The 55,427-nt window shown below is 56.6% G+C and carries 57 protein-coding genes, 1 tRNA gene and 3 pseudogenes (1 of these 61 cut by a window edge); 31 read left to right on the top strand and 30 right to left on the bottom strand.

Annotated features, from left to right (window positions below):
* Positions 1 to 66: 66 nt before the first annotated feature.
* A complete protein-coding gene (locus tag QPL95_RS06860) occupies positions 67 to 1,107 on the top strand; it encodes a phospholipase A (protein WP_303290393.1) in 1,041 nt (346 codons plus the stop codon).
* Positions 1,108 to 1,291: 184 nt separating this feature from the next.
* Here QPL95_RS06860 and QPL95_RS06855 read toward each other — a convergent pair whose 3' ends face one another.
* The 12 genes and pseudogenes from QPL95_RS06855 to QPL95_RS06800 all read right to left on the bottom strand — a co-directional run bounded on the left by QPL95_RS06855 (position 1,292) and on the right by QPL95_RS06800 (position 12,261).
* Positions 1,292 to 2,650 carry a phosphomannomutase gene (locus QPL95_RS06855; protein ID WP_303290247.1) on the bottom strand — a complete coding sequence of 453 codons (1,359 nt, stop codon included), beginning with the start codon at positions 2,648 to 2,650 and terminating at the stop codon, positions 1,292 to 1,294.
* A 9-nt stretch (positions 2,651 to 2,659) separates the two neighbouring features.
* Positions 2,660 to 3,136 (bottom strand): bacterioferritin, encoded by a 477-nt coding sequence (gene bfr, locus QPL95_RS06850; protein ID WP_303290246.1) that lies wholly within the window; start codon positions 3,134 to 3,136, stop codon positions 2,660 to 2,662.
* 112 nt (positions 3,137 to 3,248) lie between these two features.
* The gene (locus tag QPL95_RS06845) at positions 3,249 to 3,455 is read right to left on the bottom strand and encodes a bacterioferritin-associated ferredoxin (protein WP_303290245.1); all 207 of its coding nucleotides are present in this window, start codon (positions 3,453 to 3,455) and stop codon (positions 3,249 to 3,251) included.
* A gap of 98 nt (positions 3,456 to 3,553) precedes the next feature.
* A pseudogene (gene pepQ / locus QPL95_RS06840) lies at positions 3,554 to 4,642 on the bottom strand (Xaa-Pro dipeptidase); the annotation flags it as partial.
* A 22-nt stretch (positions 4,643 to 4,664) separates the two neighbouring features.
* A pseudogene (locus QPL95_RS06835) lies at positions 4,665 to 5,324 on the bottom strand (LysR family transcriptional regulator); the annotation flags it as partial.
* Between the two features lie 73 nt (positions 5,325 to 5,397).
* Entirely contained in the window at positions 5,398 to 6,408 is a 1,011-nt protein-coding gene (locus tag QPL95_RS06830) for an ABC transporter ATP-binding protein (RefSeq protein WP_303290244.1), read from the bottom strand.
* A complete protein-coding gene (locus QPL95_RS06825; protein ID WP_303290243.1) occupies positions 6,405 to 7,403 on the bottom strand; it encodes an ABC transporter ATP-binding protein in 999 nt (332 codons plus the stop codon). Before QPL95_RS06825 ends, QPL95_RS06830 begins: the two co-directional genes overlap by 4 nt.
* Before the next feature lie 4 nt (positions 7,404 to 7,407).
* Positions 7,408 to 8,340 (bottom strand): ABC transporter permease, encoded by a 933-nt coding sequence (locus QPL95_RS06820; RefSeq protein WP_303290242.1) that lies wholly within the window; start codon positions 8,338 to 8,340, stop codon positions 7,408 to 7,410.
* Positions 8,337 to 9,386, bottom strand: coding sequence for an ABC transporter permease (locus QPL95_RS06815; RefSeq protein ID WP_303290241.1), 1,050 nt, complete (start codon positions 9,384 to 9,386; stop codon positions 8,337 to 8,339). Before QPL95_RS06815 ends, QPL95_RS06820 begins: the two co-directional genes overlap by 4 nt.
* A gap of 77 nt (positions 9,387 to 9,463) precedes the next feature.
* Positions 9,464 to 11,026, bottom strand: a complete 1,563-nt coding sequence (locus tag QPL95_RS06810; protein ID WP_303290240.1) for an ABC transporter substrate-binding protein — start codon at positions 11,024 to 11,026, stop codon at positions 9,464 to 9,466.
* Between the two features lie 142 nt (positions 11,027 to 11,168).
* Complete coding sequence (locus QPL95_RS06805) at positions 11,169 to 11,903, bottom strand: LrgB family protein (RefSeq protein ID WP_303290239.1); 735 nt, start codon at positions 11,901 to 11,903, stop codon at positions 11,169 to 11,171.
* Positions 11,896 to 12,261, bottom strand: coding sequence for a CidA/LrgA family protein (locus QPL95_RS06800; RefSeq protein ID WP_303290238.1), 366 nt, complete (start codon positions 12,259 to 12,261; stop codon positions 11,896 to 11,898). Before QPL95_RS06800 ends, QPL95_RS06805 begins: the two co-directional genes overlap by 8 nt.
* A 70-nt stretch (positions 12,262 to 12,331) precedes the next feature.
* Here QPL95_RS06800 and QPL95_RS06795 point away from each other — a divergent pair, with 70 nt between their 5' ends.
* From QPL95_RS06795 to QPL95_RS06785, 3 genes and pseudogenes are all read left to right on the top strand, one after another.
* Positions 12,332 to 12,877 carry a YaeQ family protein gene (locus QPL95_RS06795; RefSeq protein WP_303290237.1) on the top strand — a complete coding sequence of 182 codons (546 nt, stop codon included), beginning with the start codon at positions 12,332 to 12,334 and terminating at the stop codon, positions 12,875 to 12,877.
* Positions 12,878 to 12,968: 91 nt separating this feature from the next.
* Positions 12,969 to 13,045, top strand: a tRNA-Arg gene (locus QPL95_RS06790).
* Between the two features lie 232 nt (positions 13,046 to 13,277).
* Positions 13,278 to 13,638, top strand: a pseudogene (locus tag QPL95_RS06785) (integrase core domain-containing protein); the annotation flags it as partial.
* A gap of 181 nt (positions 13,639 to 13,819) precedes the next feature.
* On the opposite strand, the gene QPL95_RS06780 reads toward QPL95_RS06785, so the two are convergent.
* Complete coding sequence (locus QPL95_RS06780; protein WP_007182542.1) at positions 13,820 to 14,122, bottom strand: putative quinol monooxygenase; 303 nt, start codon at positions 14,120 to 14,122, stop codon at positions 13,820 to 13,822.
* A 63-nt stretch (positions 14,123 to 14,185) separates the two neighbouring features.
* Here QPL95_RS06780 and QPL95_RS06775 point away from each other — a divergent pair, with 63 nt between their 5' ends.
* Entirely contained in the window at positions 14,186 to 15,199 is a 1,014-nt protein-coding gene (locus QPL95_RS06775; RefSeq protein ID WP_303290236.1) for a GlxA family transcriptional regulator, read from the top strand.
* A gap of 101 nt (positions 15,200 to 15,300) precedes the next feature.
* On the opposite strand, the gene QPL95_RS06770 is transcribed toward QPL95_RS06775, so the two are convergent.
* A complete protein-coding gene (locus QPL95_RS06770; protein WP_123634556.1) occupies positions 15,301 to 16,170 on the bottom strand; it encodes a LysR substrate-binding domain-containing protein in 870 nt (289 codons plus the stop codon).
* 198 nt (positions 16,171 to 16,368) lie between these two features.
* Here QPL95_RS06770 and QPL95_RS06765 point away from each other — a divergent pair, with 198 nt between their 5' ends.
* The 3 genes from QPL95_RS06765 to QPL95_RS18525 are packed head-to-tail and all read left to right on the top strand — an operon-like array spanning position 16,369 to position 18,597.
* Positions 16,369 to 17,496, top strand: coding sequence for an S-(hydroxymethyl)glutathione dehydrogenase/class III alcohol dehydrogenase (locus QPL95_RS06765; RefSeq protein WP_008175541.1), 1,128 nt, complete (start codon positions 16,369 to 16,371; stop codon positions 17,494 to 17,496).
* A gap of 54 nt (positions 17,497 to 17,550) precedes the next feature.
* The gene (gene fghA, locus QPL95_RS06760) at positions 17,551 to 18,390 is read left to right on the top strand and encodes an S-formylglutathione hydrolase (RefSeq protein ID WP_303290235.1); all 840 of its coding nucleotides are present in this window, start codon (positions 17,551 to 17,553) and stop codon (positions 18,388 to 18,390) included.
* A 27-nt stretch (positions 18,391 to 18,417) separates the two neighbouring features.
* Positions 18,418 to 18,597, top strand: coding sequence for a phage/plasmid replication protein (locus tag QPL95_RS18525; RefSeq protein WP_368389729.1), 180 nt, complete (start codon positions 18,418 to 18,420; stop codon positions 18,595 to 18,597).
* A gap of 287 nt (positions 18,598 to 18,884) precedes the next feature.
* On the opposite strand, the gene QPL95_RS06755 is transcribed toward QPL95_RS18525, so the two are convergent.
* Complete coding sequence (locus QPL95_RS06755; RefSeq protein WP_126811256.1) at positions 18,885 to 19,775, bottom strand: LysR family transcriptional regulator; 891 nt, start codon at positions 19,773 to 19,775, stop codon at positions 18,885 to 18,887.
* Between the two features lie 97 nt (positions 19,776 to 19,872).
* Here QPL95_RS06755 and QPL95_RS06750 point away from each other — a divergent pair, with 97 nt between their 5' ends.
* Genes QPL95_RS06750 through QPL95_RS06740 form a run of 3 tightly spaced genes read left to right on the top strand, consistent with a single transcriptional unit; the run spans position 19,873 to position 22,780 of the window.
* Positions 19,873 to 20,655 carry a CmcJ/NvfI family oxidoreductase gene (locus tag QPL95_RS06750; RefSeq protein WP_054490020.1) on the top strand — a complete coding sequence of 261 codons (783 nt, stop codon included), beginning with the start codon at positions 19,873 to 19,875 and terminating at the stop codon, positions 20,653 to 20,655.
* A gap of 7 nt (positions 20,656 to 20,662) precedes the next feature.
* Complete coding sequence (locus tag QPL95_RS06745) at positions 20,663 to 21,994, top strand: aldehyde dehydrogenase (protein WP_278367635.1); 1,332 nt, start codon at positions 20,663 to 20,665, stop codon at positions 21,992 to 21,994.
* 9 nt (positions 21,995 to 22,003) lie between these two features.
* Positions 22,004 to 22,780, top strand: a complete 777-nt coding sequence (locus QPL95_RS06740; RefSeq protein ID WP_126811260.1) for a 2OG-Fe(II) oxygenase — start codon at positions 22,004 to 22,006, stop codon at positions 22,778 to 22,780.
* Positions 22,781 to 23,058: 278 nt separating this feature from the next.
* On the opposite strand, the gene QPL95_RS06735 is transcribed toward QPL95_RS06740, so the two are convergent.
* The gene (locus tag QPL95_RS06735; protein ID WP_303290233.1) at positions 23,059 to 23,664 is read right to left on the bottom strand and encodes a TetR/AcrR family transcriptional regulator; all 606 of its coding nucleotides are present in this window, start codon (positions 23,662 to 23,664) and stop codon (positions 23,059 to 23,061) included.
* On the opposite strand from QPL95_RS06735, the gene QPL95_RS06730 reads away from it, so the two are divergent.
* Positions 23,651 to 24,508 (top strand): alpha/beta fold hydrolase, encoded by an 858-nt coding sequence (locus QPL95_RS06730; RefSeq protein ID WP_303290232.1) that lies wholly within the window; start codon positions 23,651 to 23,653, stop codon positions 24,506 to 24,508. The genes QPL95_RS06735 and QPL95_RS06730 overlap by 14 nt on opposite strands.
* A gap of 237 nt (positions 24,509 to 24,745) precedes the next feature.
* On the opposite strand, the gene QPL95_RS06725 is transcribed toward QPL95_RS06730, so the two are convergent.
* Complete coding sequence (locus QPL95_RS06725; RefSeq protein WP_303290231.1) at positions 24,746 to 25,786, bottom strand: zinc-binding alcohol dehydrogenase family protein; 1,041 nt, start codon at positions 25,784 to 25,786, stop codon at positions 24,746 to 24,748.
* Positions 25,787 to 25,888: 102 nt separating this feature from the next.
* Between QPL95_RS06725 and QPL95_RS06720 the strand changes: the two genes are divergently transcribed.
* Positions 25,889 to 26,842, top strand: coding sequence for a LysR family transcriptional regulator (locus QPL95_RS06720; RefSeq protein WP_303290230.1), 954 nt, complete (start codon positions 25,889 to 25,891; stop codon positions 26,840 to 26,842).
* A gap of 15 nt (positions 26,843 to 26,857) precedes the next feature.
* Here QPL95_RS06720 and QPL95_RS06715 read toward each other — a convergent pair whose 3' ends face one another.
* From QPL95_RS06715 to QPL95_RS06705, 3 genes are read right to left on the bottom strand one after another with little or no spacing between them, the layout of a single operon-like run.
* Positions 26,858 to 29,908 (bottom strand): efflux RND transporter permease subunit, encoded by a 3,051-nt coding sequence (locus QPL95_RS06715; protein WP_014420757.1) that lies wholly within the window; start codon positions 29,906 to 29,908, stop codon positions 26,858 to 26,860.
* A 1-nt stretch (position 29,909) separates the two neighbouring features.
* Positions 29,910 to 31,064 carry an efflux RND transporter periplasmic adaptor subunit gene (locus tag QPL95_RS06710; protein WP_008172291.1) on the bottom strand — a complete coding sequence of 385 codons (1,155 nt, stop codon included), beginning with the start codon at positions 31,062 to 31,064 and terminating at the stop codon, positions 29,910 to 29,912.
* A gap of 23 nt (positions 31,065 to 31,087) precedes the next feature.
* Positions 31,088 to 31,624, bottom strand: coding sequence for a TetR/AcrR family transcriptional regulator (locus tag QPL95_RS06705; RefSeq protein WP_014420756.1), 537 nt, complete (start codon positions 31,622 to 31,624; stop codon positions 31,088 to 31,090).
* 157 nt (positions 31,625 to 31,781) lie between these two features.
* On the opposite strand from QPL95_RS06705, the gene QPL95_RS06700 reads away from it, so the two are divergent.
* Positions 31,782 to 32,138 carry a cytochrome c biogenesis CcdA family protein gene (locus tag QPL95_RS06700; RefSeq protein ID WP_223268841.1) on the top strand — a complete coding sequence of 119 codons (357 nt, stop codon included), beginning with the start codon at positions 31,782 to 31,784 and terminating at the stop codon, positions 32,136 to 32,138.
* Positions 32,139 to 32,395: 257 nt separating this feature from the next.
* On the opposite strand, the gene QPL95_RS06695 is transcribed toward QPL95_RS06700, so the two are convergent.
* The 4 genes from QPL95_RS06695 to QPL95_RS06680 form a co-directional block, all read right to left on the bottom strand.
* The gene (locus tag QPL95_RS06695) at positions 32,396 to 32,611 is read right to left on the bottom strand and encodes a lipid A-modifier LpxR family protein (protein WP_303290229.1); all 216 of its coding nucleotides are present in this window, start codon (positions 32,609 to 32,611) and stop codon (positions 32,396 to 32,398) included.
* Positions 32,612 to 32,624: 13 nt separating this feature from the next.
* Positions 32,625 to 33,227: a lipid A deacylase LpxR family protein gene (locus QPL95_RS06690; protein WP_303290228.1), complete on the bottom strand. Its 603-nt coding sequence runs from the start codon at positions 33,225 to 33,227 to the stop codon at positions 32,625 to 32,627.
* A 1,050-nt stretch (positions 33,228 to 34,277) separates the two neighbouring features.
* Positions 34,278 to 35,288 carry a nucleotidyl transferase AbiEii/AbiGii toxin family protein gene (locus QPL95_RS06685; protein WP_303290227.1) on the bottom strand — a complete coding sequence of 337 codons (1,011 nt, stop codon included), beginning with the start codon at positions 35,286 to 35,288 and terminating at the stop codon, positions 34,278 to 34,280.
* Positions 35,281 to 35,886, bottom strand: coding sequence for a DUF6088 family protein (locus QPL95_RS06680; RefSeq protein WP_303290226.1), 606 nt, complete (start codon positions 35,884 to 35,886; stop codon positions 35,281 to 35,283). The genes QPL95_RS06685 and QPL95_RS06680 overlap by 8 nt, the downstream gene beginning before the upstream one ends.
* Here QPL95_RS06680 and QPL95_RS06675 point away from each other — a divergent pair.
* Positions 35,825 to 36,895 (top strand): sensor domain-containing diguanylate cyclase, encoded by a 1,071-nt coding sequence (locus tag QPL95_RS06675; protein ID WP_303290225.1) that lies wholly within the window; start codon positions 35,825 to 35,827, stop codon positions 36,893 to 36,895. The genes QPL95_RS06680 and QPL95_RS06675 overlap by 62 nt on opposite strands.
* A 59-nt stretch (positions 36,896 to 36,954) precedes the next feature.
* On the opposite strand, the gene QPL95_RS06670 is transcribed toward QPL95_RS06675, so the two are convergent.
* Complete coding sequence (locus QPL95_RS06670; RefSeq protein WP_303290224.1) at positions 36,955 to 37,839, bottom strand: helix-turn-helix transcriptional regulator; 885 nt, start codon at positions 37,837 to 37,839, stop codon at positions 36,955 to 36,957.
* A gap of 115 nt (positions 37,840 to 37,954) precedes the next feature.
* On the opposite strand from QPL95_RS06670, the gene QPL95_RS06665 reads away from it, so the two are divergent.
* The 7 genes from QPL95_RS06665 to QPL95_RS06635 all read left to right on the top strand — a co-directional run bounded on the left by QPL95_RS06665 (position 37,955) and on the right by QPL95_RS06635 (position 43,624).
* A complete protein-coding gene (locus tag QPL95_RS06665) occupies positions 37,955 to 38,656 on the top strand; it encodes an ABC transporter permease (protein ID WP_303290223.1) in 702 nt (233 codons plus the stop codon).
* Complete coding sequence (locus QPL95_RS06660; protein WP_303290222.1) at positions 38,653 to 39,396, top strand: ATP-binding cassette domain-containing protein; 744 nt, start codon at positions 38,653 to 38,655, stop codon at positions 39,394 to 39,396. The genes QPL95_RS06665 and QPL95_RS06660 overlap by 4 nt, the downstream gene beginning before the upstream one ends.
* Before the next feature lie 71 nt (positions 39,397 to 39,467).
* Positions 39,468 to 40,274 carry a substrate-binding domain-containing protein gene (locus QPL95_RS06655; RefSeq protein ID WP_303290221.1) on the top strand — a complete coding sequence of 269 codons (807 nt, stop codon included), beginning with the start codon at positions 39,468 to 39,470 and terminating at the stop codon, positions 40,272 to 40,274.
* A gap of 148 nt (positions 40,275 to 40,422) precedes the next feature.
* Complete coding sequence (fdhD, locus tag QPL95_RS06650) at positions 40,423 to 41,292, top strand: formate dehydrogenase accessory sulfurtransferase FdhD (RefSeq protein ID WP_303290220.1); 870 nt, start codon at positions 40,423 to 40,425, stop codon at positions 41,290 to 41,292.
* Positions 41,293 to 41,304: 12 nt separating this feature from the next.
* Entirely contained in the window at positions 41,305 to 41,892 is a 588-nt protein-coding gene (mobA, locus tag QPL95_RS06645) for a molybdenum cofactor guanylyltransferase MobA (protein WP_303290219.1), read from the top strand.
* Positions 41,889 to 42,380 (top strand): molybdopterin-guanine dinucleotide biosynthesis protein B, encoded by a 492-nt coding sequence (mobB, locus tag QPL95_RS06640; protein WP_303290218.1) that lies wholly within the window; start codon positions 41,889 to 41,891, stop codon positions 42,378 to 42,380. Before mobA ends, mobB begins: the two co-directional genes overlap by 4 nt.
* Positions 42,377 to 43,624 carry a molybdopterin-binding protein gene (locus QPL95_RS06635; protein WP_303290217.1) on the top strand — a complete coding sequence of 416 codons (1,248 nt, stop codon included), beginning with the start codon at positions 42,377 to 42,379 and terminating at the stop codon, positions 43,622 to 43,624. The genes mobB and QPL95_RS06635 overlap by 4 nt, the downstream gene beginning before the upstream one ends.
* 13 nt (positions 43,625 to 43,637) lie before the next feature.
* Here QPL95_RS06635 and QPL95_RS06630 read toward each other — a convergent pair whose 3' ends face one another.
* Genes QPL95_RS06630 through QPL95_RS06615 form a run of 4 tightly spaced genes read right to left on the bottom strand, consistent with a single transcriptional unit; the run spans position 43,638 to position 47,656 of the window.
* Positions 43,638 to 44,114 (bottom strand): DUF6505 family protein, encoded by a 477-nt coding sequence (locus QPL95_RS06630; protein ID WP_303290216.1) that lies wholly within the window; start codon positions 44,112 to 44,114, stop codon positions 43,638 to 43,640.
* Positions 44,111 to 44,815 carry a biotin/lipoate--protein ligase family protein gene (locus tag QPL95_RS06625; RefSeq protein WP_303290215.1) on the bottom strand — a complete coding sequence of 235 codons (705 nt, stop codon included), beginning with the start codon at positions 44,813 to 44,815 and terminating at the stop codon, positions 44,111 to 44,113. The genes QPL95_RS06630 and QPL95_RS06625 overlap by 4 nt, the downstream gene beginning before the upstream one ends.
* Positions 44,812 to 45,657, bottom strand: a complete 846-nt coding sequence (locus tag QPL95_RS06620) for an Mrp/NBP35 family ATP-binding protein (protein ID WP_303290214.1) — start codon at positions 45,655 to 45,657, stop codon at positions 44,812 to 44,814. Before QPL95_RS06620 ends, QPL95_RS06625 begins: the two co-directional genes overlap by 4 nt.
* 19 nt (positions 45,658 to 45,676) lie before the next feature.
* A complete protein-coding gene (locus QPL95_RS06615; RefSeq protein WP_303290213.1) occupies positions 45,677 to 47,656 on the bottom strand; it encodes a 4Fe-4S binding protein in 1,980 nt (659 codons plus the stop codon).
* A 149-nt stretch (positions 47,657 to 47,805) separates the two neighbouring features.
* Between QPL95_RS06615 and QPL95_RS06610 the strand changes: the two genes are divergently transcribed.
* The 9 genes from QPL95_RS06610 (at position 47,806) to QPL95_RS06570 (ending at position 55,137) form a co-directional block, all read left to right on the top strand.
* Positions 47,806 to 48,384: a DUF3305 domain-containing protein gene (locus QPL95_RS06610; protein WP_303290212.1), complete on the top strand. Its 579-nt coding sequence runs from the start codon at positions 47,806 to 47,808 to the stop codon at positions 48,382 to 48,384.
* Entirely contained in the window at positions 48,384 to 48,977 is a 594-nt protein-coding gene (locus tag QPL95_RS06605; RefSeq protein ID WP_303290211.1) for a DUF3306 domain-containing protein, read from the top strand. Before QPL95_RS06610 ends, QPL95_RS06605 begins: the two co-directional genes overlap by 1 nt.
* A 107-nt stretch (positions 48,978 to 49,084) precedes the next feature.
* Positions 49,085 to 49,696 (top strand): molecular chaperone, encoded by a 612-nt coding sequence (locus QPL95_RS06600; RefSeq protein ID WP_303290210.1) that lies wholly within the window; start codon positions 49,085 to 49,087, stop codon positions 49,694 to 49,696.
* A 41-nt stretch (positions 49,697 to 49,737) separates the two neighbouring features.
* Positions 49,738 to 49,926 (top strand): twin-arginine translocation signal domain-containing protein, encoded by a 189-nt coding sequence (locus QPL95_RS06595; protein WP_303290209.1) that lies wholly within the window; start codon positions 49,738 to 49,740, stop codon positions 49,924 to 49,926.
* 89 nt (positions 49,927 to 50,015) lie between these two features.
* A complete protein-coding gene (locus tag QPL95_RS06590; protein ID WP_303290208.1) occupies positions 50,016 to 52,901 on the top strand; it encodes a formate dehydrogenase subunit alpha in 2,886 nt (961 codons plus the stop codon).
* A 15-nt stretch (positions 52,902 to 52,916) separates the two neighbouring features.
* Positions 52,917 to 53,525: a formate dehydrogenase FDH3 subunit beta gene (gene fdh3B, locus QPL95_RS06585; RefSeq protein ID WP_044388059.1), complete on the top strand. Its 609-nt coding sequence runs from the start codon at positions 52,917 to 52,919 to the stop codon at positions 53,523 to 53,525.
* A gap of 85 nt (positions 53,526 to 53,610) precedes the next feature.
* On the top strand, positions 53,611 to 54,783 hold the full coding sequence (locus QPL95_RS06580; protein ID WP_303290207.1) for a formate dehydrogenase subunit gamma: 1,173 nt from the start codon (positions 53,611 to 53,613) through the stop codon (positions 54,781 to 54,783).
* Complete coding sequence (locus QPL95_RS06575) at positions 54,780 to 54,905, top strand: hypothetical protein (RefSeq protein ID WP_303290206.1); 126 nt, start codon at positions 54,780 to 54,782, stop codon at positions 54,903 to 54,905. Before QPL95_RS06580 ends, QPL95_RS06575 begins: the two co-directional genes overlap by 4 nt.
* On the top strand, positions 54,898 to 55,137 hold the full coding sequence (locus tag QPL95_RS06570; RefSeq protein WP_303290205.1) for a sulfurtransferase TusA family protein: 240 nt from the start codon (positions 54,898 to 54,900) through the stop codon (positions 55,135 to 55,137). The genes QPL95_RS06575 and QPL95_RS06570 overlap by 8 nt, the downstream gene beginning before the upstream one ends.
* A 27-nt stretch (positions 55,138 to 55,164) precedes the next feature.
* On the opposite strand, the gene QPL95_RS06565 is transcribed toward QPL95_RS06570, so the two are convergent.
* Positions 55,165 to 55,427: the 3' end of an AraC family transcriptional regulator gene (locus QPL95_RS06565; protein ID WP_303290204.1), read on the bottom strand. It continues 772 nt past the right edge of the window; the window shows 263 of its 1,035 coding nt (coding positions 773-1,035); the start codon falls outside the window, past its right edge — the gene reads right to left on this strand; its stop codon occupies positions 55,165 to 55,167.

Raw genomic sequence — 55,427 nt, 5'->3', positions numbered from 1 at the left:
ATGAAGTTTCGCCCCAATTGCGTCCTCGCCTTATGCCTGGCCAGCGTGACGCTAAGTTCAGCCGCAATGGCCCAGAGCAGCGAAGACCCCAGCGGTGTTGACTGCGCCCTGATACGGAAAGGCGTACAGAGACTGGCCTGTTACGACGCCCGACATGACCCAAAGGCTGCACGGGCGAGAGCCAACGAGCAATCATTAAAGCAAGCAGAGAAGAGTGCTGAAACGCTGGTCGCTGACAAAGAAACCCGACAAAAACTGGTTGGCAATGCCCTTGAAGACGATCCGGATACCGGCGTTATGGCGTCTTTGGTGAGCAACTATCTGTCTGCCGAGCGTTCAATTTTTTCGTTCGCAGGCAGTTTTGTTACTCACCAGCCCAACTATATCCTGCCGTTGACCTGGGTGAAGGACCCCAACCCCTTTCCGACCAGCCCGCGGCTAGGAGCCATTGGCTACGACTATGGTCTGGAGCGGGAGGAGGCGAAATATCAGATCAGCTTCAAGGTGCCGCTGCTGACCGGTATTTTTGATGATAAGACTACCTTCTGGTTTGGCTATACCCAGAAGTCGTTCTGGCAGGTGTACAACCAGGATGAGTCGGCTCCGTTCCGGGAGACCAATTATGAACCGGAGCTGTTTTTCCGCCAGCAATTGGATTGGGAGCTGGGGCCAGGAACCTTGAGTGCGGTGTCGGTTGGCTTCAATCATCAATCCAATGGCCAGGCGGACCCCCGTTCGAGAAGCTGGAACCGGATCATGGGTTCGGTGGGCTACAGTTATGATCGTTGGCTGTTTGTGGTGAAGCCCTGGTTGCGACTGCCGGAGAGTGGCGGGGATGATGACAATGCGGATATCGAGCGGTATCTGGGGCATGCCAGTTATCATGCGGTGTATAAGCTGACGGAGGACCGTACGTTTTCTCTGAAGCTGTTGAATAATCTTCGGTCGGATAACCGGACGTCGGTGGAGTTCGGGTACAGTTTTCCGATGGGGGATACGTTGAAGGGCTTTTTCCAGTATTACAACGGGTATGGGGAGAGCCTGATTGACTATAACCACCGGATTGAGCGGTTTGGTGTCGGGATTATGCTGAACGACTGGCTTTGATTCCTGAATCTCATCAACCGAGCCTCTGATCATCAGACCCTGGCGTAAGGCCAAGTGGGGCGGAGGGCCTCCGTAAACACGCTCCTTCGGCCCATCCCTGGGGCGCTTGGGCTCCGCCATCCATGGCTCCGCACAGTTTCCGGAGGCCCTCCGCCCCACTTGCCCCCAGGCACTGACCGGGTTTTCAGTCTTGGGCGTCCAGGCGCTGCATTTCTGCCAGCAACTCCTCAGTCTTTTCTTCCATCAAGGGTATGTCACCCCGGGATTCCACATTCAGGCGAACCACCGGCTCGGTATTCGACATGCGCAGGTTAAAGCGCCAGTTGTCGAATTCCACGCTCAGGCCATCAACAAAGCTCACGCTTTTGGCGCCAACGGTGTATTTGGCTTCAATGGCGGCGATGACTTTGGGGGGATCACTGATGGTGCGGTTTATTTCGCCGCTGGCCGGGTAGGCTTCGATTCTGGCGTCGATGAGGGACGACAGGGTTTGGCCAGACTGGCACAGGCGTTCGGCGATCAGCAGCCAGGGGATCATGCCGCTGTCGCAGTAGGCGAAATCGCGGAAGTAGTGGTGGGCGCTCATTTCGCCGCCGTAGACCGCGTCTTCGTCGCGCATTCTTTGTTTGATGAAGGCGTGGCCGGTTTTGCTTTCGATGGCTTCGCCGCCAGCGGCCTTTACCAGATCCAGGGTGTTCCAGGTCAGGCGGGGATCGTGGATGACTTTGCCTCCGCCGGTTTTTCTCAGGAACTGGTCCGCCAGCAGGCCGACGATGTAGTAGCCTTCGATGAAGCGGCCGTTTTCGTCGAAGAAGAAACAGCGGTCGTAGTCGCCATCCCAGGCGATGCCCATGGCGGCGCCGTGTTCGATGACAGCGTCGGCTGTGGCTGTGCGGTTTTCCGGCAGGATTGGGTTAGGCACGCCGTTGGGGAAGTGGCCGTCGGCTTCGTGGTGCACTTTGATGAACTTGAATGGCAAATGTTGTTCGAGTTCGTCGATCACCAGGCCAGCGCCGCCGTTGCCGGCGTTGCAGACGATGGTCATTGGCCTGAGTGTCGCTGCATCGACGTAACCCAGCAGGTGGTCGATGTAGGCCGCCATCACTTCCAGGGTTTCGTATTTGCCCTGCTCCGGGGCATTGGCAAAGGGTTCGAGTACCCGGTCGCGGATGTCGTTCAGGCCGTTGTCGGAGCTGATCGGGCGCGAGCCGGGGCCAACCATTTTCATGCCGTTGTGGTTTTTGGGGTTGTGGCTGGCGGTCACCATGATACCGCCATCCATGTCGTAATGGCTGGTGGCGAAGTAAACCTGCTCGGTGCCACACAGGCCGATATCGTAAACATCTGCGCCAGCAGCCATCAGGCCGGAGCTCAGGGCTTCGGTAATTTCCGGGCTGGACAGGCGGATGTCGTAGCCTACGATGACCTTTTTGGCCCCGGTGACGGCCACATAGGCCCGGCCGATTTTCTCAGCCAGGTTGGGGTTCAGCTGTTCCGGAACGCAGCCTCTGAGGTCGTAAGCTTTAAAACAGGACAGATCCATTGTCGAGATTTACTCCGCGGCTGAAGATTGCAGTTGGATGTAGTTCTGGATGCCCATCTGGGAAATCATTTCCAGCTGGGTTTCGAGCCAGTCGATGTGTTCTTCTTCGCTGTCGAGGATGGTTCGGAACAATTCACGGCTCGTGAAATCCTGCACTTCTTCACAGTAAAGGATGGCTTCTTTGAGGTCGGCGTGGGCGATTTCTTCCAGTTTGAGGTCGCACTGGAGCATTTCTTCCACGTTTTCGCCGATCATCAGTTTGTTCAGGTCCTGCAGGTTCGGCAGGCCTTCCAGGAACAGCACGCGCTCGATCAGAAGATCGGCGTGTTTCATTTCATCAATGGATTCTTCGTATTCTTTGGCGGCCAGCTTGGTGATGCCCCAGTCTTTATACATGCGGGAATGCAAAAAGTACTGATTGATGGCAGTCAGCTCGTTGGCGAGAACTTTGTTCAGAAACTGGATGACTTTTTTATCACCTTTCATAACCCGAATCCTTCTATCACTTGATCATTAGGCTACAAGGATAGTCGGTTTACCGATGATAAAAAATGTTTGATATGACGGGTGTCTCAGAGCGCGGGTCTAAGCCGGCCGCTCAAGCCGGCTGGGCCAGCATATTGGCCAGAGCAAGATAATCCGGTGAGCGGGACTCCCGGAGGATTTCTTTAGCGGTACAGGCACAGCGGCCACACTGCCGTCCCACGCCCAACTCTTTGCCCAGCTGGCGCATGGAGCTAATGCCGTTCTCAGCAGCTTCGCGAATTTTTCTGTCTGTCACCCCGTAGCACAGGCATACATACATAGTATCGTCTCACTAACAGCCTTAAAGTTAGTGATAATTATTGTTATTACCATGTAGGATTGCAAGTGTTTTAGATTCAACTTTTTGTAACGGTATCGTTACTGGCGCTTTTCCCGGGTCAGGTTGCGCATCCCTGTCTCGGTAACCAGCACATTATCTTCGATCCGGATGCCACCGCAGCCCCGCAATTCTTTCAGCAATGCGGTATTGAGGTATTGGCGGCGATGGCCCTTCAGCATGGGTTCCAGCAAAGATGGGATGAAATACAGGCCGGGCTCGATGGTCACCACCATACCGGGTTCCAGGGTTCGTGTTAGCCGCAGGAACGGCGCATCGTCCGGCGGGGGTGTGAGCTTACCCGCTACGTCGTGCACCTGAACTCCCAGGAAGTGCCCGATACCGTGGGGAAAGAACGCCCGGGTAATGCCCTGTTCCACGAGCGCCTCATCGTCCAGACCCACCACCAGACCTGAAGCGGATAACAGAACGGCGATACCCTGATGGGCCTTGCGGTGGATATCGATGTAGTCCACCCCGGGTGCGACCATGTCACAAAGGCGCAATTGCAGCCGTTCAAGCCCGTGAACCAGCGCCGCAAACCGGGACTCACCGGGGCCTGCCGTGGTGCGGGTTATATCGGAACAGTAGCCCCGATAACGAACCCCGGCATCAATCAACAGGCTGCGTGGGCGACCCGGAGGCTGGGTATCGTAATACTGGTAATGCAGGGTGCCGGCGTGTTCGTTCAGGCCAATGATGCTGTGATAGGGCGCGTCAGCCTCCCGCTGACGGGTGGCCTGTTGGTAGGCCAGACTGATGCCGAATTCACTTTCACCATTCACAAAGGCATCCTGCGCCGCCTGGTGCCCCAGCAGCGCCAGCTCGTTTGCGCGGGCCAGGCAGGCAATCTCGTAGGCGGTTTTGTGTACCCGGGTTTCATTCAGCGCCTTGACCAGCGGCTCCGGGTTGATGTCTCCGGGTAAGCCGGCGACCAGAACAGGGTCACCGATCACCGCCAGGCCCTGGTCGCTATCCAGTGTTGGTGCACCGGGACTTTGACTGTTGCGAAGGTCTACCCGCTTTCGCCAGGGCTCGTCCTGAAGCGGCTGATGGGCATGCCAGAAGTCCACCGGCTCATACAACCACAACACCGGTTTGTGCCCGGCCCGAATCAACAGCCAGCAGTGGCCGCATCGTGGCCCCGGCATTCTGGCGCGCCAGGTGGCCTTCAATCGCAGACTGCAGAAAGCCCCGGCTGTGGTACGCAATCAGCGGTACAGGCTGGGCCGGACTCCCAGGCAAGGCGAATCTCGGCTGACCACTGCCATCGCCGATGCTCACCGGCACCAGTGACTCATGGGCCAGCACCAGCCACTCGAATTTGTCGCTGGCCAGGCGGCTACCCCAGGGCAGGTAGGGATGCCAGTAACACAACACCAGCTCGCATTCGCCACTTTCCAGGGCGTCCAGAAACTGCTCGCCCACCCAGCTGGTGGCCTTCAGATTCAGCTGTAACCGTTCCGCGATGCCGGCGTCTTTTGCCCAGCTCTGATAGAAGTGCGAGAACAAGCCCTGAGTTGAGCCGACACTGATTCGAGCAGAGGTTTCCTCCTCCAGCTCTTTGATGCGATCCCGGGTTTCCCGAACCTCCCGGGTAACTTTCTCGCAAAGCCCGAGGAAAAGCTCCCCCGCCGGGGTTAGTGACAAAGGCAGGCTCTGCCGGTCAATCAGTGTGCTGCCCATGGCTTCTTCCAGCAGTTTGATGCGCCGGCTGAACGTAGGCTGGCTCACGTGCTGCATTTCAGCAGCACGTGAGAAATGGCGCGTTCGTGCCAGCGCCATGAAATCTTCAAGCCAACGTATTTCCATGAATGCCCCAGGGCGTTATGGCGGAACGGTTACAAGCATAATGACAGCATAATAGCCTATCCCGGCCCACCGCTTACAAGCGCCCCTCCTCTACGGCATGACAGGCAACCTGCGTACCGGCATCCGTGGTGATCAGCCTCGGCACGTCCTGCCGGCAGCGCTCGTTGGCATAGGGGCACCTACCGTGGAACACGCAGCCGGACGGCAGGTTCACCGGCGTCGGCACCTCCCCTTTCAGGCGAATGTGGTTGGGCCGGTCGTCCTCCAGTTTGGGAATCGCAGAGAGCAGGGCCTGGGTGTAAGGGTGCCGGGGCGTGGCAAACAAGGTTTTGGTGTCCGCCAGTTCACAGACCCGGCCCAGATACATGACCGCTACCCGTGTACCGAAATGCTCCACCACCGCCAGATCGTGGGTAATGAACAGGTAAGTCAGCCCGCGACTCTCCTGAGCATCCATCAACAGGTTCAACACCTGAGCCTGAATGGATACATCCAGAGCCGAGATGGGCTCATCGGCGACGATAAATTCAGGGTCTACCGCCAGTGCCCGGGCAATGGCGATGCGCTGGCGCTGGCCACCGGAGAACTCATGGCCGAAGCGGCTGCCCCAGTCCGGATCAATGCCTACCGAATGCATCACTTCGTGGATCTTGTCCCGCACCTGGACCTGGGACCAGTCCGGATGGTGGAAACGGATCGGCTCCTCCAGGGTCTGCTGGATGGTCATGCGCGGGTTCAGGGACGCATAGGGGTTCTGGAAGATCATCTGCATCTTGCGACGGTAGGGCAGAGAATCCTTGCGCTCCAGATTGTCGATGCGCTGGCCGTCGTAGTGAATCTCGCCGGCGCTGGGCGACAGCAAGCCCATAACGGTTCGGGCCACGGTCGACTTGCCACAGCCGGATTCGCCCACCACGCACAGGGCCTCGCCCTTCTGCACTTCCAGGTCCACGCCGTTGATGGCATGGACTGCCTCCTGTTTGCGGCGGAAACGCCCGCCCTCGAAGGTGATCTGCTCCAGCAGGCTGCCGGACAGGTCAAAGCGTTTCTCGAGACCGCGGATACTTACCAGAGGGGAGGTCATGATTCGGCCTCCTGCATGCGTTTCTCCTGTTCAATCAGGTTGGCAACTTCGTAACAGGCCACATTCACATTGCCCGAGCGCACATACTCCGGCATTGCCTGCTTGCACTGGTCGGTAGCGAACTTGCAACGGGGGTGGAACGGACAGCCCGTGGGCACGCTCTTCAGTGACGGCATGGAGCCGGGAATCTGGAACAGGCGCTCGCCGGGCTCGCCCATCTGGGGCAGTGCGTTGATCAGCCCTTGGGTATAGGGATGCTGGGCATCATTGATGATTTCCCGGGTCGGGCCCTGTTCGATAATCCGCCCGGAGTACATCACCAGCATGCGCTGGGTGACCTGGGAGACCACGCCGAGATCGTGGGTAATCAGCATCAGCGCCACGTTCTCCTGCTCGCACAGGTTCAGCAGCAGGTCCATGATCTCCGCCTGGATAGTCACGTCGAGGGCCGTCGTGGGCTCATCGGCAATGATGATTTCCGGGTCAAGCAGCAGGGCGATGGCAATGATCACCCGCTGGCGCATGCCGCCGGACAGCTCATGGGGGTACTGATCCAGCCGTTTCTCCGGCGACGGAATCTGAACTTTCTGCAGCCGGTCCAGAGCAATCGCCCGGGCTTCTTTTTTGCTGATCTTCCGGTGCGCCAGGATGGCCTCCACCATCTGGGTACCGATGGTGAGCACGGGGTTCAAGGTCATCATCGGGTCCTGGAAGATCATGGCGATGCGATTACCGCGAATTTTGCGCAGCTCACGTTCGCTCATGGCGGCCAGATCCCTGCCCTCGAACAGGATCTGCCCGCCGGCGATGTAGCCGGGCTGGGCAATCAGATTGAGAATGGAAAAGGCCGCCACCGATTTACCAGCGCCGGACTCCCCCACCAGCCCCAGCCGCTCGCCCTTGTCCAGGCTGAAGCTGATGCCGCGTAGTGCGGTCAGGTCGCCACCACGCACGGCGAAGCGCACATCCAGATTTTTAACTTCCAACAGTGCCATGGTGTTACCCCTTGTACAGCCGTGGGTTCATCACATCCCGCAACCAGTCACCCAACAGATTGATGACCAGTACGAGCACCACCAGCACCAGGCCCGGGATCAGCGTGATCCACCAGGAACCGCTCTGGATGTAATCAAAGCCGGATTTGATCAGCGAGCCCAGCGACGGTTGGGTTTCCGGCATGCCCAGGCCCAGGAACGACAGCGCCGCCTCGGAAATGATGGCGTTGGCAATCTGCACCGTCGCTATGACAAAGATCGGCGAGAGCGTATTGGGCAGAATGTGCCGGAACATGATCCGGCGGGTGCCGAAGCCCATGACTTTGGCCGCGTCCACATACTCCTTTTTCTTCTCCGCCAGCACCGAGGCACGAACGGTGCGGGCAATCTGGGGCCATTCGGCGACACCGATGATGAAGATCAGCATGTAGATGGCGATCTCGCCGAACATCAGGTTGCCGAAACTGGCCTTGAACACAGCACCCACAATAATGGCAACCATCAAGGTGGAAAACGACAACTGCACGTCTGCAATGCGCATCAGGATGGCATCCACCTTGCCGCCCAGGTAGCCGGCCAGCAGGCCGAACAGAATGCCAAGAAATGCCTGCAGAACCACTGCCCCAAAACCAATCATCAGCGATACGCGGGTGCCGTACAGAATGGTGGACAGCAAGTCCCGGCCCTGGGCATCGGTACCCAGAGGGAATGCCGGATCGGCACCGCTCATGCCCACCGGGGGCAGTTCGGAATTCATGATGTTGATCTGCGCCAGATCGTAGGGATCCGCAGGCGCCAGCAAAGGCGCAAAGATAGCTGCCATCACCATCATCAGCAGCACGGCAAAGCTGACAATAGCTACCTTGTCACGCTTGAAACTGTGCCAGAAGAAGGACTCGCGGAAGCGGTCCCAGCGGGAAACCGTTGCCGTTGTCATGCTTTCTTACCTGTCAGTTTGACGGTGGGATTCACCAGTCCGTAGATCAGATCCACCAGTGTGTTGGTCACCACAAAGATCAAGCCCACCACCATCAGGTAAGCCACAATCAGCGGAATGTCGCTGCGGGTAATGGCCTCCAGGAACATCAGCCCCACGCCCGGCCACTGGAACACGGTTTCTGTGAGAATGGTGTAAGCCACCATAATGCCGATCTGCACACCGCCCACGGTAATGACCGGCAGCATGGTGTTCTTGAGGGCGTGCAGGAAATTGATACGGCCGGCACTGAGGCCCTTGGCCCGGGCGTAGCGGACATAGTCACTCTGCAGCACTTCCATCATCTCGGCCCGGATCAGGCGGATAAACAGCGGCAGCATGATCGACGCCAGGGACACCGACGGTAGAACCAGATGCATAAGCCCGGTCCCGGTGAAGAAACCGGATTCCCAGGTTCCGAACAGGTGCGTCAGCTCATCGCCCCGGCCGTAAGAAGGCAGCCCGCCCTCGGTGCTGAAGAAATCGTTCAGCCACTGGCCCCAGCCGGTGTCCGACGGAAACCAGTTCACCGTCACACCAATGGAGAACAGCTGAATCAATACGATAGCCGTCAGGAACACGGGGATGGAAATACCCACGGTACTGACGCCCATAAAGAATTTGGATAACCATGCCTGGGGCCGGATAGCGGCATAAACACCGATCGGCACGGAGAGAAACACAATAATCAGACTGGCACCGATCACCAATTCCAGGGTCGCTGGCAGATGCTCTGCAATCACTTCCAGGGTCGGCTTGCTGTAGAAATAGGAGTTACCCAGATCGCCCTGCAGCGCATTGCCCGCAAACCGCAGGTACTGCACCACCATCGAGTCATTCAGGCCAAGCTCCTCACGAATGGCTTCCCGCTCCTCTTCGGAGACGGACATACCCACCATTTCCTGAAGCGGGTCCCCGAGGCCATCCTGAATGGCAAAGGCGATCACACTGATCACGAACATGACCAGAAACGCCTGGGAAATCCGCTGAACCAAAAACGCTAGCATGGGAGTTTTCCGGATAAAGCTTACAAACAAAAGGCCGGCACCGGATTACTCCAGCGCCGGCCTACCACAATCAGTAATTATTCAACCACCAGGTCACCCAGGTACGGGAAGTTCATAACATTGAGCACCGGCTCGATGTTCACGTTCTTCTTCGAGGCCCAGGCCAGATCCTGCCAGTGCAGCGGAATGAAAGCGGCGTCGTCATACAAACGCTGCTCCACTTCCTGCAGCATGGCGGCGCGCTTGTCCAGGTCGGTCTCGACGTTGGCTTTCTGCACCAGGGCATCGATCTCCGGATTGCAGTAATTACCCGCGTTGTACTGGCCAGAGCCGCTGCCGGCATCCGGGCAGAAGGTCAGGAACTCGTAGAAGTTGGCTGAATCCTCGGTGTCCGCGTGCCAGCCAATCAACATCATGTCAGCGGCGCGGTTGTCATACTCCGGCCAGTACTGAGCCTTCGGCAAGGTTTTCAGGTCGACCTTGATGTTGATGCGGGCCAGCATGGCCGCTGCGGCCTGAGCGATCTTGTCGTCGTTCACGTAGCGGTTGTTGGGGGACATCATGGTGATGGTAAAGCCATCCTCGTAACCGGCTTCTTTCATCAACTGCTGCGCTTTGGCTACATCAAAGCGAGGCTTGAGGTTTTCATTGTGGCCCTGGTAGCCAGCCGGAGACATCTGGGCGGCCGGGGTGGCAAACCCTTTCATGATCTTGGCCGCAATCCCTTCCTGGTTTATCGCGTAGGCGATGGCCTGGCGAACCTTCGGATTTTTGAACGCTTCCACACGCTCCTGATTCATGTGAAACAGGATGATGCGGGTGCCACTCATGGTCACCAGATTCGCGTCCTTGTCGTTTCGAATCCGCTCAAGATCGTTGGGCGGCACCGGGGCGATGAAGTCAACACCACCGGACAGCAGAGCAGATACCCGGGTATTGTTCTCTTTGATCGGGGTCAGCACGATCTTGCCAACGTTACCCGGAGACTGGGTATCCCAGTAACCGTCAAATCGCTCGAACTCCACCCGCACACCCTGCCTGCGCTCGGCAACGGTGAACGGGCCAGTCCCGGACAGATTCTCGGAAGCAAAGGAATTGCCGTGCTTGAGGATGGCGCCTTTATCCTTTCCATCTTCGGTCTTGCCGCTGTAGAACTCACTGTCCAGCGGGAAGATGTAGGTCGCGGTATTCAACAGCAAGGGGTAGGGCTCACTGGTGACCAGCTCAAAGGTGTAATCGTCGATGATGTTGATACCGCTGAACGGTTTGAAAATGGCCTTGAAGTCCTGGCTGTCTTTCAAACGCTCAAAGGTGAACTTCACATCAGCAGAGGTGAACTCGTTACCGGAATGGAACTTCACGCCTTTGCGCAGCTTGAACCGCATGGTGTTTTCATCAACCCGCTCCCAGCTTTCCGCCAGGCGCGGCTCAAACCCGAGATCCTTCGTCCAGCGAATCAGAGGATCAAACGTCATGTGGGACAACTGCAGGATGCCACCAGAAAGCTGCTCATGAATATCCAGAGTTACCGGATCTGAATCATAAGCCACCTTGAGTTCTTTCGTTGCCTCGGCGGACAGGGCCACCGGCGCAGCGGCCAGCGCCATCGAACCCACAAAAGCTGCCAGAAATTTTTTCATCGCGTTTTCCGTCACTGTTTTTAGGAATTTTCACGGAAAATCGGCACAGTTTGCACCGATTGCCTGAAAAACAAGCTAGACGCGACAAGACTCTTCGGCAATCGAAATTACAACATAGGGTTATTCGCCAGATGAATCACCATTATGGGGCAGGCAGCCAGAGCTGAAACGCAAACGGCAGCAACAGGGCCGTAAACACGCCGGTCAGCCCCATACCCAGGGACGCAAAGGCCCCCGCCGTTGGGCTGATCTCAAACGCCCGGGCCGTTCCGATGGCGTGACCATTCAACCCCAGGGCAAAACCGATAATCCGATCGTCCTGGATGTTCAGCCACCGGGCGGCCCAGTCCACAAACAACGACGCCAGCACCCCGGTAATCAGCAAGCCGCCCAGGGTCAGGGATACCGAGCCACCCAACTGCTCGGCAATCCCCATTGCTATAGGCGCAGTCACCGATTTCGGGGCCAGCGACGCCAGCACCAGGGGCGACGCCCCCATCATCCAGGCAATACCAAGCGCATATACGGCGGCAAGCGAGGCAGCCACCGGCAACGTGGCCAGAATGGGTTTCCACAGCGCACGAATATGGTGCATTTGCTGATACAGCGGCACTCCCAGAGCAACCGTTGTGGGCCCCAGCAGTGCCGTCAGCCAAGCCGCACCCTGGCTGTATTTTTCAAACCCCAGACCAGAGGCCGCAACCACCGCAGCAAGCAGCAGAGCCGCAATCAGCACCGGCGGCATCCATAACGGCCGGCCAAAACGGGCAAACAACCACTGCGCCACCATGAAGGCGCCAAGCGTCAGGGCAATAGACAGCATTGGGCCCGACGCCCAGGTCGACATAAGGTCCTCGAAAACCGGGGCATCAGCCATGATCGACCCCTTTCGCAGTTGAGCCGGCGACTTTCTTCATCAGTAACAGAGTGGTGAACACGCTAAGCAGCGTGCCGGCCACCAGCGCGACCGCAACGGTTCCCCAATGCCCGGCAAACTGGTCAAACACGAAAAACACGCCAACCACGCCCGGTGCAATCAGCAGCACCAGCACAGAAATCAACCCCCGACTGGCCTCGGCCAGCTCATCACTCACCCGGCCGCGCATTATCAGGGTAAACGTGACCATCACCATACCCAGCACACCGCCACTGACAGGCAGTCCGGCAAATAATCGGAGCGCCTCCCCCAGCAGAAAGAACACCACCAACACCAGAAAACCGCGCAACATCACCATACCGCTATGCACCGCCTCATCAAATTTGCTTTACACTAATGCCCTGCCCGACCAAAACACAGGACTCTCAATGGCACTGAAAGCCACCATTTTCAAAGCCACGCTCCATATTGCCGATATGGACAGGCACTACTACGCCGACCACCACCTGACCGTGGCGCGCCATCCGTCTGAGACGGACGAACGCATGATGATCAGGCTGCTGGCCTTCGCCCTGAATGCCAGTGATAACCTGGAGTTTACCAAAGGTCTGAGCAGCGATGACGAACCAGAACTCTGGCAGAAATCGCTGACCGACGACATCGAACTCTGGGTAGAACTGGGCCTGCCCGACGAAGACCGGGTTCGCAAAGCCTGCAACCGCTCGCAACAGGTGACCCTCTATACCTACGGTGGCCGCGCGGTGCCCGTGTGGTGGGAGAAGCACCATAACAAGCTGGCAAGATTTGGCAACCTGACCATCGTCGATCTTCCAGCCGAGACAGTCGCCGAGCTTGCAGCTCTGGCCGAGCGCTCCATGACGCTCCAGGTTTCCATCCAGGATGGCGAAGTAACGTTCAGTAATGAGAAGAGTCTGGTCAGCATCACACCGGAGCAGCGGCAGCCAAAAATCTGATCTCACGAGTTGCCCTCAGGGGCTGGACAGACACGCCCGGCGCACGTAAGATTGCGCACTCGAAATTGGCGAGCAATCAACCGTTTCGAATGCGCCCGTAGCTCAGCTGGATAGAGCGCTGCCCTCCGGAGGCAGAGGTCAGAGGTTCGAATCCTCTCGGGCGCGCCATGAATATCAAGGACTTGCGTGAAAGCGCAGGTCCTTTTTTTTGGCTTGTGCCCAAATGGTGCCCTGACAGTGCCCGGCTATTTTACGCTATTGAGCTAGCACACACTTTCAAGACCTTTGCACTGATTTCACCCTGCCAACTCTGTGGCACAACCTCGCCTCCGGAACCTATCTCTGGTGATGAACATTACTAAGATCATAATGAATTAAAAGTTGGAAGCAGGTAACAGGAGTACTGCGGGAAAGCCCGAAATACCGGTTCGGCTAGTCGAAGTGGGTGCCACAATCTCTGGAATGGCTGACGGATAATGGCAACTGCTACATTGCCAAAGAAACGCGAGTCTTCGCATCCGCTCTGGGTTTTGTGGTGTATATCACACCCGCGCGAAGCCCTCATAGTAACGGCATAGCGGAGGCTTTTGTGAAGACGTTTAAGCGGGGCGATGTATACCTGTACGACCTTCCTGATCCAGCCACTGTGATGGCCAGATTGCCGAAATGGATCTGAGACTATAATCGCAGCCACCCGCACAAGAGTCTGAAATGCCACCGGGGAATACCGGGCTGAACTGGCAAGATGGTGCTCAGTTTAGTTGGGGCAACTACAGGCATCAGTATTATCGACCTTGTTAAAATCAGAAGGCTGGCTGCCAAGAGAATTGTCGTCAACTGGTCATCCTAATTGTCGCCGAACATCCCTCCGGCAATCGAGGGGGGCTGCGTAGGGCCGTGTGGCCCTACGCAGCGTGACCTGATTGAGTCAAGGCCGGGTTGTCATGCAGGCAGTTTGGCTGCAAGCAGTTCGACCTTCTCGATATTGGGCGGAGAACTGAGCAAGGTCGCGGCGTTGGCCATCAAGGCCGCGGCGATCTGGCCGTTCAGATGCGCCTGGCGACCTGCCTCATCGGCAAAGGCGTCGAACACACCGAACGTCGAAGGGCCAAACTTCAATGCAAACCAGGCAGTGGTGCCGGATTCGGCGTTGGCGAGCGGCAGTGCGCTGGCCAGGAAGTCGGCAAGCGCAGCCTCCTGGCCGGGTTTGGCTTCGAGGCGAACAAACAGGGCGAGCTTGGTCATATTGTAATCCTTTGGGTAAATGGTTTAGGTGAGAGCACCGACGAGCCTGCAGTCTAAGTCTTCATGACAACCATTTATATAGACAAAAATGACAACTTTGATATCATTATTGCCATGAAACTTCATATCCTTGTTTGTGATGGCGTGTTTGATCTGGGGCTTGCGGCGCTCACTGACACAGTGGGCTTGGCCAATGCGATGTCGAGCTCGCTGCCACAGGCTCCCGCGCACATAGAGCTCACGCTGGTGGGCGTGCGGCGTCGCATCCTAACGGCGCAGGGCTTGACGGTCCCCGTGGTCACTGCGCGTGGTGTGCCGGAACCAGACGTCGTGCTCGTGCCCGCGTTTGGTGAGAAGATGCCTGACACGCTCTCGGCTCGGCTCACACGCCCCGACGTGCCCGATGCGGTCGCCGCGCTACAGCTGTGGTCCACCGCTGGCGCGCACCTTGGTGCCGCCTGCTCCGGTAGTTTCTTACTTGCAGAGAGTGGCCTGCTTGATGGGCATCGTGCGACGACGTCATGGTGGCTGGGGCCGATGTTTCGGCAGCGCTATCCGAACGTCACGCTGGACGAGTCACGCATGATCGTGAACTCGACACGCTTCACTACCGCGGGTGCCGCTTTGGCCCACGTCGACCTGGCCTTGCGCATCATCCGGGGGCGCAGTCCGGCGCTGGCGGCCCTAGTAGCACGCTATCTGCTGGTCGAGGCACGCAGTTCGCAAGCCGAGTTCGTGATTCCCGACCACCTTGCGCATGCCGACCCGATGGTGGAGCGCTTCGAGTGCTGGGCCAGAAGTCAGCTCGCGAAGGGGTTCTCGCTGGCCGAGGCGGCCAGCGCCGCGGGCACAAGCGAGCGCACCTTGGCGCGGCGGCTGCAAAGCGTTTTGGGCAAGACACCGTTGTCGTATTTCCAGGACCTGCGCGTGGAGCATGCCGTCCATCTCTTGCGCACCGGAAACGCGAGCGTCGACCAAGTCGCCGCACAGGTCGGGTACTCGGATGGGGTGACCCTGCGGGCCCTGTTGCGCCGCAAGCTGGGCCGGGGTGTCAGGGAGTTGCGACGCGGCGGATGACCAGAGGCGTTTGGTATATGTACGGCTGGAGACCGCCGCGAAACTGACGCAGGCCAAACGGCGCATTTGGACAAACTGACAAAACTACTGCCCCACAGAATTTAACTTAACGATTCGTCCAGGAAATCCAGCAGCATCCGCACTTTTGGGGATAAATGCCGGTTATGTGGATAAATCGCCCAGATTCCATCGTCGGCTTCTTGATAATGTTCCAGCAAGTTCATAAGTTTTCCACAGGCCAATGACGGCTGAACGTAATAATCGGGAAGTTGCACGATCCCGATGCCTTTCAGGGCCGCGTCCAGCAACGCCCAACCGCTGTCGCACTTCATGTTGCCTTTAACGCGAACGTTGTAGGGCTTACCTCGGTCCTGAAAGCGCCAGTAATCCAGATTGCCTTGCAAACAATTGTGCCGGTCCAGTTCCGAAAGCGAATGCGGCACACCATAGGTGGATAAGTATTCCGGCGAGGCGCACACGTATAAGGTTCGTGACGACAACCGCTTGGCCATCATGGATGAATCTTCCAGTTTTCCCAGCCGAATCGCCAAATCGTAACCGCCACCGACCAGATCCAACTTCTGGTTGGTCAGATTCAGCTGCACCTCCAACTCCGGGTAGCGCAGGATGAAATCGTTCACCAAGGGGGCGATCACCTTCTCGCCATAGGTCACCGGTGCGGTCAGCCGTAATTTTCCCTTGGGGATAAGTTGCAGGTTGGTCATGGCCCGCTCGGCCTCTTCCAGACCATCGAGTACCTGGCGGCAATACTGGTAGTAGGTTTGGCCGGCTTCCGTCACCGAAACCTTGCGGGTGGTGCGATACAGCAGTTTGGTCGAAAGCCGGGATTCCAGTGCGCTGACCTGCCGGCTCACCTGAGCTGTGGAAATGCCCAATCGTTTCGCCGCAGCGGTAAAACTTTCGGCTTCCGCGACCGCCACAAACTCACTGACCCCTTCCCAAATAAACATGTTCAGTTCCTTGCGTTACGACTTGGGTGAGCTTAGATACAAAATGCCGCCAGCAAACAAAATACGGTTCATTGTTACTATACAGTAAAGGTGATTTGATTAATTGGCCGATTATCTATCTTAAGAATAATAATACAATGATCCCATCAACATGGCAGAAGAACCTGCCGAAGCCCGACAAAATCTGGAGCACACAACATGACTCAGACCATCAAATCTAAAGCCGCTATCGCCTGGGGCCCGAAACAACCTCTGTCCATTGAAGAAGTGGATGTGATGCCGCCTCAAGCTGGCGAAGTACGTATCCGGGTGATCGCTAGCGGTGTGTGTCATACCGATGCGTTTACCTTGTCTGGCGAAGATCCCGAAGGCATTTTCCCGACCATTCTCGGCCACGAAGGCGGAGGTATTGTTGAGTCGGTAGGCGAAGGCGTTACAAGCCTGAAAGTGGGTGACCACGTTATTCCGCTGTACACCCCTGAGTGCGGCGAATGTAAATTCTGCACCTCTGGTAAAACCAACCTGTGCGGGAAGATTCGTGAAACCCAGGGCAAGGGCCTGATGCCAGACGGCACCACTCGTTTCTCGTTAAACGGCGAGCCGATCTATCACTACATGGGTTGCTCAACCTTCTCCGAGTACACCGTACTGCCCGAGATTTCTCTGGCAAAAGTGAACAAAGAAGCGCCATTGGAAGAAGTGTGCTTGCTCGGTTGTGGCGTAACCACCGGCATGGGTGCGGTGATGAACACCGCCAAAGTAGAAGAGGGCGCTACCGTGGCCATCTTCGGTATGGGCGGCATCGGCCTGTCGGCGGTGATTGGTGCCACCATGGCTAAAGCCAGCCGCATCATTGCTATCGACATCAACGAGAGCAAATTTGAGCTGGCCCGCCAGTTGGGCGCGACCGACTGCATCAACCCGAAAGATTACGACAAGCCGATTCAGGAAGTGATCGTAGAACTGACCGACGGCGGTGTGGATTATTCCTTCGAGTGCATCGGCAACGTAGATGTAATGCGTTCAGCACTGGAATGCTGCCACAAAGGCTGGGGTGAGTCGGTGGTTATCGGTGTTGCGGGCGCCGGCCAGGAAATTTCCACGCGTCCGTTCCAGCTGGTGACCGGTCGGGTCTGGAAAGGCTCTGCCTTTGGTGGCGTGAAGGGCCGTTCCGAGCTGCCGGGCATCGTTGAGCGGTACATGCAAGGTGAATTCAAGTTGAACGATTTCATCACCCACACCATGGGGCTGGAAGATATCAACAAGGCGTTTGATCTGATGCACGAAGGCAAGAGCATCCGTACCGTTATTCACTACGACAAGTAATGAAATCTGGTCGCCTGCCAGTCAGGCGGGCGACCGTTTTGTTGAGAGGTTGCAATGACTATTGAAAATCTGAGCAGTAATAAAAGTTTTGGTGGTTGGCACAAGCAGTACAGTCATCACTCCGAGACGCTGAACTGTTCGATGCGGTTTGCTATCTACCTGCCGCCGCAGGCCTCCAATGGCAAAAAGGTGCCAGCGCTGTATTGGTTGTCCGGGCTGACCTGTACCGATGAAAACTTCATGCAAAAAGCCGGTGCGCATCGCATGGCTGCCGAACTGGGTGTCGCCATTATTGCCCCGGACACCAGCCCGCGCGGGGACGATGTCGCCGATGATGAAGGCTACGACTTGGGTAAGGGCGCCGGGTTCTATGTAAATGCGACTCAGGAACCCTGGAGCAAGCATTACCGGATGTACGATTACGTGCTCAACGAATTACCGGCACTGATTGAAGATATGTTCCCGGTGAGCGATCAGCGTTCCATCTTTGGTCACTCCATGGGTGGGCACGGAGCACTGGTGCTGGCACTGCGCAACCCGGAGCGTTTCCAGTCCGTCTCGGCGTTCAGCCCGATCAGTAACCCGGTCAATTGCCCGTGGGGTAAGAAGGCCTTTGGCGCTTACCTCGGTAAAGACACCGCCAGCTGGGCCGAGTACGACGCCAGCTTTCTGATGCAAAAGGCGAGCAAGTTTGTGCCGGCGTTGGTGGACCAAGGCGAAGCGGACAACTTCCTGACCGAGCAGTTGAAGCCGGAAATGCTGGAAGCCGCTGCCAAACAAAGTGGCTATCCGCTGGAACTGAACCGGCATGAAGGGTACGACCACAGCTACTACTTCATCGCCAGTTTTATTGAGGAGCACCTTCGCTTCCATGCGAAGTATCTAATCGGCTGATAAATTTACCCTCCCCCTAAAGTTTTTTTGGGGGGGACCAAAGCTCAGCAACTCACCTTCCTGCGTTTGCCGGTCAAATTGCGGGGAACCTATGTCACTTGGCTGATGGGATACAACCCCTACTTCCTCATGTCCCGCGAAACCTACTACCGCCATAAACGAGAGCTACTGTCGACTTTTGGGATCGATATTTCGCACAGGGTGTGACCCGAAAACCCCTTTAAAAACAGACCCCTGAATATACATTATGCGCAGTTTAATATCAGTTTAAATAATATTATTACGGATTTTACCTTTACTCTCCTCGCATCCGAGTGGCTTAGTAGGAGCTTTCCCGATGAGCAAGACCGGCCAGGCGCGCGTGCTCACGCCCGAACAGTTCGCCCACCTCTTGGGTGAGATTAAAGAGCATCGTTACCCGGAAAAGAATACGGCGCTGATTTAGATCAGCTTCAAGCTCGGACTTCGAGTTCAGGAGATCGCGCTACTCCAGATCAGCGTGAAACCTGAACCAGTAAATCCCTAATCCAAATATTCAGAGGGTCCTGCGATGAGCGCTGGTGCCACACGGCGATCACGTCGAATCCGGGGATCTCGGCATTCAGCTCAATCGGCCGCAACGAGTCGTCGGGCAGCAATCGCGACGGGATGAAGCCGACAAGGTCAGTCTCAGAAATCGTTGCTTTGGCCGCCGTGAAAGTTGGTACCGAGAGCATGGCTTGCCGTGGGTGCCCCTGGTCTTCAAACCAGCGATGGACGGCACCGGTAAAGTCTCCCCGCGAAGGCGACACCACTACCTGGGGCATGTCAGCGATCTCGGCAACCGACATAGTGCTGCGAACTGCCTCATTGGCCTTCCCTGCCACACAGACATAGCGCTCCGAATACAGGGTTAACGACGGATAACTCGGTGGCGCAAACTTCGGATTGGTCAACACCAGATCCACGGTGCCATCAAGCAGGTCATTTGCCATCTCATCCAGCTCAAGTTTTTTCACCGCCAGCCTCAGACCCGGCGCTTCCCTTCTCAGGCGCTGCATCAGAAAAGGCAGGATGGTTTTCTGCTCCAGATCGGTGGAGCTGATGGTAATGGTCCGCGTCGTTGTTGCGGGATTGAACTCATCCTGCTCCAGCAACTCGCCAACGGCATTCAGGATGAGATCCAGCTTCGGCCCCAACGTTCGGGCATACGCCGTCGGAGTAACGCCATTGCCGCTGCGGATAAACAGGCGATCATTGAAGGTGGCGCGGAGCTTTTTCAGCTGGTCACTGACCGCCTGCTGGGTCACCCCGAGTTGATCCGCCACACGGGACAGGTTGCCTTCGCGAAGCAGGCACTGAAGCGTTCGTAACTGTTTAAGGTCTACCCGGTTTAAAGCGTTCACTTGTACCTCTTACATCAAATCCTTGTTTCAAATCCTATCGGCTACTCCCTAAGCTGGCAAACCAAGAATCCAGCAACCCTACCCGCGAGGAGGAGCCATGTTCAGCATCAACTACGTCCAGCCCGTTGGCGACCTGGAGTACGACCAGCGATACAAGGGTCCAGGTGCCTCCGAGCTCACTCAATCCGTCGACACCCGACACATTGACGTCACAGACATTCGCAACCAAGCCAACGACTTCAACCTGGACGACCAGGGCTTCGAGGCGGTCCGGGTCGCCTTTGATTTTGACGACTACCAGAATGACGACGCCATTCGCGAACATTTGTATCCGCAGGTGATCGAGTACCTCCGTGACCGACTCAAGGCCAGCGAAGTGCTGATCTTTGATCACACTTATCGGTCAACCAGTCGTCAGGACCAAACCATCCATAACCGGGCGCCAGTGAAGACTGTTCACAACGACTACACCGAGAAGTCTGCGCTCCACCGCATGCTGGAAGAGACCGAACAACGACCAGAGCTTCGCGACCGCCCCTACCGGTTGGTGAACCTGTGGATGCCTGTCGGCCACCGTGTCGAGGAATCCCCATTGGCTGTTCTGGACATCAACACCGTGGCTGCGGATGACTTTCATCGCATCAAACTGGTGTACCCCGATCGCATCGGTGAGATAGCCGGGATCTCCTACAACCCGGATCATCGCTGGTACTACCTGTCAGACATGGAACCCGGCGAGGCCCTGCTGCTGAAAGTCTTCGATTCACGTTACCCCGAGGGCATATTTGGCACCCCACACACCGCGGCCGACCCCGTGAACACACCGGACAACGCCCGCAACAGAAACAGCCTGGAAGTGCGAGTCATCGCCTTTAGTTGAGGAAGCCATGAGCGAATTTCTTGTGTCATTGAATCCGTTGAATCAGGAGCCGGTCGGACAGGTGCCAATCACCTCCCGGTCCGAGCTGACAGAAATTGTGGGCCGGAGTCGGATCGCGCAGGCGAACTGGGGCCGGTTATCGCTAGAAGAGCGTGCAACCCGCCTGAGGGATGCTTACCATGCGCTGGCGTCTGCCCAGAATCAACTCGCCCGACTGATCAGCCTGGAAATGGGTAAGGACGCACGCCGGGCGACCTATGAGGTCGCCGGTACTGTAACGAATGCCCCCTATTTCATTGAGGAGGCCGCCGCTGCCCTGCAAACCGAACAAGGCCAAGGCCGCAGCCGTATCCAGTATCGGCCGCTTGGGGTTGTTGCCGTCATTTCACCCTGGAACTATCCACTGGCCATGGCCAACAACTTGCTGCTCCCTGCCCTGATGGCGGGCAACAGCGTCATTCTGAAACCCTCAGAACACACGCCGCTGGTTGCAGATCTGTTCGTTCGCGCACTACAGCACCATCTGCCCGAGCATCTGATTCAAATTGCCCACGGCCACGGAGACGTCGGTCAGGCGCTGGTGAAATCTGACATCAATATGATCGCCTTTACCGGGTCGATGGCCACCGGTCGCAGCATCATGGCGGACGCTGCCGAAGGCGTTAAACGCCTGGTCATGGAACTCGGTGGTAATGATCCCCTGATTGTCATGAAAGACGCCAATCTGTCGGCTGCTGCGCGATTTGCCGTTGCCAGCTCGTTCGAGAATGCCGGGCAAATGTGCACGTCAACCGAGCGAGTGTATGTCGACCGTACCGTTGCCGAGGAATTCAAACGCCAGGTGGTAGCGGCTGCATCGGCTTACCAGGTCGGCCCATGGGATCAACAGGGCGTCAACATAGGCCCGATCGCCAACACTACCCAGCATCAGCTTGTGCTGGGACATCTCAAGGATGCGGAGACAAAAGGCGCACGCTTTCTGCTCGGCAAGGCCGACTACCCAGCGCCATTTATTCAACCCACGGTTGTCGATGGCATGACCCCCGACATGCTCCTTGAGCGCGAAGAGACCTTTGGACCGGTCGTTGCCATGGCTGAATTTGATGCCATCGAAGACGCCATCGCCCGTGCCAACGACTCCATCTACGGCCTGGGAGCGGTGGTCTTTGGCGGCCGGGGCGCCGCAGCCGTAGCTGACCAGCTGGAGGCCGGCATGGTGTCAGTCAATGGCGGGGCCGGCGGCAGCCCCTGGGTTGGCGCCAAACAGAGTGGCTTTGGCTTTCATGGCTCGGCCGCAGGCCATCGCCAATTCGCTCAAGTACGGGTCATGAACTTTTAAGAGGTGATTATGAAACAGCATCAGGAATCATTTTTCGTCGTTGCCCGCGAGCCGGGCGCAGAAAACCCGTCGCTACCGACTTGGGCAAATAGCGTGCCGAACCCAGCGGAACTGGACGAGAGCCGTGAGACCTCGGCGGTGTCACGGCGGGAAATTCCGGAAGTGCCCGGTGCCTATCAGTTGCTCAATGTCTTTAGTCGCGAAGAGTGTGACCGCCTCATCGAACTGACCGAAAACCTGGGTTACTTGAAAGACGCGGCGGTCTCACTGCCTCGTGAAGTTCGACACAACGACAACGTGACTTGGGTTGTGGATGAAGCGACCGATCGCCTGATCTGGCAGCGGGTGCGCGATGCCGTGGCCGACAACCTGGACCTCTTCGGCAACAAGCAGCCTCTGGGCATCAATCGGCGCTTCCGTTTTTATCGTTACCGTGAAGGAGATTTCTTCAAGTTTCACATCGACGGTGCCTGGCCCGGCTCCAGAGTTGTGGACGACCGACTGATTGCGGATGCCTTCCCGGACCGGTTCAGCCAGATGACGTTCCTGATTTTGCTCAGCGACGACTTCGAGGGTGGTGAAACCCGCTTTCTCGTCGATGCAGATGACCCTACCAAACCGGCAAGGCGAAGCGACAACGTACGCGAGATCGATGTACGAACGCCGGCCGGCGGCGTTCTGTGCTTTCCCCACGGCCATCACCCCCTGCACTGCTTGCACAGTTCAGCGGAGATCACTTCGGGCACTAAATACATCATCCGTACCGACCTGCTGTTTGAACGCTAGCCGCGGGCGTGGTGGTCACCAAATGGTGACTAGTTTCAAACATTCGCGTCGTCCCGATAATGAAAGAGAGCTCCGTTAATCCTTAATCACCAAAGAATGCGAGATGCCAGTCAAACATCGGAATCACGCAGTGGCCAACATATGGATGTCTGCGAAAGTTTAGCGCAGGCTTCCAAATTGTACGTATCCAGAAGAGCAATTCATTATGGCTTTGCATGATCACCCATTGTGGCGGAATATGATCCAGGAACAACGCGAGGCAAATATTTTCAGCTGGATCACCTCTGAAGCGATCGCCATGCGGATTCCGCGAATTCTTCCCGATAATCCCGAGGCGAAGTCTGTACCCGGCCAGCCAGCCAGGCTTTGCAGTAATTTTCCGACGGGCCGACGATCAGAGAGATTACGATCTCGAACGGCTGAACAATGCTGTTACTTTCGTTACCGAAGCCAAGCAACTTTGCTTTGAGTTCCCGGAAGCCTTTCGCATTCCTATCTTTCAGCTCCTCCTGAAATGGCCCTTTGGCGACTGCTGATCGCGCCTGATACAGGAACCTTGCCCATTCGGGATTGGCGACAACCCAGTCGAGATAACTACAGATAACTGAATACACAGCCTCGCGAAGGCTGTTGGTGTTGGCTAACTCCCGGTCCAGATGTTGTCGCTGATCATCCTGAGCTGCAAAAAAGAGTGCGCTTAAAATACCCTCCTTGTTGCCAAAGTGGTGATAGATCGCCCCTACACTCGTTTCGCAGCGGGCTTTGATGGCTTCGGCAAAAACAAAATAATATTCTTTTACCGAATATTGTTCTTTTATTTCACAACTGCCGAATTGTTTTGGCAACAGCGGCTTACTAATTGGGTAAATGATGGAAAAAACCATAATAACCTGTGACGACCGCTATCGGCTCACCGGGCATTTTTTCAGACCAGCAACAGACGTTCCTCGCGGTGCCGTTCTCATCGCCCCTGCCACCGGGTTTCGACATCAGGTCTATTTCAGTTTTGCTACCTGGCTGAGCGAGCAAGGCTTCGCCGTGCTGACGTTTTCCAATAGAGGCATTGGGGATTCTCGCAACGGTATTCCTCTAGCAGAGATCTCTAGCGACCTGGTCGATTGGGGTACGCTGGACCTGCCGGCAGCGCTAGAAAAACTCGTCGCTCTTGCACCAGGCCTGCCGGTAAGCCTTGTTGGCCATAGCGCCGGTGCGCAGTTGATCGGTTTAATGCCCAACTTCGCTCAAATAGACAGCTACGTTCTGATTGCAGCATCGTCAGGCCATTTCGATAACCTGAAACTGAAAACAAAGCTGGCCGCCAAACTACTGTTCCACGGTTGGCAACCGCTCTCCGTTGCAGTCAAAGGATACTGGCCGACCAAAATCATCGGTTTCGGTGAGGATCTTCCCGCCGGTGTCGCCAGGCAATGGCGACAGTGGTGCCGTTCGCCAGGGTACGTAGAAAACAGTTTTGGAGAGGAAATAAGGCAGCATCACTATGCGGATATAAAAGCCCCCGTTCTGTCGCTAACCGCAACAGATGACCACATTGCCGTGCCTGCAAACGTGGAAGACTTTCTGCGCCTGCTGCCCAACGCCCAGATAAAAAAACATTTTTTGGAACCAGGCAGTTTTGGCTTGAAAGAAATCGGCCACAGCGACCTGCTACGCAGCCGATGCAAAGCCTGCTGGCCGCATATTCTGGAAGGCTTGGAGTCCAACGGCTGAACCCGATACCTCCACTTCACCGCGTCAGCTTTGAATTCCGGGGCACAGGTTTGGCTACTCATGGCAGTCCCTCCTGTGCTCTTTTTGTAGACTAGTATACCGGGGCGAATCCAAATAAGATCTATAGCCCCATTGCTGGCGATCCAAGTGCTGAAGCAATGGGGCAACTTGATCGTTTGCCGGGTTCTTTAAGAGTGACTCTTCTTAGGAATGTCCGCAGTAACGGGGTAGAACCCGTCAGGCAAAACCCTCCAGCACAATCTTGCCAACGGCGGTTCCTGATTCCAGTTCGGCGTGTGCGGCACGTAGATTCTCGGCGTTGATCGCTCCGAGGTACTTACCTGCAGTTGTGCGGATGAAGCCTTGATCTACAAGCCGTGAGACCTCATTCAACAAGTCGTGCTGAACCTGCATATCATCCGCCTGGTGCATTGAGCGGGCGAACATGAATTCAATGTGTAATGATAGACTCTTCGGCTTGATCTTCATTACGTCCAGACTTGCAGGATCGTCGATCATGGCAATCTTTCCAAACGGCTTAAGCACCGCCACATAATCGTCGAAGTATTGATCTGTGGCGTTAAGACTGGCCACATGGGTTACAGAACCAATTTTGCCGGCAGACACCAGTGTTTCGATCTGGGGCTGCAAGGGTTCACGGTGATTCAAAACAAAATCCGCACCCAATGATTCAACCCAGGCCTTCGATTCCGGGCGAGATGCCGTAGCGAGTACTTTTGCGCCTGTCAGCTGTTTGATCAATTGAACTAGAATTGAACCCACGCCTCCTGCGGCGCCAATCACAAGTACCACATCGTCGCTTGGAGTGATGGTCCCAGCCAACTGTCGCTCAAGTTGCAGGTGGTCAAACAGCATTTCCCATGCTGTTATCGTGGTCAGGGGCAACGCCGCAGCATCGGCGTCGGACAGGCTGGCAGGCTTCCGACCAACCAGACGCTCATCGACAACCTGGTATTCAGCGTTGCTGCCCTGACGGGTAACGTCACCGGCATAAAATACGGTGTCACCTTCTTTGAAGAGTGAAGCGCCCTCGCCTATTGCCACTACCTCTCCAACGGCATCCCATCCAAGTACTTTGATCTGGCCTGGTTCGGGCTCTGCCTGCTGGCGTACCTTGAAGTCAACGGGGTTCACGGCGATGGCTTTGACTCTGACCAACAGGTCCCGGCCTTTTGCGACGGGACGCTCCATCTCAACATTTTGCAGCGCATCAGGGTTTTCGATAGGAAGAGATTCCCGATATCCAACAGCTTTCATTATCTGTCTCCGCAATGATTTTCGAGTAGCGCGCAGTATGGTCGCCGTTTACACTCGGGTAAACGGGAAAATTTGTTAAACATATTCAAAGAATTTTTGAAAATGAGTCTTGATGATCTGATCGTGGTTTTGAGGGTCGCTGAATTCCGCAACATTACCGCTGCCGCCACCAGTCTTGATATGCGAGCTGCCACAGCCAGCGCCGCAGTAAAGCGCGTAGAACAGGAGCTGGGTGTAGAGTTATTCGTACGCTCCACGCGAAGGTTGCGGTTGTCTGCCGCCGGCGAGAAATACTTGCCTTACTGCAAGCAAGCGATTGACTTGTTGAGCCAGGCGCAACAGAACCTTCGATCTGAAGTTGACTCTGTAACAGGCGAAATCCGGCTTTCGGTTTCATCCGATCTTGGTCGTAACCGCGTTGTGCCCTGGATCGACGAATTGATGGCAACGCATCCAGGTTTGAACCTCAGAGTTCAGATTACTGACACCAACGTGGACTTTTACCGGGATTCGGTCGACATGGCGCTTCGCTACGGCGCGCCCAGTGACACCAACCTGTATGGCTTCAAAATTTGCGATGTGCCGCGCCTGCTTTGCGCATCTCCTGATTACCTGTCGCGTCATGGTCGCCCCATTCATCCTGATGACCTTGAGAACCACAACGGGCTGTTCTATCAGTTGCAGGACATCCCATTTGACCTCTGGACGTTCAAACGCGGAGACGAGGAATATCGAGTCAAAATGACGGGCGATCGCGCCTCAAACGATGGCGATCTGGTTCGCCGGTGGTGCGTTGCTGGCCGCGGTCTTGCGATAAAATCGTGTCTTGATATGTCGGATGATCTGCTTGCAGGCCGTGTCACCACCATCATGCCGGGCTATGCGCCGCCGGTATCCGAGCTGTGGCTGATTTGTCCTACCCGACAGTCAATAACGCCGGCAATGAGGTTGTTGAGGGATGACCTGCGTGCAAAAGTAGGCGAACTGATGAATGCAATGATTGCCGGAGGCTTTTTTCCTCCGGATCGCTTGTCCGGAGGAAAAAAAGACGCCTGAAAAACAGCGGGTGCGTTATTGATGATAAGAAATTCTCATTAACGTGCAGTACACCACTGGCAGCACCACTAACGTCAATACCGTTGCAACACCCAAACCGAACACGATAACCAGCGCCATGCTCGCGAAGAAGGCATCGCTGAACAGAGGAATCATTCCCAACATGGTGGTTACGGCCGCCATAAGCACAGGTCGTACCCGGCTTACCGCGGCCTCAACCACCGCAGTGAATGCATCATCCTGCTGTTCTAACTGAATATTGATCTCCTCAACCAGCACAATGGCATTCTTCAGTACCATACCGATCAGACTCAGAGTCCCGAGCAGCGCCATGAATGTAAAAGGCGCGCCGAGCAATACCAGTCCACCAATGATTCCAATCATCATGAGAGGAACAATCATCCAGATAGACAGAGCCTGTCGGAAGCTACCGAACAACAGCATCGAAATAATGAACATCCCCAGCAGTCCAAGAGGCAGCGAGGAGAAAAGCGAAGTCTGAGCTTCGGATGAGGTCTCGTACTCTCCACCCCACTCAATCGAATAGCCGTGGGGAAGCTCCAGCGCGTCGACCTGCGGGCGGATCCTCTCCAGCACACTCGCCGCCGTCTCCCCCGACAAAGGCATGGGTTCGGCATAAACCGCCAACATCCGCTCCCTGTTTCTGCGTTTTATCAACGGATCCCGCAGTTCCGTATTGATGGCATTGATGACGTTGCCCGCGCTGACATAGCGGCCCTGCTCTTCACTCCAGACATTGATCGAGGTAAGGTTTTCGATGTCAAAACGCTGCTCCTCTCTTGACCGCATAATGATCGGAATGAGGTCGCTCCCCTCACGGTACACTCCAACCTGCTGCCCCTGATTATTCAGCAACAACGCCTGGTGCAGTGATTCGCGAGATACGCCAAGGCGCCGGGCCTGTTCTTCGAGGAACTCCGGTACGATCACGGCTTCCCGATTACCCCAGGACAAGCGCACGCTGTCGGCCAGAGGTTCATTTTCAAAAATTGCCTGCACGCGCACACCGATTTTCCGGAGTTCTTCGGGATCTTCTCCAAAGATACGAGCTTCAAGACTGGCTTTGGCTGAGGGCCCCACCTGCAAAGCCTGCACTTTGTAATGCACGTTCGGGAAGTCTGTACGCAGTTGCTCAATGACTTCCTCCATACGGGCCTCTCTCGACGCCTTATCCCGGGTCTCTACGATCAATTGGCCAAAACTGGCGTATCGCTGCTCCGGTGAATACGTCAACGTAAAACGCTGGGCTCCGCCACCGGTGACACTGGTCACCTGAACGACCTGGTCCATGTCATTCACGCGCGATTCCAGCCGCTTTACGGTCTCTTCGGTTTGCAAGATGTCGGCGCCCTCGGGTAACCAAAGGTCAACAAAGAAGAGTGGCGTTGTGGCATTCGGGAAGAAAGCATTCTTAACCTGTCCCGAGAACGATAGAACCCCAGCCAGAAGCGCGATCGCAAGTGTTAATGTCACGAAGCGATAATGAATCGCGTAGGTCAGCAGGCGGCGGAAGACGACGAAAACAATTCCCTTATAGGGGTCGTTATCGGATGACTGCCCGACACTCTCGAGCTTGTCGGGATAGAACATATCAAAGAAAAACGGGGTCAGAGTGAGTGCCGTCAGCCAGCTCAGGAAAAGCGAGTAGCACAGAACCCAGAACAGGGAGCCAATGAATTCTCCGGTGGTGTCTGGTGAAAGGCCGATAGGAGCAAAGGCCGTAATGGCAATCACGGTAGCGCCGAGCAGCGGGTACCGGTTCTGCGAGACCACTTCTTTGGCTGCCTGCCTTTTGGACTTGCCCTTGGAAAGGCCAATCATCATGCCCTCGGTGACGACGATGGCATTATCGACCAGCATCCCCAGCGCAATGATCAGCGCACCCAATGAAATCTTCTGGAGCTGAATACCGTGTATTGCCATAAGCACGAATGTACCCATGATGGTAATCAGCAGGATCAGCCCCATGAGCAGGCCACTTCGCAGCCCCATGAACAGCAAAAGCACAATAATGACAATGCCCACCGCCTGAGCAAGGTTCATGAGAAAAGCAGATACTGCCTCCTCGACTACTTCAGGCTGGTTATACACTGTGTTCAGTGTCATGCCGATGGGTTGCTGTTTTTCCAGGCGTTTCAAAGCCTCATTGAGACTCTCACCTACATCAACAACGTTGGTGCCCTCTGCAAATGACACGCCGATGGTCAAAGCAGGCAATCCGTCAGAGTGGTAAAGCAAGGCGGGTGAGTCATTGGTCACCCTGCGAACTTCGGCCAGATCGCTGAGCCGGATAATACCCGAATCAGCGCTTCCAACTGCCAGTTGCTCAAGTGCCTGAACGGAATCAAGCTGACCGGTTGGCTGAACGGATAACGACAGCCCTTCACTGCGCAGGTGGCCAGCGTTGCCCACCGTATTCTGCGCATTCAGAAGGCTTGCCAGGTATTCTGGCGAGATGCCAAGAGCACGCATACGGTCACGGTCCAGTGACACGATCATCTGCTCGTCGACACGACCACCGATACTGACTTTTGCGACGCCCTCCAACAATCGCAGTTCTCGCTGAATGAGATCCGCATGGTCACCAAGATCTTTCAGCGAGTAGCCGTCACCACGCAACGTGAGCAGCAGGCCGAAGACATCGCCAAAGTCATCGTTCACGATGGACGTGTTCACGCCTGGTGGCAGACCAGGCTGGGCATCATTAATCTTTCGCCGAAGGATATCCCAATACTGGTCTAACTCCCCTTCTCTGACCGTCTTCTTGAGTTGGACAGTAATCTGCGACAAGCCGTCCGAGTTCACCGAAGTAATGTCATCGATGCCCGGCATCTGCTGGATCGCTTTTTCCAGAGGCAGCGTAACCTCCTCCTCGACTTCAAGAGGCGTTGCTCCGGGATATTGGGTGGTCACCAAGGCGGAACGTAACGTGAACTCCGGGAATTCAAGCTGGCCAAGACCCAGAAACGCGAACATGCCCCCAACCCCAAGCAACAGCGTGACCATCCAGCTGATGGACTTCCGATCAAGAAAATAATCGACCATCTCAGAGCCCGCCCTCTTTTTCCCAGGGACGGACCGAACGATCCCTGTTCATCCGGTGAGCGCCGGCAACCACGATTCTGTCGCCCGGGCTGAGCTCTCCCCGAACAAGCACGCCATCGTTCATTTTCTTACCCGGCTCGACATCCACCGGCTCGACGCTGCCCGTGTTATCGCCATTCTCACCATCGGCAGCAGCCACGTATCGCCAAACCACGCTAGTGCCGGGTTCTGCGTCAGGTGTTACAAGCGCCGCGGTTGGTATCAGCCACGACGGGGCGCTCTCTCCAGCCAATGTGCCGTAATCAAGCAGAACGGTCGCGCTCATCCCCGAAAGCACTGTGATGTCCTCGGGTTCAGGGAGCGTTACGGTAACCTCATAACTGAGCGACCCCTGAGAGGCATTGCTGTCATGCTCTTTGTAGCTCGCGGCGTAGCGTTTATCGGGAAGCTCGGGAAACTGTACCCACGCGATAGTGTTGCCATTGGCGCGAACGTTCCTGGATCTCTGTGGTTGAAGGCGGCGGACCTGTTGTTCAGGCATCTGGAACGAGACGTCGATAGAGCCGGGCCGTTGCAGTTCGGCAATGGCCTGCTGCGCTGATACAACCTGAAAGACATCCACCGGCACCCGTGAAATGACGCCATCAAATGGCGCTTTGAGAACGGTATAGGAAAGTTGGTCCTCCGCGCTGGCCAGTTGCGCTCTGGCAGAGAGGTACTCGGCCTCGGCCTCATCGAAACGGGCCTGACTGATGGCCTGGCGCTCCAACGATATTCGCATTCGCTCGAAGGTGGCCTGTGCCAGATTGAAATTTGACCGGGCGTTTTCCAGGCGGGTTCTTGCGTCCCGATCGTCCAGGCGGGCAACGACCTCCCCTTTTTCCACAGTGTCGCCTGCTTTAACGGCCAGCTCCGTCAGCTCTCCTCCCACTCTGAAAGAGAGTTCTGAATGGTCAGACGCCGAGACTCTGCCCGGATACTGATTGAGCGTGCCTGACTGCGCCTGCTCCAGCGTCATGAGCTTTACCGGGTAGACAGTTTGCTGTGTCAGAGGGGGCGCCTCCGCCGAACATCCCATCACCAGGAGGCTCGAAAGCATTGCAAGCGCTTGTAGGCCTCTCAAGGGCATGGCGGTACTGACCATCTTGAATTTCATAACGCGTCACTCTCCAGAAAAAATTAGGTATTCCGACGATCGGCAACCGCATCCCAAGCCATATTAAACGCTAATTCGATATGCTCATCGGTACCTTCGAACGACCCTTGCAGGCATCGTTGAACGAGGTGGTAAATCGGGCGGAACATAAACGTTTCGAGAAGTGGAAAAGGTACCGGTTTGATCAGCCCGGATTGCTTTCCCTGATCAACTGCATTCAAAAGATTTGCGGCTCGGCTTTCGTTTCGTGCCTGGATCTCGGGAGTCATCCAAGCAGAATGCGTGAACGTCTCGTGGTAGCGGAATAGTTCCGGACGCTCAAGGCCGATCCGGAACAGTGTGTGCCACTGGCGTCGCAGTCCTTCACGCAGATCTTTCCCGCGAGAAAAACTGTCCAGCGCCGCATCAATGACCTGATCGCTGACGTAATAAAATGTCGCCAATAAAAGCTGTTCTTTATCTTCGTAATAGATGTACAGCGTGGCTGGTGACAAACCCGCAGCCTTGGCTATCTTGCCAACCGAGGTTGCTGAAAAACCGTGATCTGCTACTTCCCTCACGGTAGCTTCCAGGAAGGCTATTCGTTTCGAGTCGTCTCTTTGCCGCATTTGTCTGCTCAACGCTTCAAATTGGTCGGCCTAAAATAAATGAACGTTCACTTATTTTCAAACCGAAAATATAGGCGTATACCGAAGTAGGTGCCCTACTGAAGACTAAATTCCTGATCTTGCAACCTGGGGAATTGGCGCCGCGTTTGCCATCGGCTGGACACCCTGTATAGGCCCCATACTCGGGGCCATATTGGCGCTCAGCTCCACGCATGCCAATGCTGAGGCGGGCATGCTGTATCTGGCGGCGTATTCGTTGGGGTTGGCTCTTCCTTTTCTCGGAACCGCCCTGTTTATTGAACACTTTCGGCAACGAGTACGCTGGCTCAGTCGCTGGAGTAGACTGCTGAGAGCGCTTGCTGGCTTGGTGCTCGTTGTAATGGGAGTAATGGTGCTCACCGGTCGGATGACACTCTTTGCGTCGTGGATGTTGTCGACGTTTCCGGTTCTCGGAAGGCTTGGTTGAGCTTCCTACAGCCAAACTACAGGGAACGGTCCATGGCTTCATGCTCAAATACTGCGTATAAACAGGTTTCATGAACAAATGGGGCCGCTATTTCGTTAACTAATGGCTTTGCATTGCCGAACCATTGAAGCGGCTCATTGTTCTTCAGGACTGAATTAAAAACCGGTTCGCAGTGGAGGATCTTGAACGTTCGCTTTTGTTTAACAGCGGGAACAAGCGCCACCACATCCCGTAAGCAACGGTCAAAACCGACCTTTCTATATTGCCCAAGAAACTGACAGTGTTCCAAAGCTGAAGTTGTCTTTATGGCGCTCGTCTTCGCTGGTCGAGGCACGCAATGTGACCGCGGCCAGTAGGTGATCCCACTGCCAGGTAGCGCCCAGACCAAGCCGACCAATCAGCGGCCCTTCGTCGAAACGGTAAGCCCCGGCATTGTCATCGATGTAGGAATAGCCTACATACTCCAGCCCCACATATACTGACCAGCTACTGCCTGAATCCTTGAACGAGCCCGGCAAAGCGATGGCTGAGGAGGTACCAGCGTAGTCCGGATCCGATCACAGACAAACGCTGTTCAATGTTGCCGCCCTGCCCGGCTTGCAACAGTTTTCGGCCATGCGCAGCCTGTATGCCACCCACCACATCGGTTCCAAGCTGATTCCCCCACCCTTGCGGCTTGTCGCTTCCAGTGGCTTTGTGCACCCATTTCTGAACCGACTCGGCACCGCTTTCGGGCCCAATAACGCCAATGTGAGCACCAAAGCCGGTAATCGTATCGGCGTTCCAGCTCCAGAGAGTGCCGCTGAGCGACAGGTGGCCGGCATAGGGAATGTCGTCGAACTGCGGACCTTCAACCGTAATATCTTCAGGCGTAACCATGAATTGCCGCAAACTCAGGCTTACCGCCTGCTTTGAATCAGCAGTTCCAATACCTGGCAGAAAGCGCAGCTCATCACGCAGAATCCGGGCAAATCTTGCCGACTTTCCATCGTTCTCGTCAGCGGTGTCTGTCAGATACGAAAAGCGTACCCCGTTTGTATAGCCGCGATCGGTTCCGGTAAGCAGGTCGTTATCCCAGGACAGGTTCACGACTTCAGCCTTCAGGCTGGTTGGGAAAACACTAATGACGAAAAACAGCAGGAGGGCACATCCGCAGCGACAACTCAAATCCAGTCTCTCCGGTTGATACAAGAGTTAACAAGCATGGCCTATGTCGAGTCATACCGTTACAACGGCCACTCAATCAGATGTGCAGACTAAGTCGCTTTCCCTCGCTTTTCTAGCTCCCTCCCATCGACGCAGTCAGCTCTTCCGGATTAACGTGCCGCCGGACGAGATAAGAACACCCGATTACTTGGAAAAGTTCAGCTGTAGTCAATCGACCTGACAGATACTGGCTCTTTAGCTATTGGTAGTCTGAACTCTACACTAATCGCCCCGAGTGTCAGCTATGTGGTTGCCGAATCCCCCCCGTTACTCTTGATAACCTCTGATGCGGCCAACCCTTGACTGTTAACGAGTGCCGATGGGTGATACTCTCTCGCAAAATATAGCTTTCTACAGGCGGACTCTCAGACTACCCCGCTCGACAACTGTCCAATTTCGGACAGTTAAAACCAGACATTTTTTCTGAGCTTGAAGTTCGCATAGTAAACTGTAAAGCTAGAAATTAAGCAGCTGGGGCAGTGGTCATTCTGTCCAGGTAGAGCCATCTCCAACCTGACAAATGCGTGCCCAAACTTGGGATAAAACGTGTAACTAGCGGTGTTAACAGAACTTTTTTGAACTTCCGCCCAGCCTGCAAGTTACTGACGAACAACGATTTAGACCCACCGACCTCACTCCAAACCGACCCCAATCGGCGCCCTCCGGAGGCAGAGGTCAGAGGTTCGAATCCTCTCGGGCGCGCCATATTTTTCAAGGGCTTACGTGAAAACGTAGGCCCTTTTTATTTGGCTGTGTCCATGGTGTGTCCACGGTTTTGAGGGGACTTTTCTGAGCGCAAAAATTCTGACCTTTGCCCTGAAAGCGCCATCCTCCGGATAGGCCAAAGCCAGAATTGACAGGAATTCCATTGACGGACACCAGCATGCCCCCTTTCTTCAGGCCCGCCGATGACGTGGCAGGAACCGATGGCACTCACCAGCTGTTAACACGGATTTCGAGATCCCGGATTGAGTCGACGATTTCCTCAAAGCCCGGAGGTGTTGAGTACATCATCCCCGCACGCACCATTTTCTCATAATCAGCCCGCAAGCCCTCAAGAGTGTCGATCTCCGGCAATAGCTTCAGCCGCCCATTCAGACATTCGTCATAGTTCGCGTAGCCCGTATGGAAGAACGCTTTCTTATGCCGGACAACATCCTCAAACAGCTCCCGGTTTTCAACGGCTGACTGACCGGCAGGATGCTCTGCAAGCATAACCAAGTCGTACCAATGCCTGGAAAGCCTTTCAGCACTCTCCCTAAGCCTGCCCCTGTTGCACTCGACATGTATGAGTGTGGCTTTCTCCCAAAATGTCCGTTCCGGAGAGAGAACCACGACCTCACTGCTCGGATAGAGGAGGCCTTGCGTCAGCTCGGAGATGTACGGGGAAACCGTATGAGTTTCGTTGGGATCGATAACATTCCTGCCACCCAGCTCAATGAGTACCCGGGAACGGATGTATTCGCCAGTACCTTCTACAACCGAGGGGTAAGTGACCCAGATCTTTTCACCGCCATCGTCCAACTCAACGGTGTGCTGCTCAGCTGTTGGCAATTTGGCCAACTCACTTTCTAGGTATGGGACGACCACTTCGTTCGCATAAGCAAAGACCTGGCTTTTCAGCCGATCACTGAACTGCTTGGTTTTGGTCCGGCTCACCCCCTCCGCGAATGGATCAAAGCTCTCTTCGAAGGCACGATAATCCAGCGTGATATCGATATCTTCGGAAAACCGATCAATCACGCCGTAAACTTTGGAGAGCGACGTACCACCCTTAAAGGCCATCGGGTGCGCACCCGGCATGGAGAACAGAGCCTGCAAAGTCCAGCAGACCCATATGTCCTTCTCCAGCACCGGTGCACCGCGACCCAGTTGAGGCGCAACAGTTTGAAGGATATCGCTTTGTTCTTCTGCGGACAGTTCGAGAAATACCTGCTCAGCCATGAACGCGCCCTGTCTCGAATTGCCTGAACACCTCGCTCATCCAGGCTGGCATACGGGAGGAAAGCAGCGTCTCGAACTCTTCTTCACTCAGCCCTTCCTTGATCCGCTTCACTACCTCGGTACTGATGTTGTTTTTACCCAGATACCAAAGCGCAGAGAGTGCCAAGCCAGGCCTCTTGCCGGCATGCTGAAGCTTCCTCTGACTGCTGGTGTGCATGAGCTTCACCTTAAGGTTGCCGATGCGAATTTCACGGGTGGGGCCATTGGTGTAGTAGACCGGTGTCGTTGGCATCTGCGTACTGAGCTTGAAGCGGCGAGCCGCTTCGGCCCCGTGAACCTGAATGGTTTCTCCATGATCTCTCGCGATCACCTCGACCACGCTTGACACGTCCGGCATGACATTGCCGACAAACCGACTTTGCTTGGGTCGGACGAAAACTCCCCGTGCGATCCGTTGGATAGCACCTTCTTCTACGAGCCTGGACAGAGCCTTGTCGACAGCAGCACGCGACCCCAGCCGCAGAAACCGGCTGTTCGTGAAAGGTTCCCCTTGTGAAACCTCCGAGATTTGCTGCTGGACTGCCTCTTTAACGGACATAAAACCACCCCTATTCGATGTCAGAAAAACTACCACTTTTTCTGACATCGTTCAAGTTTTGCACAACCACTACCGATTCGGCTACGGGTCAGATCGTCAGTTCGCGCCCGTAACCGTTATAAACGTCCGGACCATCTTTTTCTGCAATCTTGGTGACTGGAACGAGCAAAGCGTTGCTTGTGGTCTGCTCGCGGTCAGGTTGCCCGTAACGGGGAAAAAGGTTGGCTGGTTACTGTTTTTCAGGCCCGGGCAAAAACAAAGCAGAGTCTGGGCAGGTCGACCGGAGGATCATGCCGAACGCAATCCAGAAGGCAAAGTATTCCTGACCCCAAGGCGTTCATTCGCCACATGGACAGAAACGATAGAAGACATGAGCGAGCCGTGGATTGAGATTGAGCGGCGCTCTGCATTAGAGCTCGGCGAGGACCTTGCCGTAGTCCTGTTCAGCCGGGAGATCGACGAGCTGAATGCCAATCTCACCAATGCCAACCATCGCTTACAAAAACTTGCACAGACGGACGCATTAACGGGCCTGCCAAACCGACGATTGCTTGAAGACCGAGTGGAGGTCAGCATATCCCGCGCCCAGCGATATCAACAGAGCATGGCCCTGTTGTTCCTGGACCTTGACGGCTTCAAACAGATCAACGATACCCTGGGGCATCGGGCAGGCGACCTATTGATTCAGGGGGTGGCCGAGCGACTTCAGAGCCTCATTCGCCACTCCGATACCGTGGCCAGGCTGGGTGGCGATGAGTTTGTAATCCTGCTGGATGAAATCAAAGCGCCCGAGGATGCTCGTGTTATTGCCGACAAAGTGCTAGACGCATTCTCGTGCCCATTCGAGCTGGAAGGAGAAGTACTGAATGTCACGTTCAGCATTGGCATTTCTGTCTATCCATCGGATGGCGATAGCTTCCGTGCGCTAATCCGCCATGCCGATATGGCCATGTACCAGGCCAAAAGCGAAGGGCCCAATACTTACCGATTCGATGGAAAGCCTCGATAGCAGACTGAGCCGCCCCCCTGAAACACTCATGCATTAAACGGGCAGAGAAAGCCCCAGTCTCACGCGTTATAGACCACCCGCCCCAAATCACGGATATCATAACCTCCAAGCGCTTCCGCCCGCTGGCTGAACCGCTCGCATCCGGCAAAGGCCAGTAGCCGCTGCACAGCGGGTTCAAAATAGTGCCGGCGGCGCATGGCCAGGTCGAAGTTTTCCTGCTGTAAAGGTATGAAAGCCAGCCCCTGGCGTCTGGCCGCCGCCTCTATACCCACACCAATGTCTGCTTCGCCCTGCCGGATGGCCAGTGCAAGATCATCCTCGCTGAGCGAGGGGTTAGGCGCCCAGGTCAGGCGATTGGCATCAATATCATTGTGAGAAAGCAGGCTTTGCAGCAGGTGGCTGACGCCGGCATCGGGTTGCCGATGGGCGATGCGCAGTCCTGGACGGGCAATGTCCTGAAGCTCCTTGATGCGGTGAGGGTTGTTGGCGTCAAGCAGAAGGCCCTGCTGACGCTTGGCCCACCGAATCAGCACCAGATCGCGCATCCCACTCAGCCCCAGAATCGAGGGGGCGTTATAGCATTGACCCTCAGGATGCCAGATGTGCATTCCAGCAAGCATGGCGCGCCCATCGAGCAGCCGCTGCACACCATCACCACTGCCCTGGCACAACAGCGCCAGCTCAGCGCCACTTTCTTTAATCGCCCATTCCAGAAGTGGGTCCTGGCTACCTGCCAAAACCTGTGGCGTGGGCGTGCTGGCTGCAACATCCCCTTCCAGGTGATTCATCAGCCACAAATCAATACGCTGGCGTGGAAACAGAAGCTTTCCGGTCACCCGCACGCAGGGGATCACACCCTGGCTGACCAGGTCGTAAACTTTGCGTTCCTTCAATCGCAGATACTCGCCAACTTCCGCCGTGGTGAGGTAAGTGGGAAGGGGCATGGCTATCTCCTGCTATCCGCTAATTGTTTTCCTGTTTTAAGCTGCATATTTTTCACTAGCTGATGCAAAGCGTAATAGAACGCGACAGGATGCTCAATATTGAGGAGACGCAGCTGTGGAAAATAATAATGCGTTGTATGTAGCGCTGTCCCTTGTACTTAACCTGGACGCGACGCTTTACCAGATCGTGACACTGTCGCTGCAGGTTTCTCTGCTGGCCGTGTTGATTGCGGCTGTCATCGGGTTTCCGCTGGGTGCGGCAGTTGCGCTCTGGCGTTTTCCTGGCCGTGGCGGCGTTATTATCGCGCTTAACGCCATGATGGGCCTGCCACCGGTCGTGGCCGGGCTGACGGTTTATTTGCTGCTGTCGCGCGCGGGCCCGCTGGGTGAGTGGGGACTGTTATTTACACCAAGCGCCATGGTAATTGCCCAAGTGGTGCTGGTACTGCCCATTCTGGCAGCGCTGTCGCGCCAGAAAGTCGAAGAGCTTCTGGGTGAGTATCGGGAACAGTTCATTTCACTGAATATGTCACGTAGGCGCATGATGCCCACCCTGCTCTGGGACGCCCGCTTTGCTTTATTGACCGTTTTGCTGGCCGGATTTGGCCGCGCCAGCGCCGAGGTAGGCGCCGTCATGATGGTCGGCGGTAACATTGAAGGGGTCACGCGGGTGATGACCACCGCCATCGTACTGGAAACCAGCAAAGGCGACCTGCCACTGGCCCTGGGCTTGGGGATTGTACTGCTGACCCTGGTGATGCTGGTCAATGCAGGCGCTTATGTCGTAGGTGAACTGACCAGAAGGCGGATGGGATGACTTCACTCAACGTTCCACTGATGACCGGCACTGCGACCAATCCGCTTCCGTCGCTGCGCTTCGATGATGTGGCGTTCAGGCATCAGGGCAAGCTGCTACTGGGCCCCTGCTCATTCACGCTGGAGGGCACCGGGCCTACCCTGGTGATGGGCCCCAACGGTGCTGGCAAGAGTCTGCTATTGAGGCTCGCGCACGGCCTTATTTCGCCCACCCAAGGGCGCGTGTCCTGGTTATCCGCAGAGTGCCCGCGCCAGGCCATGGTATTCCAGCAACCGGTACTGTTGCGCCGCTCGGCACTCGCCAACCTCGTTCACGCGCTGGCGGTCAACAAAACGCCACGCAAAACACGGCTGAAGCTGGCTCTTGAAGCCCTCGCGCGCTTTGGCCTCACCTCATGTGCCGCCACCCCCGCACGGGTGCTTTCCGGCGGCGAACAGCAACGCCTGGCTCTGGCCCGAGCCTGGGCGCTCTCGCCTTCGGTGCTGTTTCTGGACGAACCCACCTCCGCCCTGGACCCGGCAGCAACCAAAGCCGTTGAGGCGGCCGTGCAGGAATTTCATGAGCGGGGAACGCGGATTGTGATGACCACCCATGACCTTCACCAGGCGCGCCGCCTCGCCGGTGACGTTCTGTTTCTTTCGGGCGGAAAAGTGCGCGAGCACACCCCCGCCGCATCCTTTTTTAATGCGCCCACCTCCCGAGAGGCACAGGCGTTTATTGCCGGAGAACTGATCGAGTAGCTCACATCTCGACGCAAGACCTAAACGTTGCCCAACGGGTAGCCCTGAAAAACAGCAGGAGAACAAAAACAATGAATAAGACGTTAAAACTTGTGTTTGCAGTCATTACCACCACCGGCCTGACATTCAGCGCCGCGGCTGAAGACTACATCACTCTGGCCTCTACAACCTCGACGGAAAACTCCGGGCTGTTCAACTCGATCCTTCCGCTCTTTGAAGATGCCACCGACATCCAGGTGCGGGTTGTGGCCGTCGGCACCGGGCAGGCGTTTGAAATTGCCCGCCGGGGCGACGCTGACAGTCTTCTGGTGCACGACACCGCCGGCGAGCAGCGCTTTATTGACAATGGCTACGCCACTGAACGTGCGGATGTCATGTACAACGACTTCGTGTTGATTGGCCCGGCCAATGACCCCGCCAATATCCGCTCGGCACAAAATGTTGCCGAAGCCTTAGCGGCTATCGCTGAAGTCAAAGCACCTTTTGCCTCACGAGGCGATGACAGCGGCACCAACCGGGCTGAACTGCGCCTTTGGCAAAACGCAGGTGTCGAACCCGATGGCGACTGGTATCGCGAACTCGGCAGCGGCATGGGACCAACACTCAACACTGCGGCTGCCATGGATGCCTACGTGATGTCAGACCGCGCCACCTGGGTAGCTTTTAAAAACCGACAGAACCTGACGCTACTTTTTGAGGGCGACGAGGTATTGTTCAACCAGTACGGCAGCCTGCTGCTGTCTGAAGAAAAACATCCGCATCTCAAACACGATCTCGCAAAACAATGGCACAACTGGCTGATTTCCGATGACGGCCAACAAGCAATTGCCAACTTCAAAGTGAATGGCCAGCAGCTGTTCTTCCCCAACGCAAAGTAAGCCCTCCGGCCAGGCCAATAAAACCCAACAACGCTTGGGGTTTTATTGGCCACAAGTCGCTGTTTTTCCGAAATGCCAAATAGGCTAATCTCTGTCAACGTCCGTAATTAAAAGACGATTCAGCGTCTTCAGAGTGGCTATAACAAAAATGACGATAACACCTCTTTTGCCGAACCCAGAAGATCCGCGCCTTTCCCGTGCGGTTGAAGGCATTGACGAACATGGCCAGTCCAAATCGATCAGCGTGATCGAGGAGCGCCCCCTGACCATCTACCTCAACAGTCAGGAGATCGTCACCGCCATGACCATCGGCGATCACCCAGAGTATCTGGCCCTGGGTTTTCTTCTGAATCAGGGCATGCTGAAAAGCTCTGATCAGGTGACCGGGATTGATTTCGACGAAGAGCTCGAAGTGGTGGTGGTTCGTACTGCTGGCGTTACCGATGTCGAAGACAAACTGGAAAAGAAAACCCGCACCTCCGGCTGTGCGGTCGGGACGGTGTTCGGCGACATGATGGCCGGGCTAGAGGGGCTGTCGTTGCCAGACACGCCCGTACACACCAGCACCTTTTATGATCTGTCGTTCCAGATCAACCACACTCCCAGCCTGTATATGGAAACCGGCGCCATCCATGGCACCGCTTTGTGCCAGGGCCGAGAGGTGTTGGCGTACATGGAAGATGTCGGGCGCCACAACGCAGTCGACAAGATCGCAGGCTGGATGCACCTGAACAACATCCTGGCAGCCGATAAAATTCTCTACACCACCGGCCGCCTGACCTCTGAAATGGTGATCAAGACAGCCTTGATGGGCATTCCCACCCTGATCAGCCGGTCCGGTTTTACCGCCTGGGGTGTCGATATTGCGCAGCAGGTCGGGTTAACGCTGATCGGGCGGATGCGGGGCAAAAAATTCACTTGCCTCAGTGGCCAGCACCGACTGGTGTTTGATCAGGACTTGTCGCAGATTCCGGATGACAACAAGAAAATGCAGCGCAAGGGCGCTCGGAATGATTAACAGGAGCGTAGCATGACAGATTGCGCGGTGATTCTGGCCGGTGGCCAGGCCAACCGGATGGGCGGTGGTGATAAAGGGCGGCTGATGCTGGGCGACCGGTCGTTGATCCAGCGCGTGATTGATCGAATCACACCGCAGGTTGATGCCGTGGTGTTGAATGCCAATGGCGATCTGAGCCGCTTTGACGATCTGGGTTTACCGGTGGTGGCGGATACCATCGCCGATTATGCGGGGCCACTGGCGGGCATTCTCGCGGGCATGGACTGGGCGGCAGAACACGGGTATGAATGGCTGATTACCGTGGCATCAGACACGCCGGCCTTTCCGATGGATCTGGCTAAACGCTTGACTGGCTTCGACACGCCGGTGGTGTTGGCCGCCACCCCGGATCCTGAGCGCGGCAAGATCGCCCAGCCGACCTTTGGCCGTTGGCCGGTGGCACTGCGGGAAGATCTGCGCGCCGAACTAAATAGCGGCGTGCGCAAGATCCGCCAATGGACCCGAGCCAAGGGCGAAACCCTGGTGCTGTTTGGCGAGCATGACTTTTTCAACATTAACACACCAGAAGATCTGGCCTGGGCGGAGCAACACCTGACGTGAATGTTATCGGCATTGTGGGCTGGAAAAACTGCGGTAAGACCACCTTGGCCAGTGCCCTGATTCAGGAATTATCGAGCCGGGGTTTAACGGTTAACTCCATCAAACACGCCCATCACAGTGTGGATGTCGACCAACCCGGCACCGACAGTTACCGGCACCGTGATGCCGGAGCCCGGGAGGTCATTCTCGCCGGCGGGCAGCGCTTTGCCATCATGCACGAACTGCGAGGCGACGAAGAGCCAACACTGGATGAACTGCTAGCCCGGCTGGGGCCCTGCGACTGGGTGGTGGTGGAGGGCTTCAAAGCCCACTCCCACCCCAAGATTGAAGTGCATCGGCAGGAATGCCCGAAGCAGCCGCTGTACCGGGACGACCCCGATATCATCGCGGTCGCCACCGACTATGCGCCGGATTTTGATGGCCCTCGATTTGATCTGAACCATACCCGTGAGATCGCCGACTTTATTCTGAGTACCGTAGCGTCATGAACGAACTTCGCAACGACTGTTTTGCCCTGCCCCCGGGCGTTAACTGGACGCCGGTCGAAGAGGCCCTCGAGCGATTACGTTCGCGTTTGCACCCGGTTGTGGGCGTGGATCGCGTGGTCCCGCTGTCCCAAGTGAATGGCCGGATCCTGGCCAATGATGTGTTTGCGCCTCGCGCCCATCCCCCCAGCAGCAACTCTGCGGTGGATGGCTATGCCTTTGCCGGCCCGTTAACTCAGGTGCCCTGTGCACTGCCTTTGGTCGATGGCCGCAGTGCCGCCGGGGAGCCGTACCGCGAGCCGGTTCCCACCGGTCATGCCATCCGCATTCTGACTGGCGCAGTAATACCGGCTGGTACAGACACGGTGGTTCTTGAGGAAGATTGTGAAGTCATCGACGGCCAGCTGCATCTGAAAGGCACCTTGAAAGCCGGTGCCAATGTGCGTAAAGCTGGAGAAGACATCAAAGCGCAGGACAAAATTCTGTCGGCGTCGACGCGCCTGACGCCCACCCAGATTTCTGTGCTCGCGAGCGTCGGTGTTGAGTCTGTTGATGTCTATCAAAAGCTGCGCGTCGGCGTGTTGTCTACCGGTGATGAAGTGAAGCCGGTCGGCGCAACCGTCACCGACTGGCAAATCTACGATGCCAACCGCCCGATGCTGAGCGCTCTGGTGGCGCAGCTTGGCTATGAGCTGGTTGACCTGGGCCATGTGCTGGACCGGGCCGACGACGTCAAAGCGGCGCTGGAACGGGGTGCAGAACAATGCGACCTGATCCTGACCAGTGGCGGCATTTCCGCCGGCGACGAAGACCATGTCTCGAAAATCCTGAAAGCCCATGGCGACATCAGCAACTGGCGCATCGCCATCAAACCGGGCCGACCGCTGGCGTTAGCCATGTTTCAGGGCACACCCGTGGTCGGTTTGCCGGGCAATCCAGTTGCCGCCTGGGTGTGTGCGCTGCGCTTTGGCGCGCCGGCGATGGCGCTGCTGGCAGGAGGCGAGTGGTTCGAGCCCCAGGCCTATGAAATGCCGGCCAACTTCTCCAAAAACAAGAAACCGGGGCGCAGCGAGATGTTGCGGGCTCGGATTCGTGACGGAAAGGTGGAGGTGTTTGGCTCTGAGGGTTCAGGACGGGTGACCGGCCTGGCCTGGTCTGAGGGCCTGGTAGAACTGGATGAGAGCGCCCGGCAAATCGAGCCGGGCAGCCCTGTGCGGTTTATTCCTTACAGCAGCTTCGGGCTGTAATCACTCGCCGGCATCACTCAACGCTACCGTGTACCGCAAAGGCCTCCAATGAGGCATCTTGCGGTGCCCGGGAGCGATAGGTTTCCTCTACACCCAGCTCGGTCAGGGTACGACTGACCATCAGCAGGGTGTTCTCCTCAAAGTCTTCACACATGTTGCGCATCTGGTCGATTTCCTCGCAGGCCACCGGGTAAGCCGCATCCACATCCGGCGCGCCGTAACACTCGACAAACGTTTGCGCCAGAGTGCGGCGTAGTTGCTCCAGTTCCGCGTCGGTGATGTTGCATACCCCCACGAAGGTGGCACGGCCACCAGATTCAATGCTGTACCAACCATTACTGAAAGCCTGACGGGCCTTGCCCTTCAGGTTTGCTTCCGTCCAGTTAGAAAATTCAAATCCGCCCGAGATTGCCCATTCGCCACTTGGCGCGGGCAGGTCGAACACATTGTCATCGGATACGTCCAGGCGCAGGGTTCGGGCCAGTTTCATGCATGCTCCGCGAATTCAATCAAACTCAAGGTCTCGGTCATGACATCCTGACGTAACAGCATCCGGCCTTTGTCGTCCAGGCCCACAAACAGTCCCGGTCGTGGGTATTCGATCTGTTGACCGAGGGTGTCACAGCGAGGGCGCCACTCGTTGTGTATACGTTTGAACCCGTCATCCATAAAGTAGGTCAGCCACAGCAGGGTGTGCTTGGACCAGCTTTCCAGCAGTGCCATGGGAGTGATTTCGGCGCACCCCTCCTCTTGCAGGCAGGTTTCGTCCGGGTTCTCGCCAGGCTCGTTGGTTGTCGAGGTAAACGGCACCTGAATACCAATGACCAGCCAATTCGGGTGCGCCCTTGGGTCGGAAACATCCGCCGCAAAGCGAACGCCGCCACACACCGCACCATTCACCTTGATGCGGTCTGGCCATTGGAAAAACACCGGCACTTCCGGCGGTGCCAGGGCACCCAGACTCTCGGCCAGGCCGATCTGGGCCACGTACACCGCCTGAATAGCCTCTTCCAAAGGCGTTTCGGGTGCCAACACCAGAGCCGCACGCAAGGTGTCGCTTTCCTCGGAATAAAAAATCGTACCCGAATCGACTCCTGCGATGGCGCTGCTAACGGCCTTGTCGAACGGGTCAGTATGTCTAGGCACCACTTCTCCCGAGAGCAGTGGCGGGAATTGAGGTGACTGACTCATAAGATGGCTCGGGCGTAGACGTCAGAGGCGATAATTTCATCAGCGATCCGCTGGAACGCCTTGGACTGCAGGCTTTCCGGCTTCGACACCACAATCGGAACGCCGCCATCCGATCCGATACGGATATCGAGATCCAGCGGAATTTCGCCCAGGAAAGGTGCCCCAAGCTTTTCGGCTTCGGCCTTTGCGCCGCCGGAGCCAAAGGGATGGTGCTGCTTGCCGCAACCGTCGCACACGAAAGACGCCATGTTCTCAATCAAGCCAAACAGCGGCACCTCCATCCGGTTGAACATGTCGATGCCCTTACGCGCGTCCATCAGCGCGATATCCTGGGGTGTCGAGACAATGACTGCGCCAGCAACGAAGAACTTCTGGCTCAGGGTCATCTGAACATCACCGGTGCCCGGCGGAAGATCCACCAGCAGCGCGTCCAACCGGCCCCAGTCGACCTGGTTCATCATCTGTTCCAGGGCACCCATCAGCATGGGCCCGCGCCAGACGATGGCTTCGTCTTCCGGGGTCATCAGGCCCAGCGACATCAAGGTTACCCCATGATTGCGCAGCGGCAGAATGGTATGCCCGTCCGGGCTGGATGGGCGACCCGACACGCCCAGCATACGGGGCTGGCTGGGACCGTACACGTCGGCATCCAGCAGCCCCACTTTGAGGCCCTTGGACGCCAGTGCCACCGCCAGATTGGAAGCCACGGTCGACTTGCCCACGCCACCCTTGCCCGAGGCAATCGCAATGATGCGACCAATGCCCTTCGGATTTTTATCCTGCGGCCGGGGCGCATCGGTACCGATCAGATTACTTTTGTCGGCGTTAACGTATTGAACCATAAAGAGTCCTGATTAAATTTTAGCTGTCCAGATAGTCATCGCTGGTGCGAACCCGAGGGCGCTCGCCGCCCGCCATCGGCGCGCTGTCGCCGTGGAACTGGGCTTTGACGCGGCAGTCGTCGCACATTTTGATGAGCTGAACATTGTCAGATTTGGTGTACATCCAGTGTTGATTTTCCAGCTTCTCAACAATCCGGTTGATGGTACTGGCCACCCCGAAGGGGGTTCCACACTTGATGCATTCGAACGGATCCTCGCCATGCAGGGCGCGGGCGCTTAATGCTGCCTTGGACAGATCCAGCTGCGGTTTGAGCGTGATGGCCGTCTCCGGGCAGGTGCTCTCGCATACACCGCACTGAACACAGGCATTCTCGGTGAACTGAACTTCTGGCCGGTCTGGATGATCGCCCAGGGCGCCGGTCGGGCATAGAGACACGCAGGCCAGGCAAAGCGTACATTTATCGGAATTGATTTCGATGGCACCGTAAGGCGCACCTGCCGGCAACTGGATGGGCGCGTCGATCTTGTCCGCCATCGCGCTGACCGCAACCCGGGTGACATCACGGCGGCCACCCACCAGCAAGACCGGATCACCCACGCGCCCGGCATTGTCGCCAGCTTCGCCGAGCTCCTCCGCTGCAACCACCCGAATCCGGCTGGGTGAGTTATGGGTGCCAATCAGCATGGCCTGGGCAAGTTCAACTTCCGCAGCAACAGCTCGGCGGTCTATCTCGTTGTCCGCCAGTAGCAACACTTCGGCATAACCTGCACCGAAGGCGGCCAGGATTTCGGCATGACCGATGCGGTCGATGTGCTCCAACCCAAGCGGAATCAGATCGTCCGCCAGGCCATCGTGATAGCGAGCCAGGTAGGCAATCGCCTCAGAGCCCGCGCCCAGAGTGTGAAAGACCAGGCGAGGCGCCTCACCAGCATGTTCCCGATACGCCTTGGCCATCACATCCAGAGCCTTGGCGATCGATTCAAAGGGCGTTTCATTCATGGTGACCGCAGAGGTCGGGCAAACCGCCGCACAGGAGCCACAGCCGGCGCAAATATCGGAATCGATTTGTACGTGATCGCCGGCGGAAAAAATCGCTTCGGTGGGGCATACATCCAGGCAACGGGTGCAGCCAGGCTGGTTAGCCCGCGAATGGGCACACAGAGATTCTTCCAGACGGAAATACACGGTTTTCTCGAACTCGCCCACCCGCTCCCTGGCGGTCAGGGCAATACGCTCCAGCTCACCGGTTTTGGCCGGGTCAGCCCAGAAATAGCCGTTACGTTTCTGGTAGCTGGGGAACGCGGGCGCGCCGCCACGCAGATCAATGAAGACGTCACATTCGCTACGGGCCGTGGCCTTGACCTCGCCATAACCCGGCGCGCCACGACCGGCAGGATTCAATGTTTGCAGCTGGGCAAACTCCAGCTTGAAGTTACCTAGCGCCCCCCGGGCCGACGTCAGCTTGCCTTTGGCAACGTCATACCCGGCTGAGGGCAACTGTATTGGCCCTGCGTCATTGACGATACAGGTAACGCCCAGCTCATCCTGCACCAGTTCCGCCATCCGGATGGCCTGATCGGTGGGGCCCACAATGCAGCATACGCCGCTGGACTGGATCACTTTCGCGGGCGCATAAGAAGCCGGCAATTGAGCGCCGGCCATCAAGGCCACCTGCTTGGCATGAAGCCGTTTGGGGTTGGCGTTTGCTGCGCTCCAGCCGGCGCGGTCGCGGATATCAATGGTGTGCAACGGTGCGGATCGGCCGAACTCAGCTTCCACGTCTTCGCCCAGGCGCTCAAACAACGCGGCTTGTTGGCCGCAGGCCACCAGAACCTCAGCACCCCCGCTCAGGTGTTCTGCAGCCGTGTCCATATCCTTGCCGCACAGTTGATCCACAACAATCACCTGATCCGCCGCTGAGGCCGCTTGCAGCGCTTCAGGACTGAAAGACTGTGTTTTGTCACAGGTGCACAACAGAAGGGTTTTGTTAGGCGTCATCAGAAAATTACTCTTTTAATTATTTTTATACGTATAGGTTTCAGACATGGCTCATCGAGCATGCCACAGCCATTCGCCCTTGGACAATTGGATAATTGGATAATTGTTTCGGCTCTGCTAGCTTCAGAAGACAATAAAAGAGAAAAGTCATGAGCAGTCGCACAGACAGTTGGAAACGCGAATTACCCGTCGGCGCCGTGGTTCGCCGTACGCCGGGCGTAACACGCTGGGCCAGACACATCTGGACACCGGTCGCAGTGGTGCCCGGAGCACCGGAGGCATTCTGGAAAGAAATGGTTCGGGAGGGTGACGCGGTGGATTACCACGCCGGCACCGTGACCATGGAGCTGTTTCGGGCCGACGTAGAAGGCTACCTGGTTTCCCTCAACATGGCCGTTCCTTCCGTTTGGATCGTATTAGACAAGGACACGACCGGCCAATCCCCCTCCGGATGGGTTGTCTCCAGCATCACCGCCAGTGCCCATGAGGCGCTGGACACACTGGATAGCGGCGAAAGCCTTGTTGAACCCGTGCCCATTCCGGAGTCTTTAGCGGCCTGGATCAAAGAGTTTGTTGATCTGCACTTCATCAACGAGCCCTTCAAGAAACGCCGCCGTGACCGCGTTGATATTGACGCCATTGAAGACGGCAAAGGCGACCCACGCATTCGTCAGGAGAGCGACGTGTACCGTGCACCCACAAACATCAAAAACCCGAAACTACAGTAATGGCTGAATCACGCTTGCAACGGTGGTCTCGCAAAAAAGCCGAGGTCAGCAAGAAAGCTGACCCCACCCCCTCTGTGCCGGTTGAGAACGAACCCTCTCCAGAAGCTCAGGAGCTGGCCATCAATGAGGCTTTGCCCGAAAGCGAGGTGTTGGAGAAGTACGGGTTACCTGAACCAGACACCATCGAGCTGGGCACTGACATCACCGGGTTCATGCGCAAAGAAATTCCGGAACTGTTGCGCCGAAAAGCACTGCGCGCACTCTGGAAATCCAATCCGGTCCTGGCCGTGCTCGATGGCCTTAACGACTACGACGAAGATTTCACAGAGGCCGCCCACGCCGGCGAAGTGGTCAAGACCCTGTATAAAGTCGGCCAGGGCATGTTCGACAAAGCGGCGAAGCGGGCAGAGCAAGCAGAGGAACTTACAGAGGCACAGGTCGGCCTTGCGGAATCCGTGGAACCGCCAAGCGTGATCGAATCTGCCGAGCCCGAAAAAACGATTGAGCCGTCACGCCCCAACCGGCAACCGGAACCTGACGCAGCTGAGGAAGAGCCTGCACCAATCTATCGCCCCCGGATGAGATTTGAATAGACATGATCACAAGTACGACATGTCTCGGGACTGGTTGCGCCGTGAATCTTTCGGAGCTATAAAGATGAATAGTGCAAAAATCAAACAACAACATTAAGGACTGTGACTTGGTCAACACCGCTGAAAGCCACTGCCCTCGCTCCATCAGTGACGAGGATCGCGCCCGAGCCCAGATGTACCAACTCCTGGGCACCCTATTAAGCAACCCACCGTCAAGTGAGCTGCTGAGGGGACTGGCGAGCCTGAAAGGTGATGACACCCCCATCGGATCTGCTTCGAAAAACCTTGCGGCTCTTGCGCAACGTACCACACCGGCTGATGCCGAGCGGGAATACAACAACCTGTTCGTCGGCCTTGGCCGGGGCGAACTGCTGCCGTATGCCAGCTATTACCTGACCGGGTTCCTGAACGAAAAGCCCTTGGCCAATCTGCGCAGCGACCTGATGGCGAGGGGTATCAAAGCCCGTGACAACGTGAAAGAGCCCGAAGATCACATGGGTACGCTATGTGAAATCATGGCGGGCATCATTACCGGCGAGTTCGTGAGCGACAGCGACCTGCCGTCGCAGAAAGCATTTTTTGAAGCGCACATGGCAAAGTGGGCGCGACTGTTTTTTACCGATCTGGAAGAAGCGCAAAGCGCCATTTTCTACACGCCTGTGGGCTCGTTAGGGCGAGCCTTTATGACCGTAGAAGCGGACGCCTTTGCAATTCAGTAACCGGGATCTGCCCGACCCCTTAACTCAGGTGGAGATGTCCGATGGACAACCGTAATGAGGAGAACAGCCGCCGCCATTTCTTGCGGATGGCCGTCGCTGCAGCCCCGGCTGCCGTGGCAATGGCAGTTGCACCCAACGCCGCAGCGGAAGTCGTGAAAGACGCACCGAAAAGCCGCGGCCTGCGTGACACTGAACACACACGCAAATATTTCGAATCGGCTCGCTTTTAACGGAACGTGAGGCTTTCAAGATTGCGTGATGCTCTTGGATGGCCCCACTTCCGGCAAAACGAGAATAATAAAAGAGAGAGGTATTGGTCATGTTAAGAAAGAAAACCAACGGGGTTGCGAAAGGCCCCCGTGCGGGTTCTTTACTTTCATCCCTCGCTGCTACCACCATGGACCGACGGGGCTTTCTGACAGCCTCCGGTGTTGCCGTGGGTGGGTTGGCGGCTTTGTCGTTACCATCGACGCGAGTCCAGGCCGCAACGCCGTCCACCGAGGGCGGAAACATCGTCCGCAAAAAGACCGTGTGCACCCACTGTTCAGTCGGCTGCACGGTGGAAGCAGAGGTCCAGAATGGCACCTGGATCGGGCAGGAACCGGGTTGGGACAGCCCCTTCAACATGGGGGCTCACTGCGCCAAAGGCGCCTCGGTGCGCGAGCACGCCCACGGTGAGCGTCGCCTCAAATCACCGATGAAAATGGTCAACGGCCAGTGGCAGAAAATCCCCTGGGATCAGGCGATCAATGAAATCGGCGACAAAATGTTGCAGATCCGCGATGAGAGCGGCCCGGATTCCGTCTACTGGTTAGGCAGCGCCAAGTTCAACAACGAACAAGCCTATCTTTTCCGCAAGTTCGCCGCCTACTGGGGCACCAACAACGTTGACCACCAGGCCCGGATCTGTCACTCCACTACCGTCGCAGGGGTAGCCAACACCTGGGGCTACGGTGCGATGACCAACTCGTACAACGACATCCACAACTCCAAGGCGATTTTCATCATCGGGGGCAACCCGGCCGAGGCGCACCCGGTATCGTTGCTGCACGTACTGAAGGCCAAGGAAGAAAACAACGCACCACTGATTGTGTGTGACCCAAGGTTCACGCGCACCGCGGCTCATGCCGACGAGTATGTGCGCTTCCGTCCGGGCTCAGACGTCGCGCTGATCTGGGGCATTTTGTGGCACATCTTCGAGAACGGCTGGGAAGATCAGGAATTCATTCGTACCCGGGTTTACGGCATGGAAGACATTCGTGCCGAGGTCAAAAAATGGAATCCGGAAGAAGTTGAACGGGTGACCGGCACCCCCGGCGCGCAACTCGAACGCGTTGCCCGCACTCTGGTCAACAACCGGCCTGGCACTGTGATCTGGTGTATGGGCGGAACCCAGCACACCAATGGCAACAACAACACCCGGGCCTACTGCATTTTGCAACTCGCACTGGGCAACATGGGTGTGGCCGGCGGCGGCACTAATATCTTCCGCGGCCACGATAACGTTCAGGGCGCCACCGATCTGGGCGTACTCGCCGACACCCTGCCCGGCTATTATGGTCTGACCGCAGGGTCCTGGGCGCACTGGGCACGGGTCTGGGAAGAAGATATGGACTGGCTCAAGGGCCGCTTTGCCGTGTGGGACAAAGACGGCAAGTCCAGAGCCATGATGAACGAGAAAGGCATTCCGGTGTCTCGCTGGATTGACGGTGTGCTGGAAGCCAAAGAAAACCTGGAGCAGCCCGATAACACCCGGGCGATGGTGCTGTGGGGCCACGCGCCGAACTCCCAGACCCGCATGCTGGAAATGAAAGAGGCGATGGAAAAACTCGACCTGCTGGTTGTCGTGGACCCCTTCCCGACCGTTTCCGCCGTGCTGCACGATCGCAAAGAAGGTGCCTACCTGCTGCCAGCGACCACCCAGTTCGAAACCAAGGGTTCAGTGACCGCTTCGAACCGCTCGCTGCAGTGGCGTGAAAAGGTTGTTGAGCCACTGTTCGACTCGAAGGTTGATCACGAGATCATGAAGCTGTTTGCCGACAAGTTCGGTTTCACCGATCGCATGTTCCGCAACATCGCCCTTGAAGGCGACGAGCCCGTGATTGAAGACCTCACCCGCGAGTTCAACCGTGGCATGTGGACCATCGGCTACACGGGCCAATCACCGGAGCGCCTCAAGAAACACATGGCGAACCAGCACCACTTCGACAAGACCACACTGCGCGCAGTGGGCGGTCCTTGCGATGGTGATACCTACGGCCTGCCCTGGCCATGCTGGGGCACGCCCGAGATGAACCATCCGGGAACCCACGTTCTGTACGATATGTCGGTGCCGGTGTCCAAGGGCGGCCTCACCTTCCGCGCCCGCTTCGGAGTTGAACACAACGGCCAGAACATCCTGGCGGACGGCGTTTACTCCAAAGACTCCGAGATCAAGGACGGCTATCCGGAATTCACCATGCAAATGCTGATGGACTTGGGCTGGGACGGCGATCTCACTGCCGAGGAGCGGGCAAGCATTGATGCCGTTGCCGGAGCCAACACCAACTGGAAGACCGACCTGTCGGGCGGCATCCAGCGTGTTGCCATCAAGCACGAGTGTGCGCCCTTTGGTAACGCCAAGGCCCGCGCCATCGTCTGGAACTTCCCGGACCCCGTGCCGCTGCACCGCGAACCCCTGTACACCAACCGTCGCGATCTGGTCGCAGATTACCCGACCTACGCCGACAAGACCTTCTGGCGGGTGCCAACCCTGTACGAGTCGATCCAGAAGAAAGACTTCAGCCAGGACTTCCCCATCATTCTGACCTCCGGTCGACTGGTGGAATACGAAGGTGGCGGTGATGAAACGCGGTCGAACCCATGGCTTGCCGAGCTTCAGCAGGACATGTTCATTGAGGTGAATCCACGCGACGCGAATAACATGAACATTCGTGACGGCAAGGACGTCTGGGTCTCAGGCCCGGAAGGCGCGCGTATCAAGGTGAAGGCCATGGTCACCGAACGGGTCGGCGAAGGCGTTGCCTTCATGCCGTTCCACTTCGGCGGACACCTCGAAGGTAAGGATTTGAGAGACAAGTACCCCAAGGGCTCTGATCCTTATGTCCTGGGTGAATCTACCAATACCGTTCAGACATACGGGTACGACTCGGTCACGCAGATGCAAGAGACCAAGTGCACCCTGTGTGCTATCGAACCCGCATAACAAGAGGTGTAGACCATGGCACTTGAAGGACAAGCAAGAGCAAAATTCCTTTGTGACGCCGAGCGCTGCATCGAATGTAATGCGTGCGTAACGGCCTGTAAAAATGAGCATGAGGTCCCCTGGGGCATCAACCGTCGCCGTGTGGTGACCATCGAAGATGGCAAACCGGGCGAACGCTCCATCTCGGTAGCTTGCATGCACTGTTCAGACGCGCCCTGTATGGCGGTTTGCCCAACAGACTGCTTCTACCAGACTGAAGACGGCATCGTGCTGCACTCCAAAGACCTGTGCATCGGTTGTGGTTATTGCTTCTATGCCTGCCCCTTCGGCGCGCCCCAGTTCCCGCAAGCGGGCAACTTCGGCAGCCGGGGCAAGATGGACAAATGCACCTTCTGTGCAGGCGGCCCTGAAGAAGACAACTCAACAGCCGAGTTCAACAAGTACGGTCGCAACCGTATTGCCGAGGGCAAGTTGCCGATCTGTGCGGAAATGTGCTCAACCAAAGCCCTGTTGGCCGGTGATGGCAACGAGGTTTCGGACATCTATCGCCAGCGTGTGGTGAACCGTGGTTTTGGTTCAGGCGCCTGGGGATGGGGCACAGCTTACGAGAAGAAGGGCGCTTAAGCCCGCCCGATGGTTCCGGGGCCCAAGGGCCCCGGAATTCATGGGTGCAACACATTCTTTTTGTTCATTCCGCTGGAGCGCTCTCATGAACATGAAACTATTGGGTGCCACCGTTCTCACGTTGGCGACCCTGCTTTTCAACCCTGTCTGGGCGGAAGACGCCCCTGCGGTTGACCGAACAGCCACCGGGGGCGCGCAAACCCTGGAAGACATTATGGCTCGTCAGGAGAAACTGAAAGTTGACGAGTCATTCCGATCTGAAAATCTGGGGAATCCTGGGAGCGCTGCGGCCATCACCGAGCAACTGGGGACCCGAGGCGGGGTTTCTGACGCCGATACCTGGCGCGGCATCCGTTACAACGAAAGCGACATCAAAACTCAGGCCCGCGGCCCTGCAGCCGACGTGCTGATCCAGGACGGAGGCATGCCCTGGTATAAGTTGCGCCAGGGGCCAATCATTACCTACGGCGGTGGCGCCCTGCTGGGCATCATTATCCTGCTGGTGGTGTTTTACTTTGTTCGCGGCAAGATCATGATCGATGGCGGCCCCTCGGGCAACAAGATTGAACGCTTCAAAGCCATTGAGCGCTTTGGCCACTGGTTGTTGGCGGGCTCGTTTATCGCACTCGCTCTGACCGGGCTGCTTACCCTGATGGGGCGCAGTTTCCTGATTCCCGTTATTGGGCACGAGGCCTATTCTACTCTCGCAGTCGGCTCAAAGTGGCTGCACAACAACGTTGCCTGGGCCTTCATGCTGGGCCTGGTGATGACCTTCTGCATGTGGGTGGCGCACAACATTCCCAACAAACTGGACTGGCAGTGGATCAAGGCCGGCGGCGGCATCTTCAGCAAGTCTCACCCATCTTCGAAGAAATTTAACGCCGGCCAGAAGATCATATTCTGGACCGTCATGGTGTTGGGCGTGTCCGTATCGCTATCCGGCTTGTCACTGTTGTTCCCGTTTGAAATGCCCATGTTCGCGGGCACCTTCAGCACTCTGAACGGCATTCTTGGGACCGATTTCCCGACGGCCCTGACACCCCATGAAGAAATGCAGTACGCCAACATCTGGCACTCGATTGTCGCGTTCGCGATGATGGTGGCTATCATCGCACACATCTACATCGGCTCGGTCGGCATGGAAGGTGCGTTTGATGCCATGGGCAACGGCCAGGTTGACCGTGAATGGGCCCGACAGCATCACGACCTTTGGGTGGAAGAGGTTGAGGCGAAACAAGGCAAAGGAGGTTCAACATGAAAGTAATGGCAGCCGCTTTCGTCGCGGCCCTGATCATTGCCTTTTGCGCTCCGGTGGTGCTGAACCAGTTCGAATGGTCCTCTGCCGAACAAGGCAGCTCCACGAGTGTGCGCCTTGACTGATCAACCGGAGGTATACCAGATCGACGCCGTCGGTCTGGTATGCCCGCTTCCCGTATTGCGATTCAAGAAACGCACCCAGGGCCTGCCGAGCGGCACCCAGGTGGAGTTTCTGGCGGATGACGCCAGCGGCCGCCGTGATTTACAGGCCCTTTGCGAGATAACCGGCCACCGAATTGAGTGGATCAGGGAAGAGGACGCCGGAGTGCTCCGTTATCGTATTTCCCTGGCTTAGCCAGCACCCACACAGTCTGACGAGACATCACACCTGCTCTATCCTTTGCCGCCGATACTGGTCGGGCGTCACGTTAAACCACCGCTTGAAAGCCCGCCGGAAATTCGCACTGTCGTGATAATTCAGCACTTCGGCCATAGCCTCTATCGACATTGTGCTGTCACGCAGGTATCCGAGCGCCTGTTGCGACAGGATGTCGTCTCGCAGCTGTCTGAAACTGCTTCCCTCCGCCTTTAATCGCCTTGCCAGCGTGCGCTTGCAGATGAAAAGCGCTGCGGCGGCTTCGTCTT

The sequence above is a fragment of the Marinobacter sp. SS5-14b genome, from assembly GCF_030541005.1.
Taxonomy (GTDB): Bacteria; Pseudomonadota; Gammaproteobacteria; order Pseudomonadales; family Oleiphilaceae; genus Marinobacter.
This window is presented reverse-complemented; position numbering and strand designations above follow the sequence as displayed.

What these genes read in the sequence shown, in the direction of transcription:
- QPL95_RS06860 (WP_303290393.1), top strand. Translation starts at nt 67, where the DNA reads ATGGCCCAGAGCAGCGAAGACCCCAGCGGTGTTGACTGCGCCCTGATA.
- QPL95_RS06855 (WP_303290247.1), bottom strand. Translation starts at nt 2,650, where the DNA reads ATGGATCTGTCCTGTTTTAAAGCTTACGACCTCAGAGGCTGCGTTCCG.
- bfr (WP_303290246.1), bottom strand. Translation starts at nt 3,136, where the DNA reads ATGAAAGGTGATAAAAAAGTCATCCAGTTTCTGAACAAAGTTCTCGCC.
- QPL95_RS06845 (WP_303290245.1), bottom strand. Translation starts at nt 3,455, where the DNA reads ATGTATGTATGCCTGTGCTACGGGGTGACAGACAGAAAAATTCGCGAA.
- QPL95_RS06830 (WP_303290244.1), bottom strand. Translation starts at nt 6,408, where the DNA reads ATGACCTCCCCTCTGGTAAGTATCCGCGGTCTCGAGAAACGCTTTGAC.
- QPL95_RS06825 (WP_303290243.1), bottom strand. Translation starts at nt 7,403, where the DNA reads ATGGCACTGTTGGAAGTTAAAAATCTGGATGTGCGCTTCGCCGTGCGT.
- QPL95_RS06820 (WP_303290242.1), bottom strand. Translation starts at nt 8,340, where the DNA reads ATGACAACGGCAACGGTTTCCCGCTGGGACCGCTTCCGCGAGTCCTTC.
- QPL95_RS06815 (WP_303290241.1), bottom strand. Translation starts at nt 9,386, where the DNA reads ATGCTAGCGTTTTTGGTTCAGCGGATTTCCCAGGCGTTTCTGGTCATG.
- QPL95_RS06810 (WP_303290240.1), bottom strand. Translation starts at nt 11,026, where the DNA reads ATGAAAAAATTTCTGGCAGCTTTTGTGGGTTCGATGGCGCTGGCCGCT.
- QPL95_RS06805 (WP_303290239.1), bottom strand. Translation starts at nt 11,903, where the DNA reads ATGGCTGATGCCCCGGTTTTCGAGGACCTTATGTCGACCTGGGCGTCG.
- QPL95_RS06800 (WP_303290238.1), bottom strand. Translation starts at nt 12,261, where the DNA reads ATGGTGATGTTGCGCGGTTTTCTGGTGTTGGTGGTGTTCTTTCTGCTG.
- QPL95_RS06795 (WP_303290237.1), top strand. Translation starts at nt 12,332, where the DNA reads ATGGCACTGAAAGCCACCATTTTCAAAGCCACGCTCCATATTGCCGAT.
- QPL95_RS06780 (WP_007182542.1), bottom strand. Translation starts at nt 14,122, where the DNA reads ATGACCAAGCTCGCCCTGTTTGTTCGCCTCGAAGCCAAACCCGGCCAG.
- QPL95_RS06775 (WP_303290236.1), top strand. Translation starts at nt 14,186, where the DNA reads ATGACAACCATTTATATAGACAAAAATGACAACTTTGATATCATTATT.
- QPL95_RS06770 (WP_123634556.1), bottom strand. Translation starts at nt 16,170, where the DNA reads ATGTTTATTTGGGAAGGGGTCAGTGAGTTTGTGGCGGTCGCGGAAGCC.
- QPL95_RS06765 (WP_008175541.1), top strand. Translation starts at nt 16,369, where the DNA reads ATGACTCAGACCATCAAATCTAAAGCCGCTATCGCCTGGGGCCCGAAA.
- fghA (WP_303290235.1), top strand. Translation starts at nt 17,551, where the DNA reads ATGACTATTGAAAATCTGAGCAGTAATAAAAGTTTTGGTGGTTGGCAC.
- QPL95_RS06750 (WP_054490020.1), top strand. Translation starts at nt 19,873, where the DNA reads ATGTTCAGCATCAACTACGTCCAGCCCGTTGGCGACCTGGAGTACGAC.
- QPL95_RS06745 (WP_278367635.1), top strand. Translation starts at nt 20,663, where the DNA reads ATGAGCGAATTTCTTGTGTCATTGAATCCGTTGAATCAGGAGCCGGTC.
- QPL95_RS06740 (WP_126811260.1), top strand. Translation starts at nt 22,004, where the DNA reads ATGAAACAGCATCAGGAATCATTTTTCGTCGTTGCCCGCGAGCCGGGC.
- QPL95_RS06730 (WP_303290232.1), top strand. Translation starts at nt 23,651, where the DNA reads ATGGAAAAAACCATAATAACCTGTGACGACCGCTATCGGCTCACCGGG.
- QPL95_RS06735 (WP_303290233.1), bottom strand. Translation starts at nt 23,664, where the DNA reads ATGGTTTTTTCCATCATTTACCCAATTAGTAAGCCGCTGTTGCCAAAA.
- QPL95_RS06725 (WP_303290231.1), bottom strand. Translation starts at nt 25,786, where the DNA reads ATGAAAGCTGTTGGATATCGGGAATCTCTTCCTATCGAAAACCCTGAT.
- QPL95_RS06720 (WP_303290230.1), top strand. Translation starts at nt 25,889, where the DNA reads ATGAGTCTTGATGATCTGATCGTGGTTTTGAGGGTCGCTGAATTCCGC.
- QPL95_RS06715 (WP_014420757.1), bottom strand. Translation starts at nt 29,908, where the DNA reads ATGGTCGATTATTTTCTTGATCGGAAGTCCATCAGCTGGATGGTCACG.
- QPL95_RS06710 (WP_008172291.1), bottom strand. Translation starts at nt 31,064, where the DNA reads ATGAAATTCAAGATGGTCAGTACCGCCATGCCCTTGAGAGGCCTACAA.
- QPL95_RS06685 (WP_303290227.1), bottom strand. Translation starts at nt 35,288, where the DNA reads ATGGCTGAGCAGGTATTTCTCGAACTGTCCGCAGAAGAACAAAGCGAT.
- QPL95_RS06680 (WP_303290226.1), bottom strand. Translation starts at nt 35,886, where the DNA reads ATGTCCGTTAAAGAGGCAGTCCAGCAGCAAATCTCGGAGGTTTCACAA.
- QPL95_RS06670 (WP_303290224.1), bottom strand. Translation starts at nt 37,839, where the DNA reads ATGCCCCTTCCCACTTACCTCACCACGGCGGAAGTTGGCGAGTATCTG.
- QPL95_RS06660 (WP_303290222.1), top strand. Translation starts at nt 38,653, where the DNA reads ATGACTTCACTCAACGTTCCACTGATGACCGGCACTGCGACCAATCCG.
- QPL95_RS06655 (WP_303290221.1), top strand. Translation starts at nt 39,468, where the DNA reads ATGAATAAGACGTTAAAACTTGTGTTTGCAGTCATTACCACCACCGGC.
- fdhD (WP_303290220.1), top strand. Translation starts at nt 40,423, where the DNA reads ATGACGATAACACCTCTTTTGCCGAACCCAGAAGATCCGCGCCTTTCC.
- mobA (WP_303290219.1), top strand. Translation starts at nt 41,305, where the DNA reads ATGACAGATTGCGCGGTGATTCTGGCCGGTGGCCAGGCCAACCGGATG.
- QPL95_RS06635 (WP_303290217.1), top strand. Translation starts at nt 42,377, where the DNA reads ATGAACGAACTTCGCAACGACTGTTTTGCCCTGCCCCCGGGCGTTAAC.
- QPL95_RS06630 (WP_303290216.1), bottom strand. Translation starts at nt 44,114, where the DNA reads ATGAAACTGGCCCGAACCCTGCGCCTGGACGTATCCGATGACAATGTG.
- QPL95_RS06625 (WP_303290215.1), bottom strand. Translation starts at nt 44,815, where the DNA reads ATGAGTCAGTCACCTCAATTCCCGCCACTGCTCTCGGGAGAAGTGGTG.
- QPL95_RS06620 (WP_303290214.1), bottom strand. Translation starts at nt 45,657, where the DNA reads ATGGTTCAATACGTTAACGCCGACAAAAGTAATCTGATCGGTACCGAT.
- QPL95_RS06615 (WP_303290213.1), bottom strand. Translation starts at nt 47,656, where the DNA reads ATGACGCCTAACAAAACCCTTCTGTTGTGCACCTGTGACAAAACACAG.
- QPL95_RS06610 (WP_303290212.1), top strand. Translation starts at nt 47,806, where the DNA reads ATGAGCAGTCGCACAGACAGTTGGAAACGCGAATTACCCGTCGGCGCC.
- QPL95_RS06605 (WP_303290211.1), top strand. Translation starts at nt 48,384, where the DNA reads ATGGCTGAATCACGCTTGCAACGGTGGTCTCGCAAAAAAGCCGAGGTC.
- QPL95_RS06595 (WP_303290209.1), top strand. Translation starts at nt 49,738, where the DNA reads ATGGACAACCGTAATGAGGAGAACAGCCGCCGCCATTTCTTGCGGATG.
- QPL95_RS06590 (WP_303290208.1), top strand. Translation starts at nt 50,016, where the DNA reads ATGTTAAGAAAGAAAACCAACGGGGTTGCGAAAGGCCCCCGTGCGGGT.
- fdh3B (WP_044388059.1), top strand. Translation starts at nt 52,917, where the DNA reads ATGGCACTTGAAGGACAAGCAAGAGCAAAATTCCTTTGTGACGCCGAG.
- QPL95_RS06580 (WP_303290207.1), top strand. Translation starts at nt 53,611, where the DNA reads ATGAACATGAAACTATTGGGTGCCACCGTTCTCACGTTGGCGACCCTG.
- QPL95_RS06575 (WP_303290206.1), top strand. Translation starts at nt 54,780, where the DNA reads ATGAAAGTAATGGCAGCCGCTTTCGTCGCGGCCCTGATCATTGCCTTT.